39 protein-coding genes and 1 riboswitch (2 of these 40 running past the window's edge) are annotated in these 57671 nt (G+C 66.3%); of the genes, 17 read left to right on the top strand and 22 right to left on the bottom strand.

The genetic code is table 11. The annotated features are described in order from the left end of the window. From Q4F19_RS12580 to Q4F19_RS12550, 7 genes are all read left to right on the top strand, one after another. Positions 1–1241: the 3' portion of a glycerol-3-phosphate dehydrogenase gene (locus Q4F19_RS12580; RefSeq protein WP_303543067.1), read on the top strand. It extends 283 nt beyond the left edge of the window; the window shows 1241 of its 1524 coding nt (coding positions 284–1524); the start codon falls outside the window, past its left edge; its stop codon occupies positions 1239–1241. Next, positions 1241–2029, top strand: a complete 789-nt coding sequence (locus tag Q4F19_RS12575) for a DeoR/GlpR family DNA-binding transcription regulator (protein ID WP_303543066.1) — start codon at positions 1241–1243, stop codon at positions 2027–2029. Before Q4F19_RS12580 ends, Q4F19_RS12575 begins: the two co-directional genes overlap by 1 nt. 49 nt (positions 2030–2078) lie before the next feature. Further along, positions 2079–3335, top strand: a complete 1257-nt coding sequence (locus Q4F19_RS12570; RefSeq protein WP_303543064.1) for an MFS transporter — start codon at positions 2079–2081, stop codon at positions 3333–3335. Next, positions 3332–5734 carry a glycoside hydrolase family 31 protein gene (locus Q4F19_RS12565; protein ID WP_303543062.1) on the top strand — a complete coding sequence of 801 codons (2403 nt, stop codon included), beginning with the start codon at positions 3332–3334 and terminating at the stop codon, positions 5732–5734. The genes Q4F19_RS12570 and Q4F19_RS12565 overlap by 4 nt, the downstream gene beginning before the upstream one ends. A 123-nt stretch (positions 5735–5857) precedes the next feature. Then, complete coding sequence (locus Q4F19_RS12560; RefSeq protein WP_303543060.1) at positions 5858–8152, top strand: TonB-dependent receptor; 2295 nt, start codon at positions 5858–5860, stop codon at positions 8150–8152. Positions 8153–8211: 59 nt separating this feature from the next. Continuing rightward, positions 8212–9516 carry an alpha/beta hydrolase family protein gene (locus Q4F19_RS12555; RefSeq protein ID WP_303543058.1) on the top strand — a complete coding sequence of 435 codons (1305 nt, stop codon included), beginning with the start codon at positions 8212–8214 and terminating at the stop codon, positions 9514–9516. Positions 9517–9538: 22 nt separating this feature from the next. After that, on the top strand, positions 9539–11440 hold the full coding sequence (locus tag Q4F19_RS12550) for a glycoside hydrolase family 2 protein (protein WP_303543055.1): 1902 nt from the start codon (positions 9539–9541) through the stop codon (positions 11438–11440). Between the two features lie 386 nt (positions 11441–11826). On the opposite strand, the gene Q4F19_RS12545 is transcribed toward Q4F19_RS12550, so the two are convergent. After that, positions 11827–12228, bottom strand: coding sequence for a hypothetical protein (locus tag Q4F19_RS12545; protein ID WP_303543054.1), 402 nt, complete (start codon positions 12226–12228; stop codon positions 11827–11829). Positions 12229–12438: 210 nt separating this feature from the next. Next, positions 12439–13647, bottom strand: a complete 1209-nt coding sequence (manD, locus tag Q4F19_RS12540) for a D-mannonate dehydratase ManD (protein WP_303543053.1) — start codon at positions 13645–13647, stop codon at positions 12439–12441. 93 nt (positions 13648–13740) lie between these two features. Between manD and Q4F19_RS12535 the strand changes: the two genes are divergently transcribed. Beyond that, on the top strand, positions 13741–14538 hold the full coding sequence (locus Q4F19_RS12535; protein ID WP_303543052.1) for a FadR/GntR family transcriptional regulator: 798 nt from the start codon (positions 13741–13743) through the stop codon (positions 14536–14538). A 492-nt stretch (positions 14539–15030) separates the two neighbouring features. Next, entirely contained in the window at positions 15031–16263 is a 1233-nt protein-coding gene (locus Q4F19_RS12530; protein ID WP_303543051.1) for a M20/M25/M40 family metallo-hydrolase, read from the top strand. Between the two features lie 276 nt (positions 16264–16539). Here the strand turns inward: Q4F19_RS12530 and Q4F19_RS12525 are convergent, their stop codons facing one another. Continuing rightward, positions 16540–17652, bottom strand: coding sequence for a helix-turn-helix transcriptional regulator (locus Q4F19_RS12525; protein WP_303543050.1), 1113 nt, complete (start codon positions 17650–17652; stop codon positions 16540–16542). A gap of 186 nt (positions 17653–17838) precedes the next feature. Between Q4F19_RS12525 and Q4F19_RS12520 the strand changes: the two genes are divergently transcribed. The 4 genes from Q4F19_RS12520 to Q4F19_RS12505 all read left to right on the top strand — a co-directional run bounded on the left by Q4F19_RS12520 (position 17839) and on the right by Q4F19_RS12505 (position 23029). Further along, positions 17839–19191 carry a hypothetical protein gene (locus Q4F19_RS12520; RefSeq protein WP_303543048.1) on the top strand — a complete coding sequence of 451 codons (1353 nt, stop codon included), beginning with the start codon at positions 17839–17841 and terminating at the stop codon, positions 19189–19191. Further along, positions 19191–20771 (top strand): SUMF1/EgtB/PvdO family nonheme iron enzyme, encoded by a 1581-nt coding sequence (locus Q4F19_RS12515; RefSeq protein ID WP_303543046.1) that lies wholly within the window; start codon positions 19191–19193, stop codon positions 20769–20771. The genes Q4F19_RS12520 and Q4F19_RS12515 overlap by 1 nt, the downstream gene beginning before the upstream one ends. Before the next feature lie 8 nt (positions 20772–20779). Beyond that, the gene (locus Q4F19_RS12510; RefSeq protein WP_303543044.1) at positions 20780–22414 is read left to right on the top strand and encodes a caspase family protein; all 1635 of its coding nucleotides are present in this window, start codon (positions 20780–20782) and stop codon (positions 22412–22414) included. Positions 22415–22618: 204 nt separating this feature from the next. Further along, positions 22619–23029, top strand: coding sequence for an NUDIX hydrolase (locus Q4F19_RS12505; protein ID WP_303543042.1), 411 nt, complete (start codon positions 22619–22621; stop codon positions 23027–23029). Between the two features lie 90 nt (positions 23030–23119). On the opposite strand, the gene Q4F19_RS12500 is transcribed toward Q4F19_RS12505, so the two are convergent. The 7 genes from Q4F19_RS12500 to Q4F19_RS12470 form a co-directional block, all read right to left on the bottom strand. Continuing rightward, entirely contained in the window at positions 23120–23752 is a 633-nt protein-coding gene (locus Q4F19_RS12500; RefSeq protein ID WP_303543040.1) for a LysE family translocator, read from the bottom strand. Positions 23753–23769: 17 nt separating this feature from the next. Continuing rightward, a riboswitch (ZMP/ZTP riboswitch) is annotated at positions 23770–23851 on the bottom strand. 545 nt (positions 23852–24396) lie between these two features. Continuing rightward, entirely contained in the window at positions 24397–26805 is a 2409-nt protein-coding gene (locus Q4F19_RS12495; RefSeq protein WP_303543039.1) for a glycoside hydrolase family 3 N-terminal domain-containing protein, read from the bottom strand. A 238-nt stretch (positions 26806–27043) separates the two neighbouring features. After that, positions 27044–28456, bottom strand: a complete 1413-nt coding sequence (locus Q4F19_RS12490; protein WP_303543038.1) for a sugar porter family MFS transporter — start codon at positions 28454–28456, stop codon at positions 27044–27046. A gap of 118 nt (positions 28457–28574) precedes the next feature. Continuing rightward, complete coding sequence (locus Q4F19_RS12485) at positions 28575–29357, bottom strand: SDR family NAD(P)-dependent oxidoreductase (RefSeq protein ID WP_303543036.1); 783 nt, start codon at positions 29355–29357, stop codon at positions 28575–28577. Positions 29358–29391: 34 nt separating this feature from the next. Further along, positions 29392–30546, bottom strand: a complete 1155-nt coding sequence (locus tag Q4F19_RS12480) for a fumarylacetoacetate hydrolase family protein (protein ID WP_303543033.1) — start codon at positions 30544–30546, stop codon at positions 29392–29394. A gap of 190 nt (positions 30547–30736) precedes the next feature. Further along, positions 30737–32302 carry an MGH1-like glycoside hydrolase domain-containing protein gene (locus Q4F19_RS12475; RefSeq protein ID WP_303543031.1) on the bottom strand — a complete coding sequence of 522 codons (1566 nt, stop codon included), beginning with the start codon at positions 32300–32302 and terminating at the stop codon, positions 30737–30739. 1 nt (position 32303) lies between these two features. Then, complete coding sequence (locus Q4F19_RS12470) at positions 32304–33875, bottom strand: glycoside hydrolase family 43 protein (RefSeq protein ID WP_303543029.1); 1572 nt, start codon at positions 33873–33875, stop codon at positions 32304–32306. Between the two features lie 261 nt (positions 33876–34136). Between Q4F19_RS12470 and Q4F19_RS12465 the strand changes: the two genes are divergently transcribed. Continuing rightward, a complete protein-coding gene (locus Q4F19_RS12465; protein ID WP_303543028.1) occupies positions 34137–37247 on the top strand; it encodes a TonB-dependent receptor domain-containing protein in 3111 nt (1036 codons plus the stop codon). Between the two features lie 57 nt (positions 37248–37304). Then, complete coding sequence (locus Q4F19_RS12460) at positions 37305–38888, top strand: rhamnogalacturonidase (RefSeq protein ID WP_303543026.1); 1584 nt, start codon at positions 37305–37307, stop codon at positions 38886–38888. Positions 38889–38897: 9 nt separating this feature from the next. Here the strand turns inward: Q4F19_RS12460 and Q4F19_RS12455 are convergent, their stop codons facing one another. Then, on the bottom strand, positions 38898–39794 hold the full coding sequence (locus Q4F19_RS12455) for a polysaccharide deacetylase family protein (protein WP_303543023.1): 897 nt from the start codon (positions 39792–39794) through the stop codon (positions 38898–38900). Then, a complete protein-coding gene (locus tag Q4F19_RS12450) occupies positions 39791–40900 on the bottom strand; it encodes an endo-1,4-beta-xylanase (RefSeq protein WP_303543021.1) in 1110 nt (369 codons plus the stop codon). The genes Q4F19_RS12455 and Q4F19_RS12450 overlap by 4 nt, the downstream gene beginning before the upstream one ends. A gap of 134 nt (positions 40901–41034) precedes the next feature. On the opposite strand from Q4F19_RS12450, the gene Q4F19_RS12445 reads away from it, so the two are divergent. Next, positions 41035–42102, top strand: a complete 1068-nt coding sequence (locus Q4F19_RS12445; RefSeq protein ID WP_303543019.1) for a LacI family DNA-binding transcriptional regulator — start codon at positions 41035–41037, stop codon at positions 42100–42102. An 80-nt stretch (positions 42103–42182) separates the two neighbouring features. Here Q4F19_RS12445 and Q4F19_RS12440 read toward each other — a convergent pair whose 3' ends face one another. The 8 genes from Q4F19_RS12440 to Q4F19_RS12405 all read right to left on the bottom strand — a co-directional run bounded on the left by Q4F19_RS12440 (position 42183) and on the right by Q4F19_RS12405 (position 55867). Next, positions 42183–42506 (bottom strand): hypothetical protein, encoded by a 324-nt coding sequence (locus Q4F19_RS12440; RefSeq protein ID WP_303543017.1) that lies wholly within the window; start codon positions 42504–42506, stop codon positions 42183–42185. Between the two features lie 266 nt (positions 42507–42772). Next, positions 42773–44149: a sigma-54-dependent transcriptional regulator gene (locus Q4F19_RS12435; protein ID WP_303543015.1), complete on the bottom strand. Its 1377-nt coding sequence runs from the start codon at positions 44147–44149 to the stop codon at positions 42773–42775. After that, positions 44146–45957, bottom strand: coding sequence for a sensor histidine kinase (locus Q4F19_RS12430; RefSeq protein WP_303543013.1), 1812 nt, complete (start codon positions 45955–45957; stop codon positions 44146–44148). Before Q4F19_RS12430 ends, Q4F19_RS12435 begins: the two co-directional genes overlap by 4 nt. Before the next feature lie 198 nt (positions 45958–46155). Next, positions 46156–47493, bottom strand: coding sequence for a PQQ-dependent sugar dehydrogenase (locus Q4F19_RS12425; protein ID WP_303543012.1), 1338 nt, complete (start codon positions 47491–47493; stop codon positions 46156–46158). 68 nt (positions 47494–47561) lie between these two features. Beyond that, positions 47562–49457 carry an outer membrane protein assembly factor BamB family protein gene (locus Q4F19_RS12420; protein ID WP_303543010.1) on the bottom strand — a complete coding sequence of 632 codons (1896 nt, stop codon included), beginning with the start codon at positions 49455–49457 and terminating at the stop codon, positions 47562–47564. A gap of 57 nt (positions 49458–49514) precedes the next feature. After that, on the bottom strand, positions 49515–51398 hold the full coding sequence (locus Q4F19_RS12415) for a gamma-glutamyltransferase family protein (RefSeq protein WP_303543008.1): 1884 nt from the start codon (positions 51396–51398) through the stop codon (positions 49515–49517). A gap of 170 nt (positions 51399–51568) precedes the next feature. Then, entirely contained in the window at positions 51569–52945 is a 1377-nt protein-coding gene (locus Q4F19_RS12410) for an amidohydrolase family protein (RefSeq protein WP_303543006.1), read from the bottom strand. A gap of 87 nt (positions 52946–53032) precedes the next feature. Continuing rightward, positions 53033–55867: a TonB-dependent receptor plug domain-containing protein gene (locus Q4F19_RS12405; protein WP_303543003.1), complete on the bottom strand. Its 2835-nt coding sequence runs from the start codon at positions 55865–55867 to the stop codon at positions 53033–53035. 203 nt (positions 55868–56070) lie between these two features. On the opposite strand from Q4F19_RS12405, the gene Q4F19_RS12400 reads away from it, so the two are divergent. Beyond that, complete coding sequence (locus tag Q4F19_RS12400; protein ID WP_303543002.1) at positions 56071–56313, top strand: hypothetical protein; 243 nt, start codon at positions 56071–56073, stop codon at positions 56311–56313. On the opposite strand, the gene Q4F19_RS12395 is transcribed toward Q4F19_RS12400, so the two are convergent. Together Q4F19_RS12395 and Q4F19_RS12390 are read right to left on the bottom strand one after the other, a co-directional pair. After that, positions 56310–57419, bottom strand: a complete 1110-nt coding sequence (locus Q4F19_RS12395; RefSeq protein ID WP_303543000.1) for a TDT family transporter — start codon at positions 57417–57419, stop codon at positions 56310–56312. The genes Q4F19_RS12400 and Q4F19_RS12395 overlap by 4 nt on opposite strands. 38 nt (positions 57420–57457) lie before the next feature. After that, positions 57458–57671, bottom strand: partial view of a LysR substrate-binding domain-containing protein gene (locus Q4F19_RS12390; protein ID WP_303542998.1) — the end only. The gene runs 659 nt beyond the window's last position; only the last 214 of its 873 coding nucleotides appear in the window; its start codon lies off the right edge, out of view — the gene reads right to left on this strand; the stop codon is at positions 57458–57460.

Here is a 57671-nt window from a genome sequence, read left to right as displayed (position 1 = left end):
TGCCGCAGACCCAGTCGCCGCGCCCCGCGTGGATCGTCCGGCTGGGGCTGTTCCTCTACGATCATCTCGGCGGGCGGAAGAAGCTGCCGGGGACCGAAACCGTCGATCTCGGCCGCACGCCTTACGGGCAGGGGCTGAAGCAGGCGAAGGGCAAGGCGTTCGTCTATTCGGATTGCTGGGTGGAAGACAGTCGGCTGACCGTGCTCAACGCGCGCGACGCAGCCGATCTGGGCGCGGAAATCCGCACGCGCACGCGGCTGGTGGATGCGCGGCGCGCGGGCGCGGGCTGGATCGCTACGATCGAGGACGAGGAGGTCGCTCGCGAGGTGACGGCGCGCGTGCTCGTCAATGCGGCGGGGCCGTGGGTGGCGGACGTGCTGGGTCGCGTGCCCGATGCCGCTGTCGATCGCGGCGTGCGGCTCATCAAGGGCAGCCACCTCGTCGTGCCGCGGCTGTACGAGGGCGATCACGCCTTCATGCTCCAGAACCCCGATCGCCGGATCGTGTTCACGATCCCCTATGAGGGGCGCTTCACGCTGATCGGCACGACCGACGAGCCCTGGGAGGGCGCGCCGGGACGCGCCACGATCGGTCCGGGCGAGACGCGCTATCTGCTCGAGACGGTGAACCGCTATTTCGCGGGCGAACTGGGCGAAAGCGACATCGTCTGGAGCTATGCGGGCATCCGGCCGCTCTATGATGACAAAGCGGGCAGCGCCGCGGCGGTGACGCGCGATTATGTCCTCGATCTGGACGCAGGCGAGGATCGTGCGCCGATGCTGAGCATCTTCGGCGGCAAGATCACCACCTATCGCAAGCTCGCCGAACATGCGCTGGAGGAGCTGACGCGCTTCTTCCCCGAAGCCAAGCCCGCATGGACGGCCGGCGCTGCGCTGCCCGGCGGCGACATGGCCGATTTCGACACCTTCGTCGACCGGCTGACGGCCGCGCGCCCGGGTCTGCCCGAGGCGCTGTTGCGGCGGCTGGCACGGGCCTATGGCACCTGCGTCGATCGGCTGCTCGGCGCGGCGGGCACGGTGGCCGATCTCGGCGAGGATCTGGGCGGCGGGCTGAGCGCGCGCGAAGTCGACTATCTGCGCGAGCGCGAATGGGCGCGGACCGCGGAGGACATCCTCTATCGCCGGTCGAAGCTCGGGCTGCACGTGCCGAAGGGCACGGCCGAGCGGCTGACCGCCTATCTCGCGGCCCATCCGGTGGCCCAACCGCAGGCGGTCGGCTGATGGCGATCGAGGGAGCGGACATCGTCGCGCTCCGCCATGCGCGCATCCTCGAGATCGCGCGCCACGCGGGCAGCGTCGCGGTCGAGACGCTCGCGGTGGAACTGGACGTGACGCCGCAGACGATCCGGCGCGATCTCAACATCCTCGCCCAGCGATCGATGCTCTCGCGCGTGCATGGCGGTGCGGTCGTGACGTCGGGCGTCGACAATCTCGATCGCGAGGCGCGCCGCCATGTTGCCGCCCCTGCCAAGGCCGCGATCGGCGAGACTGCGGCGGCGTTGGTGCCCAACGGATCGAGCCTGTTCATCAACATCGGCACCACGACCGAGGCGATCGCGCGCGCGCTCGTCGATCATCGCGATCTCCTGGTCGTGACCAACAATCTCAACGTGATCGACATCCTCGCCGATCGCCCGACGATCGAGGTGATCGTGGCGGGCGGCAAGGTGCGCGCGAGCGATCGTGCGGTGGTCGGCGCGCTGGCGATGGATTTCATCCGCGCGTTCAAGGTGGATTATGCCTTGATCGGCGCCTCGGCGGTGGACGCGGACGGCACGCTCCTCGATTTCGACGTGGACGAGGTGCGCGTGTCGCAGACGATCATCAGTCACGCGCGGACCGTTATCCTCGGCGTCGACCAGACCAAGTTCGGCCGGCCCGCGCCGGTGCGGATCGCGGACATGGAGGCGATCGATCATCTCGTCACCGATCGCATGACCGATGCCGCACTGGCGGCGGCGTGCACGGCGGCGGGCGTCGCGGTGCATGAGACGGACCGAGCGGGCTGAGCGGAATGACGAGACCCGCGGACACGAAGGCGGGCCGGAGAGGGGTGGAATGAGGCGGGTTAGATATCTCAGGTGGTGGATCGTCGCGCTGATCTGCGCGGGCACGATCGCCAATTATCTCGCCCGCAATTCACTGGGGGTGCTGGCGGCCGAGCTGAAGACCAATCTGGCGATGACGACGCAGCAATATAGCTATGTCGTCGGCGCGTTTCAGCTCGCTTACACCGTGATGCAGCCCGTGGCGGGAGCGATCGTGGACCGGATCGGGCTGCGCACGGGCTTCGCTTTGTTCGGTCTCGCCTGGTCGGCGGCGAACATGCTGCATGCGCTGGCGATCGGCTGGCTGAGCCTAGCATTCTTCCGAGGGTTGCTGGGGCTCGCCGAATCCGCCGCCGTGCCGTCCGGCATCAAGGCGATCGCGGCGTGGTTCCCGGCGCGCGAGCGATCGGTGGCGGTCGGCTGGTTCAATGCGGGCACCTCGCTCGGCGCGCTGATCGCGCCGCCGGTCGTCGTCGCCGTTTCGCTGTGGGCGGATTGGCGGATGGCGTTCGTGGTCACGGGCGCGGTTGGCCTGATCTGGGCGGCGACCTGGTATGCCTTCTATCGCAGCCCGGACGAGCATCCGGCGATCACGCCCGAGGAGCAGGCGCTGATCGCGGCCGATCGCCCGGCCCATCCCGCCAAGCGCGCCACCGCGCGCGAGATCCTCGCAAGCCCACGCTTCTGGACGATCGCCGTCCCGCGTTTCCTCGTCGAGCCCGCATGGCAGACGTTCAGTTTCTGGATCCCGCTCTATCTCGCCAGCGAGCGGGGGATGGACCTCAAGCAGATCGCGTTGTTCGCATGGCTGCCCTTCCTCGCGGCCGATCTCGGCGGCGTGCTGGGCGGCTATCTCTCGCCCTTCCTCGTCCGCCGCTTCGGGATGAAGCTGATCCCCTCGCGCGTCGCCGGCATCGGCTTCGCGGCGGTGCTGATGATCGCGCCGGGCTGCATCGGCCTAGTCGTCAGCCCCTATGCGGCGATCGCCTTGTTCTGCATCGGCGGCTTCGCGCACCAGATCATCTCGGTCCTGATCAACACGCTTTCGGCGGATGTCTTCACGGCCGAGGAGGTCGGCACCGCCAACGGCTTCGTCGGGCAGGCGGGCTGGGCCGGTGGCCTGCTCTTCTCGCTGCTGATCGGGCAACTGGCCGATCTGATCGGCTATGCGCCTTTGTTCGCGGCCTTGTCCGTCTTCGATCTGATCGCCGCGGTGATCCTGATCCTCGCCATCCGCTATCTGACCCTTCCGGAGTCCGCCCGATGAGACGCGCCACGCTTTCCGATCCGCCGCGCTTCCGCGTCACCGATCGCGTCCCCGGCCGCGTCACGCTGACCGCCGATACGGGCAGCATCGCGCATCTGTTCGTGCTGGAGGAGGATATCGTCCGCCTGTTGCTGCTCGTGCAGAACGAGGTCACGAGCCCGCCAAGCTGGGCGATCGCGCCGGGCGCGGAGGACATCGCAGAGCCCGGCCGCGGCCGGATGGACGTGAGTGGCTTCTCCTGCCCGGGATTCGCGCTGGAGACGGGCAACGACACGCTGATCCTCACCACCAAGCGCATCCGCCTGACCGTGCGCCTCCACGGCCTGCACTGCACCTGGGAGCAGAAGCATGGCGACGGCTGGCGGCTGATGGCCGAGGACCGGCCGACCCAATCGTACAATTTCGGCTGGTGGGACGAGCGCACCTATCATTATGCCGCGCGCCGGCCGGGCGAGCGTTATTACGGGCTCGGCGATCGATCGGGCGATTGCGATCGCGCCGGCCGCAGCTTCCGCCTCACCAACCTCGATCCGATGGGCTTCGATGCCGAAAACAGCGATCCGCTCTACAAGTCGATCCCCTATCTGCTCGTAGCCGACGAAGCGGGGGCCTGCCACGGCGCCTTCTACGACAGCAGCGCCGACGTCGGCTTCGATCTCGGGCGCGAGCTGGACAATTATCATGGGCATTATCGGCACATGATCGCGGCATCGGGCGATCTCGATCTATGGATGATCGCCGGCCCGGATCCGCTGGCGGTGACGAAGCGCTTCACCTGGCTGACCGGCCGCCCCGCTTTGATGCCGCGCTGGTCGCTCGGCTATTCCGGCTCGACCATGACCTATACCGACGCGCCCGACGCCGCGGCGCAGATGGCGGGCTTCCTCGACAAGCTCGCCGCGCACGATCTCGGCTGCACGTCCTTCCATCTGTCGTCCGGCTACACGTCGATCGGCGAGAAGCGCTACGTCTTCAACTGGAACCGGGACAAGTTCCCGGATCCGGCGGCATTCGTCGCCAGCTATGCGCAGGCCGGCGTCCAGCTCGTCCCCAATATCAAGCCGGCCTTGCTGCGCAGCCACCCGCTTTACGACGAGGTCGCCGCAGCCGGATCGTTCGTCGCGGACGAAGAGGGCGCCCCGATCGAGGCGCAGTTCTGGGACGAGGTGGGCAGCTATATCGATTTCACCGATCCGCAGGCGGCCGCCTGGTGGCGCGGACAGGTGAAGACGGCTTTGCTCGACAACGGCATCGTCTCCACCTGGAACGACAATAACGAATATGAGATCTGGGACGCCCGCGCGCGCTTCGCCGGCTTCGGCAGACCCCGCGCAGCAGCCGAGATGCGGCCGGTCCAGCCGCTGCTGATGAGCCGGGCGTCGCGCCGGGCGCAGACCGAGAAGTTTCCCGATCGCCGGCCGTATGTGGTCACGCGATCGGGCATGGCCGGGCTCCAGCGCTATGCGCAGACGTGGAGCGGCGACAATCGCACCGAGTGGAAGTCGCTCCGCTACAATGCGCGCCAGTCGATCGGCCTAGCGCTGTCGGGCGTGTCGAACAGCGGGCACGATATCGGCGGTTTCGCCGGACCCGCGCCGTCGCCCGAACTGCTGATCCGGTGGGTGCAGGCGGGCGTAATGATGCCGCGCTTCAGCATCCACAGCTGGAATGACGACCGCACGGTCAACGAGCCTTGGATGTATCCGGAGACGCTGCCGGCGATGCGCCGCCTGCTGGCGCTGCGGCAGACGCTCGTGCCCTTCTTCTACGATCTGCTGCATCGCTATCATGCGGAATACGAACCGATGGTTCGCCCCGTCTGGCTCGATTTCCCGAACGATCCGGTCGCCTGGGCCGAGAGCGACGATCATCTGCTCGGGCCGGACCTGCTCGTCGCCTGTGTGGTCGAGGAAGGCGCGACCGAGCGCGTCGTCCGCCCGCCGGCCGGTGCGAACTGGATCCACCTGTGGAGCGGCGCACGGCTGGAGGGCGGCCGATCGCACGTGTTGCCCGCGCCCGTGGACGGGCCGCCGCCGCTGCTCGCCCGCGTCGGTTCGGCGATGCTTGTGGATCTTGCGCCGGGCGGCTGGCGGCCGGGCGCGACGGAGCGCGGGATCTGGCTGTTCCCTCCGATCGAAGGCACGTTCGATTGGTCTGCCATCGACGATGGCGGCGATGGCCATGCGCCGGTCGACCGCTGGATCGTCCGAGGCGAGGCGGATGCCGCGCAGGTGCGGATCGAGGTGAGCCGCTCTGGGCCGACCATCGGCGATCCGGTCGTGACCGTACTGCTACCGCTTGAGGACATGCGCGAGCTCGTCGCTACGAACGCGGCAGAGCCCGTGATACGTGACGGTCGCAAAGGCGTGCGCATTTCAGTCACGGCTTCTGCCGGTTAGACCAATCTTAAAAAGAATTACGCGCGTTCTCTTGGTGCCGCTTGAATCTGGTAAGGCCAAATGTTAGACAAGCGCCGTAGCCGAAGTCGCAAAATATCGGCGCGTACAGAAGGGGAGGTTTGAATGAGCCGTTTCCACATCATCGTCGGGCGGGGGGCGCTGGTCGCGGGCCTGATCGTGGCCGGCGCGCCGGTTTGGGCCCAGACGGCGCCCGCGTCGCCGCCGGCCGAGACGCTCGCCGCGAACGATCCCGGCGAGATCATCGTGACCGCGCAGAAGCGCGCCGAGAACGTCCAGTCGGTGCCACTCGCCGTGTCGGTCGTCTCGCCCGCGCAGCTGGCTGCCGCCGGCGTCCGCCAGTTCCAGGATCTCAGCAAGATCGCGCCCTCGCTGACGATCCGGCCCGCCGAGCATCCGGTCAACGCCAATATCTCGCTGCGCGGCGTCGGCACCTTCGCCTTCGGCATCGGCGTGGAGCCGAGCGTCGCCGTGCTCGTCGATGAAGTGCCATTGGCCTTCCAGGCGCGCGCCTTCACCGATCTGCCGGACGTGGAGCGGATCGAGGTGCTGCGCGGCCCGCAGAGTACGCTCTACGGCAAGTCGGCGTCGGCCGGCCTCATCAACATCATCACCCGCAGCCCGACCGATACGCTCCAGGTGCGCGCCAACGCGGTTGCGACCACCGACGAGGAATATGGCGCCAATTTCAGCGTCTCGGGCCCGATCAACGAGAAGCTCGGCTATGTCGTCTCGGCGGCCTATTCGTTCTGGGACGGCAACGTGAAAAACCTCTTCAACGGCAAGGAGGTCAACGGCCGCGAGACCTTCAACACGCGCGGCAAGCTGCGCTTCCGGCCGAGCGATGACGTCTCCTTCACGCTCTCGGCCAATTATCTGAAGGGCGCGACCGATGTGGGTCGCCCGTTCGTCCGCCTGTCGCCCAATGCGCGCCTGCGCGGGGCCGCGGCGCTGACGACGGCGGTGACGATGCCCGGCGTGGTCATCGGCACCGATAATACCGACGTCAGCAACAACTATAACGCGCGCACCAATTATTCGGGCTACGGCGGCAATCTGCGCGGCGAGATCGGGCTCGGCGACATGACGCTGATCACGGTCTCGTCCTACGACAAGTTCCACCTCAACGATTATCTCGACCATGACGATACGTCGGCGCCGGGTCCCAACGGTCTCAACATCCAGGTCGGCGAATTCCGGTCGAAGCTCTACACGCAGGAAGTGCGGCTGCAGTCGCCGGGCGACAAGCCGTTCCGCTACACGGTCGGCGCTTATTACGCGCATGTCGCGTTCGAGCGGCCGTTCATGCGCGGTCCCACCTTCTCGCTGGCCAACTGGTTCGCGACGTCCAAGTCGCGGCAGGTCGCCGGCTTCGTCCAGGCGGATTGGGAGTTCCTGCCCAAGGCGACGCTGACCGGCGGTGCGCGCATCCAGAACGAAAAGGTCGATTACACCTATCAGGACAATCTGGCGGTCGCGCCGGCCCGCAATTTCTTCAGCGGCGGGGCGAAGGACACGGCCGAGACGTGGAAGGCCAGCCTGCGTTACGAATTCACGCCCGCGATCAGCGCCTTCGCGACCTATGCGACGGGCTATAAGGGCCAGACCTACGATCTCACGACCGGCTTCAACGCCAATCGCGCGGCGGCCGGCCCGATCAAGCCGGAAAAGTCGAAGGATCGCGAGCTCGGCATCCGCACGCAGTGGTTCGATCGGCGGCTGACGGTCAACGTCACCCTGTTCGATACCGATTACAAGAATCTGCAAGCGCAGACGATCGAGACGCTGGCGGACGGCACCTCGAACTTCCGCCTCACCAACGTCGGCAAGCTCGGCACGAAGGGCGTCGAGGTCGATACCGCGGCGCGGGTCGGGTCCGACGTCACGCTCGGCGCGTCGGTCGCCTATCTGGACGCCAAGTACAAATCCTTCCCGGTGGCGCAATGCTATCCGATGCAGACGGCGGCGCTGGGCTGCATCAATCCCGGCGGTGGTGCTGCGACCTACCAGAATCTGACCGGCACGCGTGCGGTGCAGGCGCCGAGGTGGAAATTCTCGGTCAACAGCGAATATTCGCCCGCGCTGACGGACAATCTGCGCGGCATCGCCCAGGCGAACTGGCAGTATCAGAGCGACATCTTCTATGCCTCGCGCGATCCGGAACTGACGCAGAAGGCGTATCACATCGTCAATGTCGGCCTCGGCGTGCGCTCGCAGGATCGCAAATGGGAAGTGGTCGCCTTCGTCAACAATGTGTTCGACCAGCAATATTTCCCGGCACTCGTGAACAGCGCGGGCAATTTCGGCCTGTCCGCAGCCAATCCCGGGCAGGCGACGCAGGCGGTGCTGCCGCGTGACTTCCGTCGCTATGGCGGCCTCCGGGTCGGCCTCAACTTCTAGGACCGCGTGGGGCGGAGGCGAACGATCGCTTCCGCCTCGCTCATTCGAATAGGGGCGTGATGCTTCGTCAGCTGCTCATCGCGATCGCGCTCCCGGCCCTCCTGTCGGGGGCCGCCGCCTCCGCCGAGGATGCCCCCGCCAAGCCCGGCGTCGACGCACCGGAACTGGCGCGGCTCGGCCAATATCCCGTCGGCGTCGCCGATGTGGAATTCGTGCAAGCCAAGCAGGCCGATCCGCTGCAGGGCGCGGACAAGCCCGCGATCGTCGATCGCCATCTGCCGCTCAAGATCTGGTATCCGGCCGCGGCTGCGGGGCCGGGCACGATCTACCGATCCGCTCTGCCCGGCGAGAACGGGGTGGACGTCGTTTTCACCGTACCCGGCATCGCCACGCCGGACGCGCGCGCCGCCGCCGGCCGCTTCCCGCTCGTCATCCTCGCACATGGCTATAGCAACGTGCCCGAAGTCCTGTCCTGGCTCGGCGAAAATCTCGCCAGCAAGGGCTATGTCGTCGTCGTGCCTGCGTTCCGCGATCCCCCGATCGGCAACCGGACGCCAGCCGCCGCCGCGGGGCCGCTCGCGCGCCGGCCGCTCGATATCGCCTTCGTCGCGGCCGAGGCGCAGCGCCGCGCTAGAGCGGGGCAGGGGCCGTTCGCGGCGGCCGACCCGGAGCGGACCGCGCTGATCGGCTATTCGATGGGCGGCTATGGCGTGCTCACCGCCGCCGGCGCGCCGCTCAGTCCCGCGCTGGCCGCCGCCACGCGCGGCGTGCTCGCGCCTTATGTGGCGGGCGGCGCCAGAGCGGGCGAGATCAGGGTGGCGAACCTGAAGGCGGTCGTCGCGATCTCGCCGCCCAAGGCGCTGCGCGGCGCGGAGCTGTGGGCCGAGCCCGGCGTCGCCGCGATCCATACGCCCACGCTCTACATCGTCGGCAGCCAGGATCGCGTCGTGGGATATGATCCGGGCGTGCGCAACCTCTTCGCCGCGCAGGTCCACGCGCCGCGCTACCTGCTCACCTTCCGCGAGGCAGGGCACAGCATCGCCTTGGTCGGCGCGCCGCCCCAGATGCGCTCCACCTTCTGGGACGAGGACTGGTTCGAGGACGCGGTATGGCGCAAGGATCGGCTCCTCGCCGTGCAGGCCCACTTCATCACCGCCTTCCTCGATCGTATGGTGAAAGGCGATGCCGCGAAGGCCGCCTATCTCGACGGGCTCGTGCCGGATTCGGACGACGGCGTCTGGGCGTCGGCGCCCGCCGGCCGCTATCCGGGCTTCAGCCCGGGCGCGCCGGACTCGACCATCTGGAAGGGCTTCCAGCCCAGCCGCGCCAAGGGCATGTCGTTCGAATACAGGCCCGGTTCCTGACTGATAAAAGTAGGAGAAGATCATGCGGACCAAGCTCGCTTACGCTCTGATCGGCATCGCGGCCTGGCCCGTGCTTCCCGCATCGGCTCAGGAGGGCGCACCGCCGCCGCCCCCGCCGCCGCTCGCCACCGTGGCGACGAGCCCGCACCTCGTCTCCGCCGACATGCGCGGCGGCATGGAGCTGTCCGGGCCGTGGCATTATTCGATCGATCCGTTCCGCTCGGGGCTGGCCGGCTTCCACGGCGGCCTGCCGGACGCCGGCCAGCGGCGCTGGCTGGACATCGATCCGCGCGCCGAAATGGCGAAGGACGGCCGCGTCCTCTACGAATTCGATCTCGGCCACTCGCCGTTCACGACGCTGCCGTCGTCGTGGCTCACCGAGGCGCCCGAGCTGCGCCACTATCAGGGCCTGATGTGGTACCAGCGGACCTTCCCCGCGCCCGCCGGCCGCACGGGCCGCTTCTTCCTCCGCTTCGGCGCGGCCAACTACAAGACGATCGTCTATCTGAACGGCGAGGCCGTCGGCCGGCACGAGGGCGGCTTCACGCCCTTCGCCTTCGAGGTGACGAAGCTGCTGAAGGATGGCGAGAACCGGATCACCGTCGGCGTCGACAGCAAGGTCGATGAGACGACCGTGCCGCCCACCGTCACCGACTGGGAAAATTATGGCGGCGTCACGCGCCCCGTGCGTCTGATCGCCACCCCCGATACCTATGTCGACGATGCCTGGGTGCGGATGACGCGCGACGGCAAGCTGGCCGCCGACGTGCATCTGGACGGGCCGAACGCCGCCAACCGCGTGATCCACCTGAAGATCGCCGAACTGAAGCTGGACCGATCCGCCACCACCGATGCGCAGGGCAATTGGCATGGGGTGATCGCGCCGCCGCGCGGGCTCGTCCGCTGGTCGCCCGATCGGCCCAAGCTCTACGACGTCGCCATCGCCAGCGGCGAAGACGAGTGGAAGGATCGCATCGGCTTCAAGACGATCGAGGTGCGCGGCACCGATATCCTGCTCAACGGCAAGCCCATCTTCCTGCGCGGCATCAGCCTCCACGAGGAGGAGATCGGCACCGATCCGACCCGTGCGATCACCCCCGCCAGCGCCCGCGCGCTGCTGAGCGAGGTGAAGACCGGCCTGCACGGCAATTATGTCCGCCTCGCTCATTATCCGCATACCGAAGTGATGACGCGCATGGCCGACGAACTCGGCCTGCTCGTCTGGAGCGAGGTGCCGGTCTACTGGCAGGTCGCCTGGTCCAATCCGGAGACGCTGGCGACCGCGCGCAACATGCTGGCCGAGAATATCGTGCGCGATCACAACCGCGCCTCGGTCGCGATCTGGAGCGTCTCCAACGAGACGCCCGTGACCGATGCACGCAACACTTTCCTGCGCACTTTGGTCGGCGACGTGCGCCGGCTGGACGACACGCGTCTCGTCGGCGCCGCCTTGCTGGTCGAGCGCGCGAAGGGGGACGGTCCGCCCGTCATGGAGATGGTCGATCCGCTGGCCGACGCGCTCGATATCGTCGCGATCAACACCTATAATGGCTGGTACAGCCAGGACCGGCTCGCGACGCTCCCGTCCTCGATCTGGAAAGTCCCCACGAACAAGCCGCTTCTCTTCTCGGAATTCGGCGCGGACGCGAAGGCGGGCTTCCACGACATCAGCGATCCGCAGAAATTTTCGGAAGAATTCCAGGCCGAATATTATCGCCAGACGCTGGCGATGATGGACAGATTGCCGACGTTGCGCGGCCTTTCGCCGTGGATCCTGAAGGACTTCCGCTCGCCGCGCCGGCAGAATCCGGATTTCCAGCAGGGCTGGAACCGCAAGGGCCTGATCTCCGAGACGGGCCAGCGCAAGCAGGCGTTCGACGTGCTGGCGGCTTATTATGCGAAGCGCGAAGCGGCCGCGAAATAAGATGGCGCCATCGGAAAGCGGGGAAAGCCTGGCGGCCCTCGCTCCCTTCCGTGCAAGGAAGGGGTGAGGGTGGGTGGAGGTGAACGGCGCGGACCGCATCCTCTTCGGTCCAGCCGACATATGACCGCAACCGCTGGACAGCGGACGTTTGGCTCCCCTCCCTGGAAGAGCATCAGGTGAACAGCGCCCCCGCACTGTTCAGGTCGTGCTGGGAGCATGACCGACCTGATGCTGGGCTGGGGGTGGGTCGCTATCCACCGATGCGCCCGGCCGGACAGCAACCCACCCCTCAATCCCCTCCCTTTCAGGGAGGGGAGGTAACGGCGGGAATGGGTGGATAGGCGACGGTCCGCTTTTCAAGGGTGACGCTGGACTGGCGGAGGTCGTCATACGGGGCGACACAGGACGCCTTGGCAAATGGCGAGCAGATCCGCGCCAAGGGACGGCACAATTACTACCAAGCAGGTCTCTCCGCTTTCGATCCGCGCGATTTGCCGTTTCATAAGAAGCGCGTGTGCCTCCTGATACTGCGTGGCTGCCGAGGGATGAGGTGGCACGAAGAGGCGATCGAAGTCGGTATCCGCATCGGGTGTACGGCCGGTAATAATCTCAACATTTGAGATGATATTGCCTTCACGAAAATCGTCGATTTGCAGCGCTTCCAAGCCATCAAGGACCAGCTCGTAATCCGACCCCACAACGTCTTGGAGATAGATGGCAGCGGCCCTTTCCCGAAGGCTAAGGCCGGTCACGTAACCATCGTGAAAATGAGGAACTGGCTCAGTCATGGGTGAAGCGTAGCTGGCCCTACAACGTCCGCAACCGGGAACGGCCTGAAGCCATCATCTGTCCGCTAATGGGCGGAGGCGGACGCGCTTTGCGCCACATCCGAACGCCCCTTTGGGACGAAGGCCCAGCCTCTTCTCCTTGCTCTCCGCGCCTCCTGCAGGGCGCCGCATCCGGCTGTCAGGCCAGCCGATCGGCCGCCCCGCGCCCCGCTACCAGTTCCACATCGTCCCGTCCTCGAGACGCGCGACCGGCAGATAGGCCGGCTTGTACGGATATTTCGCCGCCTCGGCCTCGTCGATGTCGACACCGTGGCCGACGCTGTCGCCCGGATAGAGCAGACCGTCCTCGAAGAAATAGGTGTGCGGGAAGACCGCGTCGGTCTCGGGCGTGTGGCGCATATATTCCTGGATGCCGAAATTGGGCACCCACGTGTCGAAATGCAGCGCGGTGCCCATCGTCACCGGCGACAGGTCGGTCGCGCCGTGGCAGCCGGTGCGGACCTGGTAGAGGCTCGCCAGATCGGCGACGCGGCGCAGGTGCGTGACGCCGCCCGATCCGACGATCGTCATCCGGATATAATCGATCAGCTGGTTCTGGATCAGATCCTTGACGTCCCAGATCGTGTTGAAGATCTCGCCCACGGCCAGCGGCGTCGTCGTGTGCTGGCGGACGAGCTTGAACGCCTCCTGGTTCTCGGCCGGGGTGCAATCCTCCAGCCAGAAGAGCTGATAGGGCTCCAGCAGCCTGCCGAGATTAGCGGCCTCCAGCGGCGTGTAGCGATGATGGCCGTCGTGCAGCAGATGGCGATCGAAGCCGTACGTGTCGCGGATCTTCTCGAACAGCTTCGGGATGTAGTTGAGCGCCTTGCGCGTGTCCCAGCCCATCAGCGAGGGCAGAGCGGCGTCCGCCGGCTCGTAATAGAGCTTGCCGCGGCCGACGCCGTAGACGCCTTCCACGCCCGGAATGCCGGTCTGCGCGCGGATCGCCTTGTAGCCCATGTCGATATAGTGGCCGACCGCGTCCACCGTCTCGGCGATGTCGGTGCCGTTGGCATGGCCATAGACCATCACGCCCTCGCGGCTCTTGCCGCCGAGCAGATCGTAGAGCGGCATATTGGCCATCTTGGCCTTGATGTCCCACAAGGCGACGTCGACGGCGGCGATCGCGCGCATCGTCACCGGCCCGCGCCGCCAATAGGCGCCGCGATAGAGATATTGCCAGATATCCTCGATGCGGCGGGGGTCCATGCCGATGAGGCAGGGGACGACATGCTCCTGAAGATAGGCGACGACCGAAAGCTCGCGGCCGTTGAGCGTACCGTCGCCGATGCCGTACACGCCCTGATCGGTTTCGATCTTGAGCGTCACGAAATTCCGCCCGGGGCAGGTGACGATGACTTTTGCGGCCGTGATCTTCATGCTTGCCTACTTCCGTTTGATATCGCCGGCTTGTAGCGTGCGGCTTGCCGATTTCAAGAAAATTGGTATGTCCGATTTGTCTGGAGTCCTGTCATGATCCGCCCGTCCGCCAACGCCGTCGACGCGCAGAGGGCGGTAGGCGAGGCCCCGCAAGCCGATCGCCTGTATCAGCGGCTCGCGCGGCAATTGTTCGATGAGCTGGCGGCGGGGCGGCACAAGATCGGCGCGCGGCTTCCGGCCGAGCGCGAGCTTGCCGCGCTGTATAATGTGAGTCGTCCGGCCGTGCGCGAGGCGATGATCGCGCTGGAAGTGCAGGGCCTGATCGAAGTGAAGATCGGCTCAGGTGCCTATGTGCGGCGCCTGCCGGGTACCAAGGATCATCCGGATTTCCACGCCACGGCCTTCGAATTGACGGAGGCGCGGCTCGCCTTCGAGGGCGAGGCGGCGGCGCTCGCGGCGTTGCAGATCACCGATGCCGAACTCGATGCGCTCGACGAACTCGTTGTCCGGATCGCACAGGAAAATGAGCAGGCGCAGGTGGGCGACAAGGCCGATCATGCCTTCCACCTGCTGATCGCGCGGGCGACGCGCAACGCGGTGATCGCCGATACGGTCGAGCGTTTCTGGTCGATGCGATCGGACTCACCCGAATGCGCGCTCCTCCACGAGAAGGCGCGCATCGCCAATGTGCGACCGGACGTGGAGGAGCATGCCGCGATCGCGTCCGCGCTGCGCGCCCGCGATCCGGCAGCCGCCCGCGCGGCGATGCGCGCGCATCTGGGGCAGGTGATGGATTATCTGCTGTTCGCCACCGAGGAGCGCGCGATCGCACAGGCGCGGCGCTCGGTCGCCTCGACCCGCGCGCGATACGGCGGTGCGGCGAAATTGTAAGCAATGGCCGATCCTCGCAGCCAGGGTCGCGCTCATATCGGCCTCTCGACGACATTGGCTTGACCAGTAAGTGAGCGGAGTTGCCAATTACTCATGCGCATATGCGCGATCGGCTTCCCTGGGTCGGATAGAGGGCGCGGGTGTATCTCGCCCGATCCAGATCTGCCGCTCGCCATGGCCGTCCGGATGGCGAAGTCACGTTGCCGGTCGGTCGCGAGGATCTGCCCGCGGGCGCTGGCCTGATGAATAAGACCGCGCTGCTTTGTCACAAGGGCCGCGCGCATCGGCATGGTCGCGCCGCCCGTGCCTTCGAACGGCGGATAGCGATAGTTCGGCCAGGCACGATCAAAACGGTCCCGACGTCGATTTTGCCGAGCAGACGATGCTTCCAGACTTTAGCGGCTCCATTTCGATATCGTGCTCGGCCACACCTCGGCTACGGTGGGTCCGGAATCCGATCCTTACGGATCGTTGCGGTGAGAAGGGGACGCGATGAACGACATGCTGGGCCATCCGAAGGCGAGGCGCGTCCTCAGGGCCGCCGCTGGGGCAGTCATTCTTGCCCTGGCTTCACCGCTCTTGGCTCAGCCGGCTGCTCCGGCGGTCGATCCCGTCCGCGTGCTGGTGAAGAGGCTGGATCTGGAGCGGTACAAGGCGACGATCAAAAGCCTCACCCAATTCGGCGACCGCCGCCAGGGCACCGCCCGCAATCGCGCCGCGATCGACTGGATCGAAGCCCAACTCAAGAGCTACGGCTGCACCAACACCGAGCGCCTGACATATACGTTCGGCGAGGAGCCTGTGCATCGCGTCGCACCGGCCAAGGCGGCGGTCTCCGCCGGGTCGGACGAACCCGGCCTGTCGGTCGGCGGCGGGCGGTCGCGCGGTTTTACCAGCAAGACCGGCGTGAACAGCGATCCCAACGCCCAGCCTGACAACAGGATCAGGGCGCTGGACACCCCGCCTGCGGTCCCGGGAGAGCGCCAGGAGGTTTATTGCACCAAGATCGGGACCGGCCACCCGGGCGAGATGTATATCGTCAGTGCTCACATGGACGGTATCGGCTTTGGCGAGGCGGCGAATGACGATGGCTCGGGCACGGCGCTGGTGATGGAGCTGGCGCGCGTGTTCAGCAGCCCTGATGTGCGGACCGACCGCTCGATCCGCTTCATCCTGTGGAATAACGAGGAGACCGGGCTGAACGGCGCCAAAGCCTATGTCGATCAGCGGGCGGCGCTGCAAGGCAAGGAGTCTCCCGCCGGATCGGGCCGCTACCCCGAGCCGAAATGGCTCGGCGTCATGCAGCACGACATGATGCTGTTCGACCACGGCATGCCCAAGGCCGATGGCAGCCTCAGTCCCGTGCAGCGTCCCGAGGCCGACGTGAACATCGAATTCCAGTCCGCGTCGAAGTTCGCCTCCCAGTCGCAAGAGCTGGCCGTGGCCCTGCAAGCGGCCAACGAACGCTACGCCACCGACTATCCGGCCGCGGTTGGGCGCCACATGACCAATACCGATTCAACGCCGTTCATGGATGTGGCGCCGGCGGTCAGCCTGCGCGAGAACGACCGCGGAGCCCAGGTCGGAAGCGGCTGGGACCCACAGTGGCACCAGCCAACCGATCTCTACGCCACCTACAGCGACAAGGACTTCCTGCTCGGCCTGAACGCGGCGCAGACCACCCTCTCGGCCACCGCGCGGCTCGCAGGCGCGACCCTGCGGTAGCTTCGCAGCGACGTATCTTGCAGGAACGGCGGCGATGCGCAGATGCCAGCCAATATGAGCGACGCGGCCGCTATCCCGCTACGTAGCCGCCGGAGCCCTCGTGAACGGGCAGCCGATATCGACAAGCGCGAGGGCCGTTCGGAATGTCTGATGTGAGTCATCACGGGCCGCAGTCCAGTCTTGTCGCCACCTCCGCCAAGCAAAGGAAGAAATTCCGAGAGACCGCCAATGGATGCTGCCAGGCCGCCACCGCCGGCACACCGTCGAATGGAATGCTCACAGATAGGCACACAACTTACTGATCAGCTGCGCCTGATTGTGGACGCCGACCTTCTCGAAAATATTGCGCAGGTGAACGCGAACCGTGCCGACGGCACCGCCGCTGGCCTCGGCAATGTCGGCAACGGTGCGACCTCGCACCAGTTCGGTGGCGATCGCAGCCTCCCTTTTCGTCAGCTGAAAGAGCGACCGTGCAATCGAGCTGGCTCTCAGGCCCATGTCCCGTGGCGGTTTGGCCAGGAGGATCGCGAGGTTATCGCTTCGCAGACTACCGCGCGCGATATAAGGCATCGCTTCGAGCGGTAGCAGTTCGTCCGCAGCATTGCGTATCATGAACGGACGAGGCGGGGACGATGCCATATCGCCGCCCGCGACGACAGCGTTGCGGAGCGCGGCATGCAGTCGACGCGTGTCATTTGCCTGGTACGATACGAGTGTAGCATCACGCACACTGAGCCAACCTCCCTCGCGCAGCAACGTTTCCGCCGCCGGCGACAATGCCTGTACGATTCCGTCGCTCGTGCAGATGAATGCGGCGGCGGCGACGCGCTCAAATGTATCGGCAACTGCGGTGATTTGGCGATCTTCAAGCAGCAGGTGCGTTCTGACCGCCGATCGCACATGCGGCATGACGTCGGCGAAAGCGCGCCGCTCATCGGCCGATATATTGCCCTGCGCCGCCGTTCTGATGACGGATAAACCCACCGTCATGCCCTGCTCCCGCAGCAGGTTTGCGAGGCAAATATAGGGTCCGTCGATCTTGCGGATATACTCGCCATATTCCGGGTTCCGCTCGGCATCTAGCGCCGTGGTGAAGTCACGCTCGTCGCGGATCTCGAACGGGCTGGTTTGCAGGCCAAGGCGCACGCGGGAGTTGACCGCGGGATCATAACCCCGCGCATCCCTGAAATCGTCGATGAGTTCCGGCGCGATCGCGTTACGACAATAGAAAGCGAGAGCGTTGGCGCGACCGAAGCCCAAAAGCTCACCCGTATAAGAGCCAGTAAGGGTCGCCAGGGCAGACAAAGCGTCGCCCCAATCCCCATTACCTGTCGCGGCAGCATAGAACAGATTTGAAACGGATGCGGGATCGGCCCCGGAATTCGGCAAAATTGGCCCCCTGTTGCTTCTCGCCCACACCCCCGTGCAAAATATCGGCCACAACATTTTGTTAGGCCGGTCAAGCCCTGGCCTATTTCAAATGAGGTATGCGCCGCGTGGCTCGCCCCGTTACCCGCAACCGCGTGACGTTCGTCGGCGGCATGGGGATGCCGCCCCAATCGGGGAAGTTTTTCAATGAGTAATCGTAAACAGGCGCAACCGCGTCCGTCTGTGCTCGCGTTCGGCGGCGCGTTGGTCACGTTGCTGGCCGCGGAGGGCGCGGGTGCGCAGGCAGTCCCGAACATCGGCAATTATACCAGCCTGACGGACAATTTCCGGATCGGCATTCAGGCGACGAGCCTCACGGGCGTCACCACCGCGCGCAGCTTCCAGCAGTCCGCTATCGAAGACGTGACCACCTATCTTGATCCGAGCGAGATTGCCGCGACGGTCGGCACCCAGACCGCGAATTTCGGCGCGATCAACTCGGTGTTCGATCTGCGGGGCGCAACCGCTTTGGCATCGTATGCACAGGGCAGCCCGACGCTCGTAATCCGCTTCGTCAATCCGGACGGCAACACTGTGAGCCTGCGCAACGGCACGGCGTGCAATTTCTCCTATACCGGACAGACGCGCCAGGGCGCCTTCAACACGTTCGACGATCTGACGGACGACGAGGAAAATCCTGCCATTCGCGACCTGTTCCGTTGCATCAGCCGCGGCTTTGCGCGCAATTCGCCGGTCGATCCGCTCGCGGGCAATCCGGGAAGCCTGCAGGCCTCGATGGTGCGAAGCGCGCTCGACCTGACGAACGGGGATTCACTGGTCGAGGGCGGCGCGAATACCTCGGGCGATCCGTGGATCGTCGGCGCGGCCTACACGACGGGCTCCGCCGGTCGCTTCAGCGTCGGCCGGACGGACGGACGCATCATGCGCGGTTTTCGTTTGTTTGAAGGCAATCGCGCACTCCTGAAGTTCGATCTCCCGTTCAGCTACGCGCACGCGAACAAGATCACGTCTTATACGGCGCAGGTCGGCCTCGGCTTGGAGACGGCTCTGATAGAGCAGCGTTGGTCGGTCGAGCCGCGTATCGCTTACGGCGCGGTCTTCTCGCGGCAGGCGGGGTCGGCAGGGACGATCCTGCAGGGCTCGGTGACCAGCCGCTACCTGATCCAGGGAATCGGCCGCGGTCGGCTCGTGATCGGCAACATGGTCGGCTATGGTGCGACGCTCGCGCCGCCTGCCACCAACGCCAATTTTAATCCGGACCTGCGCAACTGGTCGTTTCGCAATGGCCTTGCCTACGAACTGCCGCTCAAGATGCGGATGAGCGGGCGCCTTACCTCGCTGCGTGCGAGCTACGGCTACACCGCCTTCGCCGGCGACAAGCTACGCAACAATCATTTCCACGAGGCGACCTTGTCGTTCGGCCTGCGCGGGCGCGAGGAATCGGTGCGCGCGAGCCGCGATCTCGTGCGCCTGAACTTCAACACGACCCAGGCCCGCGGCTATCACAGCTACACGGCCGGGCTCGGCTTCCGCTTCTGATGCGAGGGCGTCTGGCCATCGCGCTGGCGCTCCTGCTGGCGATGGTCATGGCGCTGGCCGCGCCGGCAATGGCGCAGCGGGCGGCGGAGCCGCGGCTCGCCCTCGTCATCGCGAACGGCCAATATCGGAGCTTCGACGGGCTCAGCGCGACCTATGGCGATGGCGACAAGATCGCCGCCGCCTTGACCGCGACAGGGTTCGTCGACGCGTCGGGCAGTGGGGGGGTCCGTGCCCGACGCGACCTGAATACAGCGGCGATGCTCGCCGAGATCGAGGCATTTAAGGCGAAGCTGGCGGCGGCCGGGCCGAACAGCTTCGGGATGCTCTATTATTCGGGCCACGGCGTGGCGCTCGGCGCCGGCGGCGATGTGACGATGGTGCCGGTAGATGCCACCGCCGCCAACCTCGCCGCCGGGCTGTCGCGCCTTGAGATCGCGCGCAAACTGATCGGCTCGGGCACGCGGACGTTGCTGGTCGTGCTCGATATGTGCCGGAGCATCGCAGATGGCGTGGCGCTTCCGGCGGCCGCCCCGCCATCCGCCGCTCCTGCCCCCGCCGTGCAGGGCGCGAAGGGTTTCCGGCGCGTGTTGCGCGAGGGCGAGGGCCAGATCCGCGTCGATCAAGGCTATCTCGTCGCCTTCTCGACCAGCGCGGGTGAGGCGGCGTTCGACGACGGTATCTTCTCCAAGGTGCTGGCCGAGGAGATCCGGCGTCCGCAGCAGAACATTGCCGAGGCGATGAAGCGCGTCTCGGACCGTGTCGCGCTGAAGCCGACCGGCGCCTATCAAAAGCCGACCTTCGATTATGGCTTGCAGGGCCAGCCGCCCTGCTTCGTCTCGTGCGACCCCACGAGTGGAGATCGCTTCTACGATTGCGCCAATTGCCCGTGGATGCGGCCGATCCCGGCGGGGACGGCGCAGATCGGCTCGTTATTGTCGGAAGTGGGACGGCGTGGGGATGAACCGGCGCAGCACGATGTTCCGATCGCACGCGCTTTCGCGCTGGGTGTCTACGAGGTGACGGTCGCGGAGTGGTCGGCATGCGTGCGCGAGGGGGCGTGCGCTCGGATCCCGTCCTGGGCGAAGGAGAATCCCAATCCGCTGATCCCGGCGAGCAGCATCGGATATGGCGACGCGCAGGCATTCGTCGCCTGGCTCTCGGCACGTTCGGGGCGTGTGTATCGGCTCCCCAGCGAAGAGGAATGGGAATATGCGAGCCGCGCCGGCAGCGGGACCGCCTTTGCCTGGGGCGATGAGATTGCGCCCTCGAATGCCAATTACGACCAGACAGGCCGCTATCGGGGATCGCCGACGAGCCCCTATCGCGGCTATCCCGAGGCCGTGAATGCCTATCCGGCCAACAGCTTCGGCCTCTACCAGACCGAGGGCAATGTCTGGGAGTGGACGTCTGGCTGCGTCGCCGACTGCCGGCGGCGGATCGTCCGTGGCGGCTCGTTCCAGAGCGTACCGGCCGAGTTGCGCCTCGCAAACCGCTTCGCGATCGAGCCGTCAAGGCGCCGCGACGATGTCGGCCTGCGCGTGGCGCGGGATCTCGATCCGGACGAGGTGGCCCGCCCGTGAAGGGGCGGATGTTATTGACGGCTGCGCTCGCTGCAGCCGCGTCCATCTCCGCACCCGCCTTTTGCGAGACGCGCGCGCTCCTGCTCGGCGTTTCGCATTACTCTTCGCCCAGCATTCATGATCTGGTCGGCCCGGCCAATGATGTCGCGGCGATGGAGAGCCTCGCACGATCGATGGGCGCGACGGATGTGGTCACGCTCAAGGATGGCGAGGTCAGCCGATCGAAGGCGGAACACGCGCTGCAGGCGATGGGCGCGCGGGCGAAACCGGGCGACTGGGTTTTGCTTTATTATTCGGGCCACGGCGCGCAGGCGAGGGCGCGGGTCGCGACGACCGAGGACGGGGCATTCGATCAGTTCGTACCGCTCGCCGGGTTCGATCCGGATCATCAGGATCCCGAGCGGTTCATCGTCGACAAGGACTTCTACACCTGGCTCAAGCGCTATGTGCCGTCCGATGTACGCGTGTTGATGTTGGTCGACAGCTGCCATTCGGGCACGATGCACCGCGCCGTCGATACGCGCGCCTTCGGCTTCACGCCGCGACTGGCTTTCCGGGGCGAGGAGCGCGCGTTCGAGCTAGTCGCCAGGCCCGGACCGCAGCTCCCCGGCCTCGTCGCGTCTTCGTCCGAGCCGACCGACGAGCGGCGCGACGATCTCCCCAATCTCGTCTATATCGGCGCCTCGCGCGACGATCAGCTCGCGCTGGAGGTTCCGCTGCCGCAGCAGGGCGCGCCCTCGCGCGGGGTTCTGACCTATGCCTTCGAATCCGCGCTCAGCCTGTCGACGGGCGAAGGCGGGACTGCGATCGCGGATCTGGACGGGGACGGGCGCGTAAGCGTGCTGGAACTGAGCACCTATTTGAACAGCCAGGTCCGGATGGTGACCGCACAGCGGCAGGAGAGCACGACCTTCTTCCCGCCGGGCTGGTCGGATCTGCCGATCCTCTCCTCGCTGCCGCCCCGCAGGCCGATGCCGCTGGGAGGTCCCGTCGCTGTCGCGATGTTCCGCGGACAGGCACCGGCAGTGCCGCCCGAGGTGGGGTGGCACATCGTGGGGTCGGCCGGCGAGGCGGACTTCCTGTGGGATGCGGTCACCGGCGATGTCCTGCGTCGATCGGGCGATCTCGTCGCGAGCGCGGTGACGAGCGTCGGTGGGCTGAATGGGGTGGTGGCAAAATGGCGCGCCGTGCAGACGCTCGCCCCGTTCGTGTCCGAACTGAATACACGCCTTGTGATCGAGCCCGCCGGCGGCGATATCGTCTATTCGGAACATGCGAAGGTATCGTTCGACCTCGCTCGCACCGCGAAGGGGAACCTCGCGGGCCGCCTCTACGCCACGGTTTTCAATCTTGGCTCGGATGGCACGATCCAGCTTCTGTACCCGCTGGGGGCGGACGGGGACGGCGAGATCCGGAGCGATGTCAGGACGCTGGTGCTGCAAACCGAGGTTGTTCCCCCATTCGGAACCGATCATGCGATCGCCATCACGACTCCACATCCGCCCAACGAACTGCGAGCCGCGCTCCGAACGATCGACGGTCAGCGCGCCGGCGACAGCTTGTCCCATCTAATAATCGCACAATTAAGGTCCGCAAAAAACTCCGGATCCTTGTCAATCGTTGAGAGCTACTCCGGAAATTGATTGCGCCTGGCGTGCAGGATCGAAATTGTACAACTATATATCGGCTTATGTCTGAGCGCCCGATCCGGGGCAGGCAGCCTAGAACAAGTTTTGGGAATGCCATGCCTAAGTAGCGGGCACTCGATCAGCGGGATGGCGTTCCCGCGCCACGTTCTCAGTTGGGAAGATGGTTGAGCGAACCATAACCGCTGCTAGCAAGGTGGCATGAGCAACGAGGCCTCTCGCACGATCCGGATAGCAGCTGCTTTAATCGACGACGATGCAGGTCGTCTGCTGTTGGTTCGCAAGACCGGAACCGAATGGTTCATGCAAGCCGGCGGAAAGATCGAGGACGGCGAGAACCCGGTCAGTGCACTTCGCCGCGAACTGGAAGAGGAGATCGGATTGGTATTAGCTGACGACAATGCGCGTTATCTCGGTTGCTACTCCGCGCCGGCTGCCAATGAACCAGGCCACATTGTTGAGGCTGAAATCTTTCATGTTCGGATGCGGCAGGACCCCGACACGGGGGCGGAGATTGAGGAGGCCGTCTGGGTCGATCACGTTACTGCGACGGCGATGTCTTTAGCACCTCTGACCCGCGACTACATCCTGCCGCTCGCCAGCACGCTCTGATCCGGCCTTTCTGATCTAGCATCGGAAACTAGTCGACCGTCTCGCTCACTGCTTACAGCGCATCAATGGTGAGCGAGCGGCCATCCCAGACTACCGTCGCGTTTCGGTGGCCATCCTGACCGCCAAGCCTGCCAGCACCGTTCCCATCACCCAGCGCTGGACGAGCGCAAATGTCGGCCGCCGGACAAGGAACACAGCGATTGAGGCTGCCGACGCCGCGATCATGGCGTTCACGAAGACGCTGATGACAATCTGAACTGTTCCAAGAACGAGCGCCTGCCCCAGCACGCTGCCGCGATCCGGATCGATGAACTGCGGCAGTAGGGAGAGGTACATGACGGCGATCTTAGGGTTCAGAAGGTTGGTCAGGAACCCCATGAGGAAGAGTTTGCGCGGCCCATCCTCGGGCAAGTCCCTGACCTGGAACGGCGAGCGTCCACCAGGGCGGACGGCCTGCCACGCGAGCCACAGCAGATAGAGGGCGCCGACGATGCGGATAGTGTCATAAGCGTAAGGCACTGCCAGCACGAGGGCCGTGATGCCGAACGCCGCACACAGCATGTAGAACACGAAGCCCAAGGCGACGCCGCCCAAGGAGATCAGGCCTGCGGTTCTGCCCTGACAGATGGACCGCGATATCAGATAGACCATGTTCGGTCCCGGCGTCAGGACCATGCCGAGGGCGATGGCAGCAAAAGCCAGCAGGCTAGTCAATTCGGGCATCGACTTTCTCCAAGCGGGAGGGACACCCAGACGCGCGGCCAGCTACTCTCGCGCTTCCCGATGGGTACCCATCTTGCAGCGTCAGTTACGCGAGGCTCCCAACACTAATGAGGCGCAACGTGATCTGTAAAGAGGCCGATCTACGCTCGCATTCGTCTATACCCTCTCGCCCCGAGCGGGTTTGAAGGACGCCGGTCCGATCTCCACCCACCATCCTTTTCGGGAAAGCTGGTGGCGCGGCGTCTGCGACCTTACGCTCGATCCCCGCTTGCAGACGATGTGAACGAAAGGCGGGTTTCGGCGAGCGCCGAGGGCGGCTGAGTGTCGCCTATTGGGTTTGCGCGAACATTATTGAGGCCGAGAGATCGGCGCCTCAGTTGCCGGATCCCCGAAAGCGCCAGTCGGCCATAACCCACTCTCAGCACTCGCGGTTCGGCCAAACCCAAATCAGCGTCCGAAGCGAACGCAATTAGCAACAGCAGAGGGCGCGCGGCCTTATCGGTCCGGGCGAGCCTGCGATTAGACATCCAAACGCTCTAAGCCGATCGGGGCGGGTGGGCCGATCCGCGACGCGTTCGTGCATGGCGACGATCGTGAAGGGCAGGATGATCCCCGACGCGCTTTGAGGGCGGCAGTGATGAGCGCTATTCGACTGTCAGCAGCGTCGTTTTGAGATCGATCGAGTTTCCGCCGGTCATGATCTCGAATTTGCCGGGTTCGACGACGCGGTGCATCTGGTCGTTCCACATTTCCAGGCTGTGCGGCGTGAGCGCGAAGGTCAGGGTGCGCCGTTCGCCGGGCTGCAAGGTGACGCGCTGAAAGCCACGCAATTCCTTCGCCGGTCGGGTCACGGAACTCACCAGATCGTGGATGTAGAGTTGCACGGTCTCGTCGCCGGCGCGCTTGCCCGTGTTGCGGACGTCGACCGATACGTTCGCCGAGCCGCCGGTTCCCATCTTCGCGGCGGACAGGCGGGGCGCGCCGATGTCGAAGCTTGTGTAGCTGAGCCCCCATCCGAACGGGAACAGGGGCGCGTTGTCGCCGAACAGATAGCCGCGATGCGCGGACGGCTTGGAATTGTAGAAGACGGGCAACTGGCCGACCGAGCGCGGGATCGTCACGGGCAGCTTGCCGCCGGGATTGACCGTCCCGAACAGGACGTCCGCCACGGCATTGCCGCCCTGTTCGCCGAGATACCAGCCTTCGAGGATGGCATTGGCCTGTTCGGCGATGGCGACGGTCGAGGCCGGCCGGCCGTTGATGAGCACGACCGCGATCGGTTTGCCCAGCGCCTTGAGCGCATCGAACAAGTCCTGCTGCTGGCCGACGAGATCGAGGCTGTCGCGATCGCCCAGATGGTTGGGCGCCCAGCCCTCGCGGCTCGATTGCTCGGTATCGCCGATGCACAGGATGATCGTATCGGCCGCACGCGCCGCCTCCACGGCTTCCGCGATCAGGCGGCGATTTTCGGCGGGATCGGCGAGCTTGACGTCATTCTCCCACCAATCGTCATTCTCGGTGATCTTCACGCCCTGCGCGAAGACGAGGTTGGCGCTGGTGCCAAGCTTGGTCCTGAGGCCTTCGAGGATCGAGACACTGTGCGGCGGCTGACCGTAATAGCCGCCCAGCCGCGCCACCGCCGCGCTCGGGCCGATGACCGCGATGGTCGGCTTGGAGCTGGCAGAGGGCAGGGCCAGCGGCAGCATTCCGTCATTCTTGAGCAGGGTGATCGAACGCTGCGCCGCCAGCAAGGCAAGCGCGCGCGCGTCGGCATCGTTGGTGATCCGCTCGGCATGAGCGACATCGGCGAGCGGTTCCTCGAACAGGCCGGCGCGGAACTTGAGCTCCAGCATGTGGCGGACGGCGGCATCGACATCGGCCTCGCGCACCCGGCCCTCGCGCACCGCCTTGGCGAGCGTGGCGTAGGAAAGCCCGTCGGGCAGATCGGCGTCCACCCCCGCCGCCAGCGCGCGCACTGCGGCGCCCTCGAGGCTGTCGGTGATGTGGTGGATGTCCTTCAACTGGTCGATCGCCGAATAGTCGCTGACGATCGCGCCGCGATAGCCCCACTCGCCGCGCAGGACATCGTGCAGCAGCCAGCGGTTCGCATGCGAGGGGACGCCATCTATCTCGTTATACGAGGCCATGACCGCCTCGATGCCGGTGCGTTTCACGACTTCCTCGAACGGCGGGAAGAAATTCTCGCGCAATTCGCGTTCGGAGATCGGCGCGGGGCCGACATTGTTGCCGCTCTCGGGCTGGCCGTGGCCGGTCAGATGCTTGAGCGTCGCGAAGACATGATCGGGCCCGATGATGCGCGCGCGGCCGGGACCCTGCAGCCCCTCCACCGCGGCGACGCCCATCTCGCCGACCAGATAGGGATCCTCGCCGAACGTCTCCTCGATCCGCCCCCAGCGCGGATCGCGGGCGATGTCGACGACCGGCGAGAGCGCGAGACTGACGCCGCGCGCACGCACTTCGCGCGCGATGACCGTATCGATCCGGCGGACGAGATCGGGATCCCAGGAGGAGGCGAGCGCGATCGCCTGCGGGAAGCTCGTCGCGCCGACCGCGGCGTAACCGTGCAGAGCTTCTTCATGGAACAGGATCGGGATGCCCAGGCGCGTCTCGGACGTGGCCCAGCGCTGGAGCGCGTTGACGAGCGCGATCGTCTGGCGGATGTCGCGGCCCGGCGTCACGCGGGGCGAGACCGCCCCCTTCGCGTCGGACGGCCGCGTCACCTGGCCCAGGCCGCTCGGATATCTGGCGCGCAGCTTGACGAGATCCAGCTGGAGCTTGTCGTCGAAGATCGCGGTCTTGCCCTCCCAGACCGCGGTGATCTGCGCGATCTTCTCGTCGAGCGTCATGCGGGGAAGAAGGTCGTCGACCCGGGCCTCGACGGGCTGCGAGGGATCCTTGTAGATCGCTGCGGCGGGAATGGCGGGCGCCGGCGGCGGAGCGGCATGCGCCGCGAACCCGGCGAGCACGAGCAGGATTCCCGAAGCAAGGCCAAAACGCCGGTCGCTCGGGCGCCGATCCGATAATGCTATCATCGCGCTCGACGCCTCGGCACGAGGTATGAAGCGCCGACGTAGCTGCCCATTACGGTGCGGGCCTCCGCGAGGCTGCGCGGACCGAACCTCCGGCCCGGAGGCTGGCCGCGTTCGGCCGGCCGCCATTTCCTTGCCGCCGAATGCCCGTAGACGTGGCGTCTGGTGGGTGCATCGCGCGAGGGGGCATGGGACGCCATGCTCCGCGAACCGGCTTCACCCGCGGCCGTCCCCGCCATGATCAGCCCACCATCTGTTCGAGCTCGCGCCCGCGTGTTTCTTGGACGAGCGCGCGGACGAAGAAGAAGGACACGAAAGCACTTGCGGCATAGAAGCCGTAGGTGATCGTCAGCCCGATCGACGCGGCGAGCGCCGGAAAGCTCACGCTGATCAGGAAATTGGCGATCCACTGCGCGAAGCCCGCGACCGCAAGCGCCGAGCCGCGTATCTGGTTCGGGAACATCTCGCCGAGCATCACCCACATGACCGGGCCCCAGCTCATGTTGAAGAAGATCACGTAGAGATTGGCGGCGACGAGCGCGATCCGGCCGGTTCCGTCGGACAGATGGAGGCCGCCGCCCGTCGCCAGCGTTGCGGTGGAGAAGCAGGCCGCCAGCGTCGTCAGCGTGACCGCCATCCCGGCCGAGCCGATCAGCAGCAGCGGCTTGCGACCGATGCGATCGATCACCGTCAGCGCGCCGAGGCAGGCCGCGATCGAAAGCGCGCCGGACAGGATGTTGATCTTCAGCGCATCATCCTCGCTGAACCCGACCGACTGCCAGAGCACCGCGCCGTAATAGAAGACGATGTTGATGCCGACGAGCTGCTGGAAGATCGCGATGCCGATGCCGGCCCACACGATCGGACGGACCTTTCCCGAACCGCGATCCAGCAGATCGGACAGGCGCGGCCGGTGCTGGTCCGTCGCCAGCGACTGCCGGATCTCGCCGACCTTGCGCGCGCTCTCGGCGGCACCGAACAGGCGCGTCAGCACGGTCGCCGCCTCGGCCTCGCGGCCGCGTGCGACGAGGAAGCGCGGGCTTTCCGGAATGAAGAGCAGCGCCACGAAATAGACGGCGGCGGGGATCGTCTGCATCCAGAACATCCAGCGCCATGCGGGATAACCAAGCCACAGCGGCGCCTGCGATCCGCCGGCGGATTTCGCCAGCACATAATTGGCGACGAACGCCCCGGTCAGCCCGGTGATGATCATGATCTGCTGGACGCTGGACAGACGGCCGCGCATTGATGCCGGCGTGACCTCGCTGATATAGACAGGCGAAAGCACGCTCGCCGCGCCGACGCCGAAGCCACCCAGCACGCGGGCGAGGATGAAGATGAAGGAGGAGGGGGCGGCGCCCGCGGCAAGCGCGCTGACGAGGAAGAGAGCCGCCGCGATCATCATGACGCTGCGCCGGCCGATCAGATCGGCCAGGCGGCCGGCCGCGAATGCCCCGATCGCGCAGCCGATCAGGATCGCGCCGACGTTGAAGCCCGTGCCCAGCTTCGAGAGGCCGAACGCCTTTTCCAGGCCATCCTGCGTGCCGTTGATGACGCCGCTATCATAGCCGAACATGAAGCCGCCGATCGTCGCCGCGGCCACGATCGCGGCGATGAATGCGAGGTTCACCTGTCTTTCCGCTACCCTATCCATTTTCATCCTCTCTCGAATTTCGATGTGGCGGCTGTTGTTCAGCCTGCCGTTGCGATCTCATGTCCCGATGATCCGGCACGCGTCGGATCTGCGGACGAAGCGGGCTTGCCGGGCCCTATCAGCGCCAGCCCGCATCGATGAAATAATCGTGGCCGGTGCACATCCGCGCATCGCTCGACGCGAGGAAGAGCGCGAAGGCCGCGACATCCGCCGGCTGGATGCGGCCGTCCAGGCACTGCGCCTTGATGATCTCCGCTTCGCCCTCGGGCGTGTACCATTTCTCCTGCCGCGGAGTCTGGACGTTGCCGGGAACGATCGTGTTGACGCGGATGTTCGCGCGGCCGAGATCGCGGGCGAGACTGCGCGTGAGGCCTTCGATCGCCGCCTTGGCGGTCTGGTAGAGGACGAGTTCCTCGAGCGCGAGGTGCCAGCTGATCGATCCGAAATTGAGGATCACCCCGCCGCCGGCGGCCTGCATCGCCGGGATCACGGCCTGCGCTGCAAAGAACATGTGGCGCAGGTTCACCGCCATGCGATCGTCCCAGTAAGCGGGCGTGACCTGCGCGATCGTGTGGCGATCGTCATTGCCGGCATTGTTGATGAGGACGTCGATGCCGCCCAGTGTCCGTTCGATCCGGCCGATCGTCGAGACGAGCGTGTCGAGATCGGTGATGTCGCAGGGCTCGAACAGGATCGGATGCGCGGCCAGCGGCGCGAGAGTCGCGACCAGCGCGCGGGATGGCTCATCGATGACATCGAGAAAGGCGACGCGCGCGCCCTGGCGGACGAAGGCCTCGACCAGCCCCGCGCCGATGCCGCTGCCGCCGCCCGTCACCAGCACGCGCTTGTCGCGCAGGCTGGGATAGGAGGCGGCCTGTTCCATCGGCGCGATCACCGACATGAGCGGGCCTCGTCGAGAAAGGTCGTCACGAGCGTCATCCTTGGTTCGTCGGCGAGAGCAATTGCCGCCCGGCGAGATTGCGCATCAGATCGGACACGCCGAACGTCCATGGCGCAGCCTCCTTCGAGGTGGTCACCCGGTTGACCAGCCGGCCCAACGTGGGAGTCGAGATGGTGACGACGTCGCCCATCTTGTGGGTGAAGCCGCGGCCCGGATCGTCGCGATCCTCGACCGGCGCGAACAAGGTGCCCAGGAACAAGGCGACGCCGTCCGGATATTGATGCTCGCTCATCGTCTGCGCGAGCAGGTTGTCGGGATCACGGCTGATCTGCGCCATGCTGCTGGTGCCGGCGAGGCGATAGCCGTCGGTGCCCTCGATCAGCAGATCGACCTGCGCGGCGCGCACATCGTCCATCGAGAACGTCTCGTCGAACAGGCGCACGAACGGCCCGATCGCGCACGAGGCATTATTGTCCTTGGCCTTGCCGAGCAGCAGTGCCGAGCGGCCCTCGAAGTCGCGCAGATTGACGTCGTTGCCGAGCGTGGCGCCGACGGCGACGCCGTCGCGATCGGCAAGGATCAGGATTTCCGGCTCCGGGTTGTTCCAGGACGAATCCGATCGGATGCCGATCTCCGCGCCCCACCCCATCGTCGACAGGATCGGCGCCTTCGTAAAGACTTCGGCATCCGGGCCGATCGCGACCTCCAGATATTGCGACCACATGCCTTCCTCGATCAGCGTGGCCTTCAGTGCGGCGGCGTCCTCCGATCCCGGTACGACCGATCGGATGCTGCCGCCGATCCGGGCTTCCAGCCGATCACGGACGGCGGCCGCGGCGGCAGCATCGCCGCGCGCGCGTTCCTCGATGACGCGCTCGATCGCCGAGACCGCGAAGGTGACGCCGGCCGCTTTCACGCATTGCAGGTCGAGCGGGCTTAGCAAGGTCGGCGCCTGGGCGCCCGACAACAGCGTTTCGATCGGGCCGAGGACAGTTCCGGCCGTCTTCCTCCAGCCGCGAATGCGGACGAGATCCGCGGACGTCGGCGCGATCCGCGAGACGTCGTAGGCGATGCCGTCGCGGATCAGGATCGGCGTCGGCCCGGCCGCGGTCTCGATCCGGCCGAGATACAGACTGCGACGCCAGTCCCCCTCCGGCATGTCCGACGCGGAAAACACGAAATCCTTCATATCCTCATCCGGCCCGCTCTTATGATAGCGCTATCACTCTTACGCTCGGACAATGCTGTCAAGTCGTCTGCCGAGCCTCGATATCACGGCATTGGCTTGCATCCGGCACGCCGGTCATGCCGCGCCGGTCTTTGCGCGAGGGCTGCAGCTAGATCGAACAGGCCCTCGCGATCCTGCTCGCCACCGCCGATCAGATGGTCACCCGCTGATTGGCCGTGAGGGTCAACTTGCGCATCCGGCCGGAGGTTTGCAGCGACACATGCTGGGGAATGGTGTCGATCCCGACCAGCGCCAGGATCTTCCCGCTCGGATCGGAGATCAACCGCGCGCTGCCGCCCTCGATCCGGGCGATGCGCTTGCCGGCGATCGACAGATCGGCCCCGCCGCCCGAATACCGGATCGACGCGGAGGTGGTCCGGGCGATCTTTGTCGTGAAGCCTGCGCCGGACGCCCCGGCGTGGCGGGGGCGAATATTCCAGTGCAACAGGTCGCGCTCCTCGCGGACCCCCAGCAAGCGCCATGTATAATCGATCATCACCAGCGCGCTCGGCGAATAATCGCCGTCGCCGGGCGAATAGCGGCCGTCGAGCGGATCGATTTGCTGGCGGAAGGACGTGTCCGCCAGCATCGCTTCGCACCAGCGATCCATCATCACGGCGAATTCGGCAGGCCGGTTATAATGCTCCATCCAGCGCCCCGCGCGCAGCGCGGTGAGCGCCTGGGTCGCGCCGCCCCAGCTGTTGGTGGGGATAGGCCGCACGAAGGCGGGATCGTCCAGCGCGATCGAGGGCAGAGGGAAAGGCGACCAGAAGGCTTTCGGGTTGTGGATCTGCCGTTTCCACAGATCATCGAACAGCGCCTGATCGGGGACATGTTCGCCGCACACGCGCGAGAGGATATCGGATCGGACGCGGACGAAGTGCCCTTCGGCATCCAGATCGTAGAAAGCGGCGTCCTGCGCCACGTAGAGCGTCTCGAGAATGCGCGTCCGGATCCGGTCCGCCTGTTCGGTCCAGCGATCTGCCTCGGCCGTCTTGCCGAGCGCGGTGGCCATCTCCGCCAGCGCCCGCCGCCCGCCATGCACGGTCGCCGACAGATCGGGACAAAGCCGGGGGAGGGTCGCGATCGGATGGTGGCGCTTCGCATCCTTGTTAGGGCATTGGTTGGGGATGCCCGCCCAGCGCGGACTGTTGTCGTGCCCGGTATCGTAGGTGCAGAAGCCCTCGACGAGCCCGGTGCCGCGCGTGTTGCGATAGCGCATGAGCCAGCCGTCCCAGGCCGAGCATGCCGCATAGGCTGCCGCGAGCAATTCCTCGTCGCCCGTGGCGCACGCCAGCTCCCAAGCGGTCGCGGCGATCGGCACCACCATCTGGATCTGGCCAAAGCCCGTCTCGGTAATCTTGTTGTTGGCGGGCAACTGGCCGTCGGCGCGCTGCAGCTCGAAGAAGGTCAGGTGGCTGTCCCGCGCGACATCCGGGCGGAATTTGCTGTAGACCAAGGCTTCGTGCGGTCCGCATTCCTGCCAGATGCCCTGATAGTTCGATCCCTCGATCAGCACCGGTCGGCTGACATAGGGCATGGTCCGCACGTTCGCGGCCAGCACCGCCAGCGCCCGATCGTAGGCGGCCTGCCAGCGAGAATTGGTCGTCGAGAAATGGGGCATGTCGATCGCCGGCGTCTCGCTGGACAGATGCGCGGGGAAGGTGCTGCCGACGGCGGCGGCCGCCGAGCCGGCCAGGAAAGCGCGTCTGTTCATGTCATTCCTTCGGCAGCGGTTCGACCCGGAAGCGGTCGATATCGACGAAGCCGCCCGGCATGCCCAGCGTGTATGTAAAAAGCGCGGGCCGCGACCCTTTCCACCAAGAGAAGCGGGCGAGCGGGATCGGCGCGCCTATCGACCCGAAGGACCGGCCTCTGTCCAGGCTGTAGCTGTAGCGGACGGTCTGATCGGACGAGACGTCCGCGCGCAGCGCGAGCGTCCCGGCTTCGATGCGAGGCCCGCGCGTCTCGGTTCCGGCGGCCGATAAGGTCAGCCAGTTGCGGCCTCCCGCGCGGACCACGCCGATCCAGCTCGGGCCGACCCCGAACAGAGACAGGCCTGCGCGCTGCCCGTCGGCCATGTGGCGTGGATCGATCGTGGTCGTGATCCTGGAGGTCGGCCCGGTCAGGATCTGGGTGAGCGTGTTGCGCGCGGCGACGAGATGGCGTGCGCGGCCCGCGGCGAGCCGCAGATAGCCCGGTCGCGCGGTCAGGCTCCATTTCGTGTCGTCCGGATTGTGGTTCCACTCCCATTGCGGCCCGAGCGTGCGGCCGGCGAAATCGTCGCTCGCCTGCAAGCCGGGAGACGGCGCGCTCTTGCCCGTATCGGGCGCCGGATGGGTGGTGACGGGCTGGCCCGCGCTATCGCCCGCGATCGGATCGCCGATGACGGGCCAGTCGTCGACCCAACGCAGCGGCTCGAGATAGGTGATTCTGCCGAAGGCGCCGGTGCTGTTGAAATGGACGAACCAGCCCTGCCCGGATGGCGTCTCGACCCATCCGCCCTGATGGGGGCCTTCCAGCCTCGTCGCACCTTGGCGGAGCACGACGCGCCATTCATAGGGGCCGCTTATGGAGCGGGAGCGCAGCGCGACCTGCGCGCCTTTTTCGACGCCGCCGAAGGGCGCGAGAATGTAGTAATAGCCTCCGCGCTTGTAGAGTTTCGGGCCCTCGAGGATTGGGAGGTTGGCCTTGTCCTCGACGATGACCTTGCCGCCGTCCAGCACCTGGCGGCCGTCGGTGCTCATCCGGTGCAGGATCAGGGGGCCGGCTCCGCGACGAGAATGGACGAGCCAGGCGGTGCCGTCGTCGTCCCAGAACGGACAGGGATCCTCCAGCCCCGGCTGATCGATCACCTTGACCGGCGTGCTCCATGGCCCTTCGGGCGTGCGCGCGGCGGCCATGAAGATGCCTTCGTCCGGCGTGGCCCAGTAGACGTAGATCGTGCCGTCATGCTGACGGATCGACGGCGCCCAGACGCCGCCCGCATAGCGGGTGCCGCCGACCGGCTTGGAGACCGCATCGGTCAGCGTATGTGGGCCAGGCATGTCGTATTCGGGCGCGAAGGGCAGGCGGGGGAGGACATGTCCGGCGATCGTCCAATGGACGAGGTCCGGCGATTTCAGGATCGGTATCCCCGGCGAGAAATGGAAGCTCGACGCCACCAGATAGTAATCGGCCCCGACGCGAATGACGTCCGGATCCGAATAATCGGCGAACAGGATCGGGTTTGTGTAGCTCGGTGCGCTCGATGCGGACGGCGCGATCGCCCCGAGCGCAAGCCCGCTCACCAGCACGCAGAGACGGCGGCCCGTTCGCCATGCCGCGCCACGACGATCCATCGGCAAAGCGATTCATCCTCTCTTCATCGCCGCTTGAGAATCGGCATTGACGTCCGGAAATCTACTGCTTAGCGTTAGGGCTAACAACCAACTTGTTCGCTGCAATATGGTAACGCTACCATGTTGCGGTGCAGAATTTAGCGAAGGCTCAACTTCGCAATTTCGCAAGCGCGGTCTCATGGGAACCGCGAGAGGATGAAGGGGAGGATCATGAAGACATTTGCTCGTACCGAGCGCGCCCGCTGGCTTTCGGGCGCGACGTCCGCGGTGCTGATCGGCCTGGCTTGTGCGCCGGTCGCCGCGCAGGCGCAGACGGCGGCCCAGCCGGGTACGGCATCGGACCCGGTTGTCGGCGCCGGACCGACCGAGACCGCCGTCGGCGAGATCTTGGTGACCGGATCGCGCATCGCGCGCACCGGTTTCGATGCGTCCACGCCGGTGAGCGTGGTCAACCAGGAGGATGTGAAGCTCTCCGGCAACGTCAATATCGAGAAGACGCTGGCGCAGCTGCCGCAGGCGGTGGGTTCGGCGCTCGGAAGCGCGACCTCGAACACCGTGCCCGGCGGCTTCGCCGACGTGAACCTGCGCGGCTTCGGCGCGACGCGAAACCTCGTGCTCGTCAACGGCCGGCGCTACGCGATCTACGGCCCGGAGCAGGTGACCGATCTCAACACGATCCCGTCGTCGCTGATCGCGCGGACCGAGATCGTCACGGGCGGCTCGTCCGCGGTCTATGGATCGGACGCGATCACCGGGGTCGTCAACTTCATCATCCGCGACGATTTCCAGGGCTTCGAGGCGCGGGCGCAGCTGAACATCGATGCGCCGACCGCGACGCCCGTCTACAATGTCGATCTGACGCTGGGCACGAACTTCGCCGAGGATCGCGGCAACATCGTCGTCTCGGGCAATTATCTCCGCCGCAATTCGATCACGCGCGGGGAGCGTGGCGGCTATGCGTATGATTCACTGGTCGATGGCTGCGTCGCCGCCGGCACCAGCCGATCGCAGCGCGCCGGCAGGCCCCTGACCGTTCCGGCCGGCCAGACCTGCACGGGCGCCGGCGGCGAACTCGGCTTCATCGCCAGCGGCAGCGGCGACATTCCCAATGGCCGCTTCTCGGGCATCCCGTCCTTCGGCGGCACCAATGCCGGGCTCAACGCGGCCTATGCGGCGGCGGGGCTGAGCGGGCTCGGCTCGCGCGGCTTCACGTTCAACGATGCCGGCACCGCGGCGCGGCCCGCACTGACCCCGCAGGACGATTTCAACCTCGGGCCGTTCAACTATCTGATCCAGCCGCAGGAACGCTGGATGATCAACTCCTTCGGTCATTACGACTTCACGGATGCGATCACCGGCTACATGGAGCTGCACTACAGCAACAATGTCGTCGATGCGCAGCTGGCGCCCACCAATGTCGGCGCGACGACCCTGTTCAACGTCAACAATCCCTATCTGTCACCCGCGCTGCAGGAAGTGCTGCGCCAGCTCGATCTCGCCGAGACCGGCACGATCTCGGTCAGCAGCGGGACGACGACGCGCACCACGACGCGGGGAGATGGTCTCGCCGCGATCACGGCGGGGCGTCGCTATCTGGAAGCGGGGCCACGCTTCGCGACCGAACGGCGCAACGTGTTCCGCGGCGCCTGGGGACTGCGGGGTGAACTCGGGAGCATCTCCGATGCGTTCCTAAGCAATCTCAAATATGATGCGTATTACACCTACGCGCGCAGCGAAGACACGCTGATCCTGAAGAACGCGATCTCGCGCAGCCGCCTGCAGGCAGCCTTGCTGTCGGTCGGCACGGCGGCGCCGGTCTGCAACATCTTCGGCCAGAACATCTCGGCCGCGTGCGCATCCGCGATCACGATCGGTGCGACCAACTCGACCATCGCCGAACAGCAGGTCGCGCAGGCGAGCATCACGGGCGATCTGTTCAAGCTGCCGGCGGGCCCGGTCGGTTTCTCGTTCGGCACCGAGTGGCGCAAGACCAAGGCGGTCTTCACGCCCGACACCTTCCTCGCCTCGGGCGATGTCGCCGGTTACAATGCGGGCCTGCCCACCAACGGCCAGGTTTCGGTCAAGGAAGTGTTCGGCGAGGTCCGCGTCCCGCTGATCCACGACACGCCCTTCATCCAGAGCCTCGTCGCCAACGGCGCGTTCCGCTATTCGGATTACAGCCTCAACGGCATCGGTGGCGTCTGGACCTATCTGGGCGGGCTCGACTGGAAGGTGAGCAAGGACATCGCCTTCCGCGGTCAGTATCAGCGCGCGATCCGCGCGCCGAACGTCGGCGAATTGTTCGGCGGGACCAGCCGGTCGTTCATCACCGCGACCGATCCCTGCTCGAACCGGACGCAGGCCGCGCAGCAGACGGCGGCCGTCCGTGCGCTCTGCATCGCGACCGGCGTGCCGGCGGCCAACGTGTTCACTGCCGCGATTCAGCCCAACGCCTTCTTCCCGGCGGATTCCGGCGGCAATCCTGCACTCGGCGCGGAATCGTCGGACACCTATACGGCCGGCGTCGTGCTCACGCCGAGCTTCGTCCCGCGCCTGTTCCTCAGCGTCGATTATTTCAACATCTCGCTGAAGGGTGCGGTCGCGCAGCTTGGCGGCGGCCTGCAGAACACGCTGAACCTGTGCTATAATGTGGTTCAGGATACGGCGAGCGAGTTCTGCCGCGCCATCTCGCGCAATCCGCAGACCGGCGAGATCAACGAGCCCTATGTCGTGCAGATCCGCAACGCGAATACGGGCAATCTGAAGACGTCCGGCATCGACATCGCGGCGCGCTATCGCCTGCCGGTGGACTTCGGCTTCTTCGGCCTGGCCGATACCAGCTCGTTCGATCTGGGCACCAACGTCACCTATCTGCGCGAGTTCACCGCCACCCCGGTCGCGGCGATGCCGAACATCAAGAACAAGTGCGCGGGCTCGTTCGGGCCGACCTGCGGCCAGCCGCTGCCGCGGTGGCGGGCGATCTCGCGCGTGACCTGGAACGTCGGCGATTTCAGCCTGAGCGTGCGGCATCGCTATGTCGGCAAGGTGACGACCGATCGCTACATCGTGCCGCTGAGGCAGGGATCGGCGGCGACGCCGGCGCTTTCGACCATCCCCTATCCGACGCTGAAGGCGCAGAACTATTTCGATCTGTCGTTCAACCTCGCCGTCACCAAAACGTTCGAATTCTTCGGTGGCGCGAACAACGTGTTCAACAAGGAGCCGCCGGTCTCGACGCAGGGGCCGAACGCCAATACCTTCTCGGCGACCTACGACGTGCTGGGCACCGAATTCTTCATCGGCGCGACGGCCAAATTCTGACGATGTGTGCCGGAAGCCGGTCGGCTTCCGGCATGACTTTTTTGGTCTGGAGACGAGATGACGGTCGGTCGGCGTGCGGTGATGATGTCGGGCGCGTTCGGGATAGCCGCGCTGGCGAGTGCCGAAGCGGGCCGCGCCGCAGCTCCGGGCATGGCCGCGGGCGGGCCGGGCTGGGTGGATGTTCGCGATTTCGGCGCGAAGGGCGACGGGACGACGATCGATACGGCCGCGATCGATCGCGCGATCGATCATGTCGCCGCGCGGGGCGGCGGGACGGTCTATTTCCCGGCGGGGACCTACGCTTCCTACACGATCCACCTGAAGAGCCGGGTCACGCTGTGGCTGGACAATGGCGCGGTTATCCTGGGCGCAGCACCGTCCGCTGGACGCGGCTATGATCCCGCCGAGCCGATCGGCGACTGGGGCGCCTATCAGGATTCGGGCCATGGCCACTGGCGCAACAGCCTGATTTGGGGCGAGGGGCTGCACGATATCGCGATCGTCGGGCAGGGGCTGATCTGGGGCAAGGGCGTCGGCCGCGGCGACGGCAAGGACGATTGGCTCAAGGATCCGAGCGGCCCGGGCACCGCCAACAAATCGATCGCGCTCAAGAATTGCCGCAACGTCACGTTGCGCGATTTCCGCCTGCTGGAAGGCGGGTGGTTCGCTCTGCTCGCGACGGGCTGCGACAATATCACGATCGACAATCTGCTCGTCGATACCAATCGTGACGGCTTCGACATCGATTGCTGCCGCAACGTGCGCATCACCAATTGCACGGTCAACGCGCCGTGGGACGACGCGATCTGCCCCAAGAGCAGCTATGCGCTAGGCGAAGTGCGCGTGACCGAGAATGTGATGATCGCCAATTGCCTCGTCACTGGCAATTATGTGGTAGGCTCCGTGCTCGACGGGACATGGCGCAGGATGCCGCCCGACTTCGCCAAACTGATCCACGGGCGCATCAAGTTCGGCACCGAATCCAATGGCGGCTTCCGCAACATCGCGATCACGAACTGCGTGTTCGTGGAAAGCCGCGGCCTTGCCTTCGAGACGGTCGACGGCGGCATGATCGAGGATGTCGTGGTCAGCAACATCACGATGCGCGGGATCGTCGATGCGCCGATCTTCCTGCGTCTCGGCAAACGGATGCGCGGGCCGGCGGGTCGCGCGATCGGGACGATCCGGCGGATCCGCATCCAGAATATCGTTAGCTCGGGCGCGACGATCCTGCCGTCGGTCATCGCGGGCCTCGCCGAGCGACCCATCGAGGATATCGCAATCAGCGACGTGCACATGCAGCATGTCGGCGGCGCGCCGGCCGACATGGCCACAATCCAGCCGCCCGAGGCGGAACTCGGCTATCCCGAGGCGACGATGTTCGGGCCGCTGCCGGCGACCGGCTTCTTCGTCCGCCATGCGCGCAATCTGCAGATGAGCAACATCGAGATCGCAGTTGCGACGCCGGATGCGCGTCCGGGATTCCGCTTCGAGGATGTCGCCGATGCCGACGTCTTCCGGGTGCGTACGCCCAAAGGCTCGCCGACCTTCTCGCTGAAGGATTGCATCGATTTCAGGTCTACGGGGAGCCGCGGTCTCGCGGATCGCGAGCTGGCCGGCCCGGTGACAAAGACGTTCTGAGGCGCGCGGCTAGCGGCACATCGCGCTGAGCATCCCGGCGTAAGCGGGCGCGGGCAGGGGCGCGACGTTCTTCGCCTTCGCCTGTTCGTCCAGGCTTGGCGTCGGATCGCGGCGCGGATCCATGTCGGCAGCGTAGAAGCGATCCCGCGTCGCTTTCTCCAGAGTGACGAAGCGGAAACCCTCGCGGCGATATTGCGCGATCAGGCGCGGCAGCATGCGCGCATCGAACGCGCCGCTGTGCATCAGCAGGACGTACGAGATATCGCGCCCCGTGACCGCGCTCGCGGTGTGCCGCGAGGCGCGCGCCGCCTCGGTCGCGGCCGACAGATAGGTCTGTTCCAGACGTTCGATCGCCGGCGCGTCGCCGGTCGCTGAGCAGCGCGCATAAGCGTCGTTCCACAGAAAGTCGCCGAAGCTCATCGTCACGCCGGCGATGCGATAGCCGCGATCGGCCAGCCCTTGACGCACCATGCGACGTTTGGCGGGATCGCTGCCTTCGTCGAGATAGGGGAAGCGGAACCAGCGCCAGTGCTGACCCGCCATCAGCCGCGCGAGCGTCGGCGTGTTGAAATCTATCTCGTTGAGGAAGGTGGCGGCATCGGTCTTGTCGAGATCGCTATGCGCCCAGCCATGGTTGCCGAGCGGAAAGCCCGCCGCGCGCCACGCTTCGAGTACGCCCGCAGTCCCCGGCTCGCGCCCCAGCGCGCGGCCGTTGACGAAACCCCAGACGGGCCCGACATGCGCTGCCTGCAGAGCCGCGACGATCCGCTCGATCACGGCGAGACGCGTCTCGCCCGGCGGCAGCGGTCCGTGTGAGGGCAGATCGTCGAAGGTGAGCGCGATCTGCGGCGCGGCGGCCGCGGGCGTTCCGAGCAGCAGCGCGAGCGCGGCCGCCGCTGCCCTCATGCGGGTCTCGGCGCGGCGGCGCGGAACGCGCCCGCGATCGCGTCGCGCATCGGTTTGGGGGCATAGTCCGCATCGAACGGGCACGGGCGCTTGGGCGTCCCGTCGGGGCGGGGGCGGGATCCGTTGAGCCAGCTGTAGCGATCGCTCAGCCCCCAGCACATGATTGTCCGCAGTGCCGGATAGGACAGCATCAGGTCCAGATAGGCGCGGGTGTGATCCGCCACGAGGCGATCACGGCCGCCGATGTCCGTCGGCAACGGATTGTCGTGCACGTCGAGTTCGGTGACGAGCAGCCGGAGCCCCATGCCCGTCACCTCGTCGAGGAACGTCCGCCACGCGCGTTCGTCGAGCGAGCCGAGGCCCGTCGGCGAGTCGCTATATTTGCTGCCCAGATGGCTTTGCACGCCGAGCGCATCGATCGGCGTACCGCGCGCCTTCATCCCGTCCAGCAGGCGCAGCACCGCGTCGCGGTGGCGCCCGTCGTCCGCTTGCCAGCTCATATAATCGTTATAGACGAGTTCGGCCTTCGGCGCCGCCCGACTCGCAGTGCGGAAGGCGAGGTCGATCGTCGCTTCCGCGCCAAGATGGCGCGAAAGCGCGGTCTCGCGGAGCCGGCCCGTATCCGGATCGATCGCTTCGTTGACGACGTCGAAACTGTCGACGACCGATGCATAACGCCCCGCCACCGTCGAGACATGTTCGGTAAGGAGCCGTGTCGCCTCCTTTTGCGGTTCGCGTCCGAAATCGTAGGTGGCAAGCCAGCCCGGCATCCATTGCTCTGAATGCCAGAGCAGAGTGTGGCCACGCACGCCGATGTGCTGTTCGGTCGCCCAGGCGACGATGGCGTCGGCCGCGCGAAAGTCGAAGCTGTGCGCATCGGGACGCGTCGCGGCCCACTTCATCTCATTCTCGGGGACGATAAGTCCGCATTGGGCGGCGTTGAGCGCGCGGTAGCGTGGGTCGCGGAAGTTCGCGCCGCCGATCGTACTGCCGAAGCGCAGCCCCTTGCGCCGGGCCAGTTCGGCGAGCGAAGCCTCAGGCGCCGCGCCGAGGAGCGGCAGGGTGGACAGGGCGCACCCCGCCGCGACGAACTGACGTCGGTTCATCCGCGTTTTCCGCTCCTCTCCGACCGGCTTGTCTGCCTCATCGATAGCGCTAACATTACGACGGCGATCGTCGCGTCGCAAGCGCTTACGCCGGTCGAGATTGCGCGATCTGCGAGATCATGGGAGCTAGCGCCATGACCGAAGCCAAGACGTCCCGCCGCCGCCGTGTCGCGCCCACGATCAACGATGTCGCGAAGCGCGCGGGCGTATCGTCGATGACGGTATCGCGCGTCATCAACGGCGAAGCGAATGTCCGGGAATCCACGCGCGAGACCGTGAATGCGGCGATCGCCGCGCTCAATTACGCGCCCAATCCGGCCGCGCGCAGCCTCGCCGGGGCGGGGCAGGTGCGGATCGGACTGCTCTACAGCAATCCCAGCGCCGCCTATCTCAGCGAATTCCTGGTGGGCGGGCTCGATCAGGCGAGCCGCAGCGATGCGCAGATCGTCGTCGAGAAATGCGAAATCGGCGATCACGAGGTGGCGGCCGCGCAGCACCTCATCGCCGGCGGCATCGACGGGATCATCCTGCCGCCACCGATCTGCGATTCCCGGCTCGTGCTGGAGGTGTTGCAGAAGGCCGGCATCCCGACGGTGGTCGTCGCGACCGGAAGCCCGCCCGACAAGATGCTGGCGGTGACGATCGACGATCGCGATGCCGCGCGCGCCATGACGCGGCATCTCATGGCGCTCGGGCATCGCCGGATCGGCTTCGTGATGGGCAACCCGAACCAGACCGGCAGCGCGCTGCGGCTCGAAGGCTATCAGTCGGCGCTGGCCGAGGCCGGTCTCACCGCCGATCCCGAGCTGATCGCGCCGGGGCTCTACACGTACCGGTCGGGGCTCGACGCGGCCGACCAGCTGCTTGGCCTCGACAAGCCGCCGACCGCGGTCTTCGCCGCCAACGACGATATGGCGGCGGCCGTGATCGCGGTGGCGCATCGGCGCGGGCTGGACGTGCCCGGCGATCTGAGCGTCTGCGGCTTCGACGATACGGCATTAGCAACGGCGATCTGGCCGGAACTGACGACCATCCACCAGCCGATCGCGGAGATGTCACGCGCGTCGGTGGAGCTTTTGATCACTGCCATCCGCCAGAAGGGACGATTGTCCGAAACAGGACGGCACCTCGTGCTCGATTACACGCTCATCCGTCGCCACTCGGACGCGCCGCCGCGGCGCAGGCCACGGGCACGCCCGTAGGGCTCGCCTCCCGACTGATGCGATGCGGCGCCGGCCTCTAACGCCCGGCGCTGCCCAGTCAGTGTTACGCGCGCCGAAGTTCAGTGGGCGGTCGGCGCCGCGGCGGCCGTCGGCGCACTTTCGGGGCGGGCGAGGTTCTTCGACAGATAGGCCACGACCGCCTTGTACTGGTCGTCCGTCAGCGACGCGCCATTGCCGACCATCCGACTGACGACCTGCGACCATTCGTCGGGCGAACGCCGTTGGGCGACGATGACGTCGACGCCGTGGCACCCTGCGCAGGATTCCTTGACCTGAGCCTTGCCGGGGGCCTCGGGCAGATCGACGCCCTCGGCAATGACGGCCGAGGCGGCCAGCGCTCCGAAGACGGCGACGGCGGCAATCAGGGTTCGGAAAGACTGCATGGACCTCTCATCTCGCTTAACAGATCGCAGCATGGCGCCCCGATGATGGGCGGTCGCTGAATGAACCGCATAGGGTGATGGCCGCTGCTACGACGATAGCATCCCCTGAAAAAGCGATTTCGGCAGCTTTTGTTGGCCAGAGAAAAGATCGTAGGAACAGGGCGATAGGTGGCAGTCGGCGGCGCGCTCAGCTGCGGTCGCGTGCGGACGATCTCCGCTGAGCGCCACACTGGTGCGGAAATCCGCATTCGGTACGGGGCATCCGATCATCGCCGTTCGCCGGAGCGGAGCGTTCCGGCATCCTTGCGATAGGTTTTGGGCTCGATGCCGTGGCGGGTCAGTTTGTCGTAGAGCGTCTTTCGCGGGAGGCCGAGGATCCGCAGCGTCAGCGCGATCTCGCCGCGCGACGCCTCCAGCGCTTCACGAATGGCCATCGCTTCGAAGCGCTCGACGCGTCCTGCCAGCGAAATGCCGCTCGCGTCTGCGGCGCCGGTCAGCCCGCCCCCATCGGACAGGCCCAGCACCGCCTCGAACGCGAAGTTGCGCAATTCGCGGACATTGCCCGGCCAGTCATGCTCGACCAGCCTGCGGCGGACACCATCGTCCATCGTGAAGGTGGCGAGACCCATCTGCTGCTTGGCGACTTCGACGAAATAGGAGAAGAGCTGCGGGATATCGGCGCGCCGCTCGCGCAAGGGCGGCAGGCGGAGGCGGACGACGTTGAGCCGATAATAGAGATCCTGGCGGAACGACCCGACCTTGATCGCATCGGCGAGATCGGACTTGGTGGCGGCGATGACGCGCAGGTTGATCGCGCGCGGCTCGGCCGCGCCGATGGGCACGACCTCGCGTTCCTCCAGCACGCGCAGCAGCTTGGCCTGGACGCCGGGCTCGGTGCTGTCGATCTCGTCGAGGAATAGCGTGCCGTTGTTGGAGGCCTCGATCCGGCCGATCCGCTCGGTACGCGAGGCAGCCAGCGCGCCGTGGGCATGGCCGAACAATTCGGCCTCAGCGAGGTTCGCGGGGAGGGCGCCGCAATTGACGGCGACGAACGGCCGACCGCGGCGCGGCCCCTGGCGGTGCAGCAGCAAGGCGACCAGTTCCTTGCCCGTGCCGGTCTCCCCCTCCACGAGCACATCGATGTCCGCGCGCGCGAGCTGGACGATCGTGTCGCGGATCCGCACCATCGCGGCGCTGTCGCCGATCAGCGGGCTGTCGCCCTCGCTGATCGCCGCGTTCAGCCGGCGATTGTCGAGCACCAGCCGCCGCATCTCCAGCGCCTTGCGGATCGAGGTGACGAGATGATCGACGGCGAAGGGCTTGGTCAGAAAATCGAACGCGCCGTCGCGCAGCGCGTTGACCGCCATCGGCACGTCGGCATGGCCGGTGATCAGGATCACCGGGATCTCGGGATCGATCGCGCGCGCCTTGGCGAAGAGCTGCAGGCCATCGATGCGCGGCATGCGGATATCGGACACGAGCACGCCGGGGAAATCGCGATCGAGCAAGGCGAGCGCGTCTTCGGCGCCCGCAAATGCGCGCACGCTGATATTCGCCAGTTCCAGCAACTGGATGTTGGCCGCGCGAAGCTGCGCATCGTCATCGACGAAGAGGACCATCTGCTCGCCTTCGAAGAACGTCATGCCCGCCTCAGATTCAGCTGGAAGCCGGCGCCGCCCAGCGCGGACCGGACGATGAGGAGCTCGCCACCGAACTCGCGGGCGATGTCACGGGCGATGCCCAGCCCGAGCCCGAGCCCGTCGGGGCGCCCGGTCACGAAGGGGGTGAAGATCTGATCCTCCAGTTCGGGCGGGACGCCCGGCCCATTGTCGACGACCTCCAGGATCATCCGATCCTCTCCTTCCAGTTCGACCGAAATGCGCAGGCGCGGTTCGGGCCGGTCGTCGAGCGCCTCCAGTCCGTTCTGGATGAGGTTGATCAGCACCTGCTCCAGCCCGACCCGGTCCGCCACCACTCGAACGCCCGTCTCCCGACCGGACCGATCGAGCGTGACGCCCTGCGATCGGATGCGATCGCCCATCAGCAGCAGCGCCCCGTCGATCGCCGCGCCGACCTCGATGGCGCCGATCATCGGCGCGCCCCGCCTCGCGAAGGCGCGCAACTCGGCGGTGATCGTGCCGATGCGGGCCGTCAGATCGACGATCAAATCGAGGTTGGCGCGGGCGCGTTCGGGACTGCCGCGATCGAGGAACTGGCCGGCATTCTCGGCGAAGGTGCGGATGGCGGCGACAGGCTGGTTGATCTCGTGCGCGACGCCGGCTGTGATCTGGCCGATCGAGCCGAGCCGGTTGGCCTGCGCCAGCTCCTCGCGCGCCGAGCGCAGGCTGCGGTCCGCCTGCTCGCGCTCGCGCGATTCCTCGATCAGGCGGCGATTGACCTCGGTAAGCTCGGCGGTGCGCAAGGTAACCTCGCTTTCCAGCGTGCGCCGTGCCGCCACCTGAAAGAGCACCTTCTCGCGCGAGCGGAGCATCACCGCGATCACCCCGCCGACGACGATGACGCCCGCCAGGATCGCGAGCCGCGCGCTCGCATTGGCGCTCGCAGCCGCCGGTGCGAGCGGCTGGAGGAACCTCAGCTCGCCGCCTGCGAGCGGCACCGGGATCGAGGCCGCGCGATAGCTGAGCTGCTCGCTGGCGGCCGACTGGTGGACGCTCGCACCATCGAAAGCCAGATCGATCGGCCTGATCGGGAGCCGCCCGAACTGCCGGCTGCGCGCCGCCGCGGCGACCTTCTCGGGGCTGAGCGGACGGACGGCGTGGAAGCGCCATTCCGGGCGGCTGGTGATGATCACCACGCCATCGCGATCGGTGACGAAGGTGGCGCCGGCCTGACGCGCCCATGCCGCCTCGAGACGATCGAATGCCACCTTGACCACGATCACGCCGAGCGGCCGACGGCCCGAGCTGATCCGGCGGGCGATGAACAAGCCGGGGCGCCCGCTGGACGAGCCGAGCGCGAACAATTCCGCCGAACCTGCGTGGAGTGCGTCACCGAAATAGGGGCGGAAGCCGTAATCATGGCCGACGAAGCTGTCCTGCCGACGCCAGTTGCTCGCGGCGATCGTCCGCCCGTCGGGGCGCATCACGTAGATGACCGCGGCATTGGTGCGGGCGGCGAGCAGCTCGAGCTTGCCGTTCAGGCGCGCGGTCACCTCCGGATCGTCACCTTCGAGCACGGCGTGGACGTCCGGATATTCGATCAGCACCAGCGGCAGCAGGCGAAATGTCCGGAGCTCGCTCGCCAGCAGCCCGGCATGGATCCGCGCGACCTGCGCGGCGGTCACGTCGGACACCGCCGCGGCATAGCCGTCGGCCCATCGCTTCGCTCCGAACGACAGGGCCGCGATCAGCACGATACCGACCACCGCTGCGGTGACGATGCGACGATGCGGACCCGACAGACGCCGCGCGGTCAGCTTGAGCGAGCGCATGATGTGCGCGTTACCACACTCGATTACGCGCGGTGGTGTGAAATTTCGCACGCCTCGTCCCCAACTGCCGTACGACATCCATTTTTATCTTTTTAAAACAACCGTTTGTTTAACTGGGTGGTGCGCCGCCCGTGCTAGATAACCTCTTATCTCCTCGCCATGCATTGGCGGCCGCCGGACGCAGGCGGCCTGCCGGCTTCAGTCCGGTGATGCCTTGGAATCCGCAGTCCGCTCGGCGGGGGCGGCAGTGGCGGCAGGCGGTTCGAGCCGCAGCACCATGCCATCCGTATCGTTGGGCCCGCGCAGCCGGCCCTCGGTCAGGACATAGATATTGCCGTCCGGTCCCTGCCTGATGTCGCGGAAGCGCACGTTCAGGTCGTGCAGCATCGTGTCGCCCTGCGTGATGAAATCGCCCTTGATGACCATCTGGGCGATCTTTTTCGATCCGCCGCCCGCGACGAGCAGGCTGCCCTTCAGCCGCGGGAATTTGTCGCCGGTATAGAAGATCATATTCTCGGGATTGAAGGTGGGATTCCAGAAGAAGAGCGGATCGTCCATCCCGTCGCGGTGAAAGGGCTGCTCGGAGACGAGATGGCCCGAATAGTGACGGCCCATCGACACGAGCGGCCATCCATAATTGTGCCCGGGGAGGATGTGATTGATCTCGTCGCCGCCGGAGGGGCCGAATTCGGACGCCCACATCTCGCCGGTCTTGGGATCCCACGCAATGCCATAGGCATTGCGGTGGCCGTAGCTGTAGATTTCGCCCTTCGCCTTCGGGTCTTTCACGAAGGGATTGTCGGGCGGGATCGAACCGTCGTCGCGCACGCGCAGCAGCTTGCCGATGTGGCTGGCAAGGTTCTGCGCCTGGGGACGCGCGCTGGAGACGTCGTTGGCCGTCGTGCCGTCGCGGTCGCCGACGCTGATGTAGAGCATGCCGTCGGGTCCGAAGATCATCCGCCCGCCATAGGTGCCGAGCGGGCTTTCCCACGCATCGGTGACGAGGATGTCCTTCAGTGCGGTCAGGCGACCCTTTTCGAACCGTGCGCGCGCAATCGCGAGGGTCGTGCCCTTCTGCGGCTCCCGTTCCTTGGTATAGGAAATGTAGAGCAGATGGTTCTTCGCGAAATCGGGATGCAGGACGATGTCGTGCAGACCGCCCAAACCGACATTGTTGATCGCGGGCAGACCGGCGACCGGCGTCGGATCGAGCACGCCGTCCGTGAGCACGCGCAGGCGGCCGGGGCGCTCGGTCACGAGCATCGTGTGCCCGTCGGGCAGGAACACGAGCCCGTCCGGATGCGACAGGCCTTCCGCCAGCTTGACGACACGGATCGACATGCCGCCCTCGCTCTTCAGCAGGACCGGCTTGTCGACTGCGGCGCCCGTCAGGGCATTGGACGGATAGTTGCGCAAGATCTGGGCTTGCGTGAGCGGCGACGTCACGCCCGGCGTGTCGATCACCTGCGACTGCGCGGCGAGCGGAAGACAGGCCAGGACCGCGCCGCACAGGGCCAAACGAGATATACGGGTCATAGTGGCTCCACGGCTGACATGATCGACACGTCGTGCGCTCAGGGTTGGGAGGGGCATGTCGCCGGGACCTATTCGAGGCTCATCGCGACGAGTTCGGCGGGGTGATTGACGCCGCCGACGCCGACGAGGACATATTGCTTGCCCTTGTACATGTATGTGATCGGCGGGGCCGTCGTGCCGGCGCCAAGATCGGTTTCCCAGACGACCTTGCCGGTCTTCTTGTCATAAGCGCGGAACATGTTGCCGCCGCTGAACTTCGGGATGCTGAGGCCGACCATGTCGCCTTCGCCGAGGAACAGGAACGATTTGGTCAGGAGCGGCGCGGCGCGGCCCGCCTGGCCGAGCGGCGGCAGGTTCAGGTCCTTCAGCAGCGGGTGATTGCGCGGCCCGTCGCCATTGGGGACCATCCAGAGATGGTCGCCGCTGTTCAGATCGATCGCGGTGATCCGCCCGTAAGGCGGCTTGACCATCGGCAGGCCCTGCGGGCCTTCCATGTAGAGGCTGGATTCCGGCGGGCGCTTGTAATTGTCGCGTCCGATCCAGGGGACGCTGACCGAGGGGACGTAGAGGATGCCGGTCTTCGGATCGAGCGCGGCGCCGGTCCAGTTGGCGCCTCCGACCCAGCCCGGCAGATAGAGCGTGCCGAGCTTGCCGTCCGGACCGCCCGCGACCGAGGGCGGCGTGAAGATGTCGCCGTGAACGTAGCGGTTCATGATCTGGACCGCTTCCGCGTGCAGCGCGGGCGTGAAATCGATCAGCTGATCTTCGTTCATGCCCTGCCGCTCGAAGGGCAAAGGCTTCACCGGGATCGGCTGCGTCGGAGACGCCTTCTCGCCGGGCATCGTCGATGCCGGGACGGGCGTCTCCACGATCGGGAAGAGCGGGGCGCCCGTCGCGCGATCGAAAGCGAACACGAAGCCCGTCTTGGTCACCTGGATCGCCGCCTTGCGCAGGTGGCCGTTGACCTTGATATCGGCCAGCATCGGCGGGGTCGGCAGGTCATAATCCCACAGATCGTGGTGCACGGTCTGGAAATGCCAGACCTTCTTGCCGGTCTTCACATCGAGCGCGACGAGCGAGTCCGAATACAGATTGGCGCCGGGCCGGGCCACGCCATAATAATCGTTCGCGGGCGCGCTCAGCGGCAGATAGACGTAGCCCAGCTTCTCGTCGGCGCTGAATGCCGACCAGACCTTGGTCTTGCCGCCCTGGCGCCAGGACTCGTTCTCCCAGGTTTCGGTGCCGGGCTCGCCTTCGTGCGGGACTGTGTGGAACGTCCACAGCAATTTGCCCGTGTGGACGTCGTAGCCGCGGATATCGCCGGCCAGCGAGGCCTTGTTGATGTCGGCGGTCCCCATCGCGATCGGCTGGCCGCCGATGACGATGACGTCCTTGACGACGATCGGCGCGGGCGCGGTCCAGGAGTAGATCGTCTTGGGATCCGCCCGCAGATCGACGCGGCCCTTCTCGCCGAAATCCTCGACGACGGCGCCCGTCTTGGCATCGAGCAGATAGAGGTAGAAGCCGCGCACGCTGACGATACGCGCCCCGGTGCCCTTGCCCCAAAGAGCGATCGCGCGGCTGGCATTGCCCGCCATCTGGCTATCGCCGGGGAAACTGGCCTGCCGCCAGAGGACATGCCCATTGCCCGGATCGCGCGCTTCGACCTGGCCGAGCTGGTTGCTCATGTAGAGGACGCCGCCGACGACGAGCGGGGCATCCCGATAATTGTTCGAGAGGACGAGCTTGGGGTTCTCGGCCTTGACGGCGGGATCGATCGCGGGCGCGCGCCAGGCGATCTTCAGGCGCTTGATGGTGGCGAGATTGATCTGATCGAGCGCCGAATATTTGGTGTCGCCGACGTCGCCGCCGAAATGCGCCCAATCCGCATTCGCCTCGGCGTGCGCAGTCGTCGCGAGCAGGGCGATCGCAAGGGCCAAACCCGCCGTCTTCAGAGCCTTCATCGCTATTCCCTGTCTGCCTTCGTCGCGGCGTGCGCGCAGTGCTTGTTCGAGATCGGGTCAGTAGCCGACGGCGTAGCCCATGCGGCGCGGATCGGAGCCCGCGGTCCGCGTGCCGTACGGCGTCTGCAGGACCGCCTGGATGCTGCCGATCGAATAGGGGCCGACCGAATCCACCTTGTGCCCCATCGCGCGCAGCCCGGCGAAGGTCTCCGGCGAGAAACGCGATTCCAGCTGCACGGTGATCGCCGCGCCCGGCGTGTAGAAGCCGGGATCGAGATCGAGCGCGATACGCGCCGCCTCGGTCGCCGCCTGGACGGGCATGCCGCGATCGATGACGTTGATCAGATACTGGAACTGGGTCTGGCCGATCGTCTCGCCGCCGGGGCTGCCGAACACCATCTTGAACTGGCCCTTGTCGAGCACGACCGTCGGGCAATTGCCGAGCAGGGGAATGCGCCCGCCCTTCACGAAATTGGGATGGTCGCGATAGGGCGCGGTCGAGCCGCTGCGCAGGCCGTTGTTACACAGCATGCCCGTGTCGCCCATCACCACGCAGGCGCCGAAGCCGCCGCCGAGCGTGGTCGTGACGCCGACCGCATTGCCCTCGCTGTCGGTGATCGAGATGTTGGTCGTGTCGCCGGGGACGCGCGGGGCCGGGCTGGGCGCGCGCGGGGCGAGGCGAGAACCGCCGATGTCGGCACCGGCGGGAAACACGCCGGCGCAGGCCGGATTGATCAGCCGGCGCCGCTGATTGGCGAACTCCTTCGAGATCAGCGTCGCGACCGGCGTGGGGCTCGATGCCGGATCGGCGGCATAGCGATAGACGTCGGCCTTCGTGATCTTGATGCATTCGGTGATCAGGTGCAGCGCCTGTGGGCCGTCCGCGGGCAAAGACGCGATGTCGAAGCCTTCAAGCAGGTTGAGCTGCTCGCAGGTCTCCAGCCCGGTCCGCGAGGTCAGCGGGGAGCAGATCACCTGCAGGCCGCGATAGGTGGTCGCGACCGGCTCGGCCCATCTCGGCTTGTAGGCGCGCATGTCCTCCAGGCTCAGCCAGCCGCCATTGGCGGCCGAGAAGCGCGCCATCTCCTGCGCGATCGGCCCGGTGTAGAAATAATCATAGGCGGCCTGCAGAGCGCGATCGCGGCTGGCGCCGCCCTTGAGCGCCTTGGTCTCGGCATCGGCCAGCGCCTGGAAGCTGCGCGCGAGCGGGACATTCTTGAACAAAGAGCGCGGCGGGGGCGGGCGGCCCCCGGGCAGGAAGATCGCCGCGGTGGTCGGATATTTGGCGAGCTGCGCCTGCTGCCGCGCGATGGTCTGCGAGATGGACGGGTCCAGCGCGTGTCCGTCGCGGGCATAGCCGATGGCGGGTTCCAGAAGCGTCGCGAGCGGCAGCTTGCCATAGCGCCGCGCCAGCTCGATCCAGCCACCGAACGAGCCCGGCGTCACGACCGCCTTGGGCCCGGCGGTCAGATCGGCATTGCTGGCGGTATCGTCCAGCGCGCGCGGCGCGGCGCCGGTGAAGGCGAGCGCGGTGACCTTGCCGGTCTTGCCTTCGAAGCAGGTGGCGAGGCCGTTGCCGGCAGCGCTCGATGCCCAGGGCTCGACGACGTTCAGCACCGCCATGACCGCGACGGCGGCGTCGGCGGCGGTGCCGCCCTGCATCAGCATGCGAAGCCCGGCCATCGATGCGAGCGGATGGCCGGCGGCGACGATGCCGTTGGGGCCGGGAACTTCGGGCCGGTGCTGGGCGACCGCGGCGGGCGCCGTCCGCGGTGCGTCGGGAGCCTGCCGTCCGACGCCGGCTTGCGCCGCGGGCGCCTGCGCGACGGAGCGCGTCGCCGCGACCGAGATCGCCGCGGTCGTCAGCCCGCCGACCAGCATCTGCCGGCGACCGATGCCGCCGCTCTCGAGTGTCTCGTCCTTGGTGGCATCCGTCGTCATGTGCGCGTTCCCAAGCAAATCGGTCTGTCGTCGTGAAAAGTGCGTCGCGACAGGCATCGCGACGCACTGGGGAAATCAGGCGGGCCTTGTCCGCATTCGCGCAGAGTCGCGGCCTCTCTGCCGCTCGGCGAGCGCCGCGCGGTCGGCGGAAGAGGGGCTGCGCTCGCGCGTCATTTCGGCATTTCGATCAGCGGCTTGCCATTCTGCTTATAAACGACGCCGCCCTTCATCACGACCTGCACGTAAGCGAGATCGGTCAGGTCGGAATAGATCGGATCACCCGGCACGACGATGATATCGGCAAGCTTGCCCGGCTCGATCGTGCCGAGATCGGGCTTGCTCATGATCCGTGCATTGACGCGGGTGGTGTCGGCGATGACCTCCAGAGGAGGAACGCCCTCGTCGGCGAGGACCTTCATCTCGCGGACGAGACCGTCCGTGTTGAAGTTCATCGGCGTGCCGCTGTCTGTGCCCACGCCCATGACGGCGCCGGACTCGATCCACTGCTTCACCTGCGGGCTGCGATACCGCATCTGACGGTTGATGCCGGCGAAATAGCCCTCTGCCGGCCATTCCTTGAACGATGCCTGGACGGCTGCCCAGATGTCCGCCGGAAACAGATCCCTGGCGGCCGGATCCTGCAGCCGTTCGGGGAAGGCAACCGTGTCCGGGTAGATCCAGCTGCGGTGCGCGGCGGTGAGCACAACCGGGCGCCCCGCCTCGGCGATCGCGCGGACGAGACCGGGCGAGTAAGGGGGGAAGCCGGCCGAGCCGACATGCTGGAGCACGTCCACGCCCGCATCGAACGCATTCTGGACCGCGGCCTCGTCGTAGACGTGCGCATGGACCTTCATCTTGTGCGCGTGCGCCGCCTTGACGATCGCGAAATAATCCTCGCGCGTCAGGCCGGAGTGCGCCTTGATGACGTCGACGCCCTGCTTGTAGAGTTGCTCGACGACGGCAGCCGCTTCCTTGGGGCTCGTGATGACGGCGGACGCTTCGGCGGGAAAGCCGGCGAACGCGCCGCGCGTGACAAGCGGGCCTGCCACCTGCAGCCGTGGGCCGGCGACCTCGCCCTTGTTGATGCGGTTGCGTACGGTGATGCTGTCCTGCGTCGTCCCGCCCAGATCGATTGCCGAGGTCACGCCCGACATCAGCATCTGATAACCCGACAGCTCCATGATCTTCTCGATGGAGTATTTCTTGCCGGCGTCGGTCTTGAGCCATTTGAACCAGTCGGCCTCGTCGCCATAGCCCAGCATGAAGAGATGCGCGTGGGCATCGATCAGGCCCGGCATCATCGTCTGGCCGCTCGTGTCGATGACGGTCGCGCCGGCGGGGATCTGGACCTGGCTGGCCGGGCCGACCTGGACGATCCGCTCGCCCTGGATGACGACCGTGGCATTGTGCAGCGGGGGTACGCTGAGGCCACTAACGAGCATGCCGCCGGTGAGGACCGTCGTCTTCGGTTGCTGCGAATAAGCGGGCGTACACAGGAGCGCCGACGCGGCGAGCATCAGTGTGCGCAAGCGGGGAGCGAGCCTCATGATCTTTCCATCCTTCATCCGCCGATCGCCTTGCTGATCGTCTCTTGGGTCATCGGAGCGCCGCGCCGGCACGACGCTCCGAACGTGTCACAGTTTAAAGCGAAAGCCAGCACGGAATACCCGGCCCAGCACGTCATATTGCGCGGCGGCGACGGGGTTGTTCGTCCACGATCCGTAGCCGGTCGGGCCGGCGCCGACGACGGCCGGATCCTTGTTCAGGATATTGCGGACGTTGAGGAACAGTTCGTACTGCCGGTCCGAGCCGAACTCGAAGGTCGCGGCGAGATCGAAGTAGGTCGCGCCGGCGACGTGGATGTTGTCGTAAGTGGGGTTGTCGCCCGTCGAGACCGGGCAGCTGCTCGTGCACTCGACATAGAGGTTGTTGATGACGCTGGAGCTGACCCCGCGCATCGTGCCCGACAGCGAGAGCGGGCCGGTCATGTAGGCGATCGACATCTGATAGCGCCACGACGGCAGACCGACGGCACCGGCCCGCTCGTTGATCGGCGAGCCCGGAAGGCCGGAATTGACCTTGTAGCTGATGTAATGCGTGGCGAGCCCGCGGATGCTCACCGCGCCGTTCATGCCGGGCACCACGTCCTCGACCTTAAAGCGATAGCTGCCCTCGAAGTCGAGACCCTTGGTCCGCTCCGACGCCAGGTTCAGCGGCTTGTTGACGATGTCATACTGGTTGGTGGCGCCCGGCGTCCGGACGATCAGGGCGCAGGCGGTCGTGTTGCCGGCGTAGCAGAGGTTGACGATCTGCTGGATGGTCAGGCTGCCGATCGCGTCGCTGACGCTGACCTTGTAATAATCGACCGACGCGTTGAACCCGCGCAGGAAGACCGGCTGAAGGACGACGCCGCCGCTATAGGTCTTGCCGATTTCGGGGGCCAGGTCTGGATTGCCCGACGCCAGCGAGCGCGCCGTCGTCGCGGCGAGATTGTTGTTCGGATCCTGGAACGAGCTCTGGCTCTGGAACACGCCCGCATAGCGATCCGCCAGGTTTGCCTCGCGGACGTCGCGCGAGACGACGCCGCGGAACCGCACGCCCGAAATGGGCGGCGAATATTCGGCGCCGACCTTCCAGGCGGCGTAGGTGCCGGTATCATATTTCACCGCGCGGACGGCCGCGTTGAGGTTCAGCGATTTCGCCCAGCCCGCATCCTTGGCGAGCGGGATCACGGTTTCGAGATAGGCATCGGAAACCTTGTAGCTGCCGATCGTCGGCAGGCCGCCGGTCGTGTCCCAGTTGCCTGGGTTGGACTGCGTGATCGCGTCGGCGACACCGTTGGCCGATTCCGTGCGATGCTCGGCGCCGAACGCCAGCGAGACCGGACCCGCCCAGATGTCGAACGGCTCGCCCGCAAGGTTGATGCTGAACACATTCTCCTTGAAGATGCTGTGCTGATACGGATCGCCGGTCACATAATCGATCGCGGCCTTGCTGTTCACGCCGGTGCCGAACAGATTGTAGGGGACGCAACCGTCGGTCGGATTGGTCAGGGTGGACCGGCAGACGACCGAGCCGTTGGGCGCGCGAACCGCATCGATGGCGCGCATGAAGTTCGGCAGCAGTGTCGCATTGGTCGCGGTGTTGGTCAGCGTGGCGCGCGCGAACTGGTAATAGCCGCCCAGCTTCCAGTCGGTGCCGAGCGCGTCGAACTTGCCGTCGAACCCGCCGACGACGCGCGTGTAGCCGTGCTCGGCGTGCGCGCCCGATGCGCCATTGTCGCCCTTCATCGTGCCGAACGGGACCGAAGCGAGGCCGAGCGCGCGGATCGCGGTCGCCAGCGAGGCGGGCATGTAAGCGTTGTCGGGGCGAACCGTCAGATTGTTGGCGAAGCCGCCATAATAATAGCGGGTGTCGGTATCGAGGTGGGCCAGCATCCCCTCGGCGAAGACATTCCAGTCGTCTGCGACGTCGAAGCTCAGGCGCGCGAACAGATTGCGGCGGTTCTGCTTCGGTACCAGGCTGTTGTCGACGCCGTGGCGGAGGTTGTTGTCGCCATTGGTGCCGCCCGACATGATCGGATCGGAGACGACCGAGCCGGGGACGAGATTGTACATCGTCCCGCCGGGGCCGAACGCGATCCCGCGCAGCGAGGCGCAGGTCGAGGTCGCCGAACAGGCGATGGCGCCGCCCAGCGTCGCCGTGCTGAGCACCACGTTTGGCCGCAGCAGGACGCGCGGCTGGCCGTTGGTCGCCGTGTAGGTCGGGTTGTTGATGAAGGCGTAGCCGGCATCGGTCCACGAGCGGTTGCTGGGGTCGTAGACGCCGTCTTCGTGCGAGGCTTCGCCGCTCAGCAGGAAGTGGCCGCGGCCTTCTGCGAAGCCCGTGCCGAAGGTCAGCGCGCCCTTCCAATTCTGGTTGTCGCCATAGGTCGTGACGCCGCCAGAGGCTTCGCCCTTCACGCCGGTGAATTTGGTGTCGAGCACGAAGTTGACGACGCCGGACAGCGCGTCCGAACCGTAGGAGGCCGAAGCGCCGCCGGTCACGACATCGACGCGCGAGATCAGCTGCTGCGGCAACTCGCTGACGTCGACGACGCCGGTGTTGATCATCCCGCCGACGCGGCGACCGTCGAGCAGGGTCAGGGTGCGGACATCGCCGATGCCGCGCAAATTCAGCGAGTTGATGCCCTGCCGGCCAGCGCCGACCTGGCTTGCCGTCGTCTGCGGGGTCGCGCTGCCCGATACGGCGGGGAGGGTGTTGACGAAGTCGGCGACGTTCGGCGTCGCCGATCGTGCGATTTCCTCGGCACCGACGACGGAGACGGGAGTCGGCGATTCAAATCCTGCGCGCACGACGCGCGAACCGGTGACGGTGATCTCCTGCGCGGCGGCTTGCTCGGCCGGCGTCTCGGTGACGTCAGCCGCCGTGGTGCTCGGTACCGACTGCGCGCTCGCCGCGCTTCCCATCCAAAGGGCTGCGACGCACACGGATGCCCTCAGCCACGTGTTCAGGCAAGCTTTTGCGTCCGGCATATGTTCCCCCTTGGATCAGCGCGTCACGGCCCCGTGGGACGGCTAAACTCAGCAAAACGTGACCGTGGTTCGCAAGGGGCGCAAGGGGCGCGCGGAGGCTGAAGCTTTCAAAATTATTGCAGCTTTATTATGTAGTTATGACGATGGCGCGTATCGCACCGACTGAAGATGAGCGGAAAACCGCACGGATCGACCACCACATGTGCGCCTGTTCGCACGCGGACTCCGGATGCGGCATCGGTCGTCGAGTTCGGCGCAAGTTTCTTGCACGGGTCTTTCGCCTCGCGCCGGAAAATATGGCGCCGATCTTCATCGGCATGCGGATCGCGAAAGCGCCGCAGTCGGGCGTTGGGGGGCGCGGCCGATCCCGCCGGCTTTAGGTCGATGCGGCGATGCAGGGCGACACGAACAGATGTCCCGTCCAGCCGCCCGCCAGCGTCTTGGCGCCCACCAGCAGCCACATCGCGGCAAGCGCGATCGTCATCCCCGCGCCGACGATGCCGAAAAAGGCGAGATGCAGCGCCGTGCCGAGGCGAAAGGTGGCGATGGCGTAGACGCCGAGCGGGAAAATATACGCCCACCAGCCGAGGTTGAACGGGATGCCCACGCGCCAGTAACGCAGGGTGATGAGCATCGCGAGCGCGAGCCACCAGAGCCCGAATCCCCACAGGACCATCCCCGCGATCGTGCCGATCCCCTGCGCGACGATGCCGATCTCGCTCAGTCCATTCGCGGCCAGGATGGCCGGCGCATCGCCGCCGAGCACCAGCATGCCGAATGCGCCGGTCCCGATCGGCCCGAGCGCGAGCCAGCTCGACGCGGCCATGCTCTCGTGCGGCAATTTGTGGAGCGCCATGCGCAGGATCAGGATTGAGAGGATGCCAAACGCGATCGGCACCGAATAGCCCCACAGCACGAAGGAGAGTGCGAGCACGACGAGCTGGTGATGCGCGTCCGCCAGATGCGGTGCGAGCAGGCCGCCGCTCGCCCCCGCGACTTCGGCGGCGACGACGGGCAGGAGCCAGACCGCGGTCATGCCGTCCAGCCGATGCTCGTGCCGCGTGAACATGAGATACGGGATCGCCACGCCGCAGGCGAGCGCCATCGCGACGTCGATCCACCAGAGCGCTTCGGCGATCGGGATCGCGCCGGCGCCGAAGCGCGGCAGGCCGAAAACCAGCATACCGTTGACGATCGTCGCCAGCCCCATCGGGATCGTGCCGATGAACATCGACACAGTGTTATGCGCGAAGATTCGCCGCGCCTCGTGCCCGAACAGGATCCAGCGCGCGGAGTAGAGGCCCGCGAAGAGCGTGAAGAGGGCGATGTTGAACAGCCAAAGCGCCTCGCCGATCGGTCGCAGCGCCGGCCCTGCGCCGGGCACCTGCGGCAGCACGAGCGCGAGGATGCCGGTGCCCATCGTCGCCGCGAACCAGTTCGGCGTGAACTGGCGGATCATCTCGCGCGGATTGCCGAGGCCGGACAACGGCCTCAGCCTTGCCGCAACGTACCTTATGTCCGCGGTCACTTAGCGTCGTCCTTGATGAGATCGGCCAGCGCGTCGGCGGCGGGGCTGCGATGGCGCTCCTTGTGGCGCAAGGCGAGGAACGGGCGTTCGGGAAGCGGCAGCGGCAATTCGTGGAGATCGCCGGCCGCGACCGCGCGGGCCACGACCAGCGCCGACAGGACCGCCACGCCCGCGCCCGCCTCGACCGCGGTGCGGACCGCTTCGTTCGAT

It is taken from the genome of Sphingomonas natans (assembly GCF_030546695.1).
GTDB lineage: Bacteria > Pseudomonadota > Alphaproteobacteria > Sphingomonadales > Sphingomonadaceae > Sphingomonas_I > Sphingomonas_I natans.
Note: the sequence above shows the minus strand (reverse complement) of the source record. Positions and strands in the feature narration are given on the sequence as shown.

What these genes read in the sequence shown, in the direction of transcription:
- Q4F19_RS12415 (WP_303543008.1), bottom strand. Translation starts at nt 51,398, where the DNA reads ATGACGACGGATGCCACCAAGGACGAGACACTCGAGAGCGGCGGCATC.
- Q4F19_RS12545 (WP_303543054.1), bottom strand. Translation starts at nt 12,228, where the DNA reads ATGACTGAGCCAGTTCCTCATTTTCACGATGGTTACGTGACCGGCCTT.
- Q4F19_RS12455 (WP_303543023.1), bottom strand. Translation starts at nt 39,794, where the DNA reads ATGAGGGCAGCGGCGGCCGCGCTCGCGCTGCTGCTCGGAACGCCCGCG.
- Q4F19_RS12410 (WP_303543006.1), bottom strand. Translation starts at nt 52,945, where the DNA reads ATGAGGCTCGCTCCCCGCTTGCGCACACTGATGCTCGCCGCGTCGGCG.
- Q4F19_RS12465 (WP_303543028.1), top strand. Translation starts at nt 34,137, where the DNA reads ATGAAGACATTTGCTCGTACCGAGCGCGCCCGCTGGCTTTCGGGCGCG.
- Q4F19_RS12530 (WP_303543051.1), top strand. Translation starts at nt 15,031, where the DNA reads ATGAACGACATGCTGGGCCATCCGAAGGCGAGGCGCGTCCTCAGGGCC.
- Q4F19_RS12520 (WP_303543048.1), top strand. Translation starts at nt 17,839, where the DNA reads ATGAGTAATCGTAAACAGGCGCAACCGCGTCCGTCTGTGCTCGCGTTC.
- Q4F19_RS12435 (WP_303543015.1), bottom strand. Translation starts at nt 44,149, where the DNA reads ATGACGTTCTTCGAAGGCGAGCAGATGGTCCTCTTCGTCGATGACGAT.
- Q4F19_RS12500 (WP_303543040.1), bottom strand. Translation starts at nt 23,752, where the DNA reads ATGCCCGAATTGACTAGCCTGCTGGCTTTTGCTGCCATCGCCCTCGGC.
- Q4F19_RS12490 (WP_303543038.1), bottom strand. Translation starts at nt 28,456, where the DNA reads ATGGATAGGGTAGCGGAAAGACAGGTGAACCTCGCATTCATCGCCGCG.
- Q4F19_RS12565 (WP_303543062.1), top strand. Translation starts at nt 3,332, where the DNA reads ATGAGACGCGCCACGCTTTCCGATCCGCCGCGCTTCCGCGTCACCGAT.
- Q4F19_RS12445 (WP_303543019.1), top strand. Translation starts at nt 41,035, where the DNA reads ATGACCGAAGCCAAGACGTCCCGCCGCCGCCGTGTCGCGCCCACGATC.
- Q4F19_RS12405 (WP_303543003.1), bottom strand. Translation starts at nt 55,867, where the DNA reads ATGGGAAGCGCGGCGAGCGCGCAGTCGGTACCGAGCACCACGGCGGCT.
- Q4F19_RS12495 (WP_303543039.1), bottom strand. Translation starts at nt 26,805, where the DNA reads ATGATAGCATTATCGGATCGGCGCCCGAGCGACCGGCGTTTTGGCCTT.
- Q4F19_RS12535 (WP_303543052.1), top strand. Translation starts at nt 13,741, where the DNA reads ATGATCCGCCCGTCCGCCAACGCCGTCGACGCGCAGAGGGCGGTAGGC.
- Q4F19_RS12425 (WP_303543012.1), bottom strand. Translation starts at nt 47,493, where the DNA reads ATGACCCGTATATCTCGTTTGGCCCTGTGCGGCGCGGTCCTGGCCTGT.
- Q4F19_RS12505 (WP_303543042.1), top strand. Translation starts at nt 22,619, where the DNA reads ATGAGCAACGAGGCCTCTCGCACGATCCGGATAGCAGCTGCTTTAATC.
- Q4F19_RS12440 (WP_303543017.1), bottom strand. Translation starts at nt 42,506, where the DNA reads ATGCAGTCTTTCCGAACCCTGATTGCCGCCGTCGCCGTCTTCGGAGCG.
- manD (WP_303543053.1), bottom strand. Translation starts at nt 13,647, where the DNA reads ATGAAGATCACGGCCGCAAAAGTCATCGTCACCTGCCCCGGGCGGAAT.
- Q4F19_RS12480 (WP_303543033.1), bottom strand. Translation starts at nt 30,546, where the DNA reads ATGAAGGATTTCGTGTTTTCCGCGTCGGACATGCCGGAGGGGGACTGG.
- Q4F19_RS12430 (WP_303543013.1), bottom strand. Translation starts at nt 45,957, where the DNA reads ATGCGCTCGCTCAAGCTGACCGCGCGGCGTCTGTCGGGTCCGCATCGT.
- Q4F19_RS12570 (WP_303543064.1), top strand. Translation starts at nt 2,079, where the DNA reads ATGAGGCGGGTTAGATATCTCAGGTGGTGGATCGTCGCGCTGATCTGC.
- Q4F19_RS12515 (WP_303543046.1), top strand. Translation starts at nt 19,191, where the DNA reads ATGCGAGGGCGTCTGGCCATCGCGCTGGCGCTCCTGCTGGCGATGGTC.
- Q4F19_RS12555 (WP_303543058.1), top strand. Translation starts at nt 8,212, where the DNA reads ATGCTTCGTCAGCTGCTCATCGCGATCGCGCTCCCGGCCCTCCTGTCG.
- Q4F19_RS12450 (WP_303543021.1), bottom strand. Translation starts at nt 40,900, where the DNA reads ATGAACCGACGTCAGTTCGTCGCGGCGGGGTGCGCCCTGTCCACCCTG.
- Q4F19_RS12575 (WP_303543066.1), top strand. Translation starts at nt 1,241, where the DNA reads ATGGCGATCGAGGGAGCGGACATCGTCGCGCTCCGCCATGCGCGCATC.
- Q4F19_RS12485 (WP_303543036.1), bottom strand. Translation starts at nt 29,357, where the DNA reads ATGTCGGTGATCGCGCCGATGGAACAGGCCGCCTCCTATCCCAGCCTG.
- Q4F19_RS12475 (WP_303543031.1), bottom strand. Translation starts at nt 32,302, where the DNA reads ATGAACAGACGCGCTTTCCTGGCCGGCTCGGCGGCCGCCGCCGTCGGC.
- Q4F19_RS12420 (WP_303543010.1), bottom strand. Translation starts at nt 49,457, where the DNA reads ATGAAGGCTCTGAAGACGGCGGGTTTGGCCCTTGCGATCGCCCTGCTC.
- Q4F19_RS12550 (WP_303543055.1), top strand. Translation starts at nt 9,539, where the DNA reads ATGCGGACCAAGCTCGCTTACGCTCTGATCGGCATCGCGGCCTGGCCC.
- Q4F19_RS12400 (WP_303543002.1), top strand. Translation starts at nt 56,071, where the DNA reads ATGACGATGGCGCGTATCGCACCGACTGAAGATGAGCGGAAAACCGCA.
- Q4F19_RS12460 (WP_303543026.1), top strand. Translation starts at nt 37,305, where the DNA reads ATGACGGTCGGTCGGCGTGCGGTGATGATGTCGGGCGCGTTCGGGATA.
- Q4F19_RS12510 (WP_303543044.1), top strand. Translation starts at nt 20,780, where the DNA reads ATGTTATTGACGGCTGCGCTCGCTGCAGCCGCGTCCATCTCCGCACCC.
- Q4F19_RS12560 (WP_303543060.1), top strand. Translation starts at nt 5,858, where the DNA reads ATGAGCCGTTTCCACATCATCGTCGGGCGGGGGGCGCTGGTCGCGGGC.